A 53,934-nucleotide genomic window follows, 5' to 3' on the forward strand; every position below is an offset into this window, starting at 1 on the left:
GCACCTCCAGCCGCGTCCAGGCCTCCACATAACCCAGACATCAGCCAAAATAGCCGCCAGCCCCGTCGCGTAGGCTGCTCTATGGGGGTACTCACGGGGGTGAGTCAGATGCAATACTTCCGCGTGTCCATCGAAGATCATCCTCCCTTCACGGTGGTCAAGGTCTGGGGAGAACTCGACATCGCGGTTGAAGCCGAGTTCAGGAAGCACGTCGAGGAGACCGTGGAACAGGACCCGGCGCGGCTGCTGTTCGACCTCTCAGAGCTGCGCCTCATGGACAGCAGCGGCGTACGCGTGATCCTCGACGTCTACCGGCGGCTCGGCATGGGCGACCGGGTCGCGGTGTGCGGGCTCTCCCCCCGCATCGAGCGCTCGTTCTACCTGCTCGGAATCACCGGCCGCATGGGCGGGATGACCATCTACTCCACGCTGGAAAACGCTCTCACCGCTGTCCGCAGCTGAAAGTCCGGTACGGCGAGTGCCGTACCGGACCGCAAAGATGCTTATTCGACGGTGACGCTCTTCGCGAGGTTGCGGGGCTTGTCGACGTCGCGGCCGAGGGCGACGGCGGCGTGGTAGGCGAAGAGCTGCAGCGGGATGGTCAGGAGAATCGGGTCGAGTTCGGTCTCGTTCTTGGGGACCACGATGCAGTCGTCGGCCTGGTCGGCGGTCCGGTGGCCGACCATGAGTATGCGGCCGCTGCGGGCGCGGATCTCGCCCAGCGTGGTGAGATTCTTGTCCAGGAGTTCGTCGTCGGGGACGATCGCGACGGTGGGCATTTCCGGGCCGATGAGCGCGAGCGGCCCGTGCTTGAGTTCGCTCGCGGGATACGCCTCGGCGTGCACGTAGGAGATTTCCTTGAGTTTCTGGGCGCCTTCGCGGGCGACGGGATAACCGCGCACCCGGCCGACGAACATCATTCCCGCCGCGTCCTTCGCGTAGCGCATGGCGAGTTCGCGGATGTGCTCCTCCTGGGTGAGCATTTCCTTGATCTGCTCGGGCAGGCGGCGCAGGCCGTCGCAGATCCGGCGCCCGTCGGCGGGCGACAGGTCCCTGACCCGGCCCAGGTGCAGCGCGAGCAGGGCGAACGCCGCCGAGGTCGAGGTGAACGCCTTCGTGGAGGCGACCGATACCTCCGGGCCCGCGTGCAGGTAAACACCGCCGTCGCATTCCCGGGCGATCGCGCTGCCGACCGTGTTCACGATGCCGAGAACACGCCCGCCCTTGCGCTTCAATTCCTGCACGGCCGCGAGCGTGTCATAGGTCTCCCCCGACTGGCTGATCGCGATGTACAGCGTGTCGGCCTCGACGACCGGGCTGCGATACCGGAATTCCGACGCAGGTTCGGCGTCGGCGGGAATCCGGGCGAGTTCCTCGATGAGTTGCGCGCCGATCTGCCCCGAGTAATAGGCGGAACCGCAACCGATGATTTTCACGCGGCGGAATGAGCGGGATTCGCGGGCGTCCATGTTGAGGCCGCCCAGGTGCGCGATGTGGAATCGGTCGTCGATCCGGCCGCGGAGGGTGCGCCCGACCGTGTCGGGCTGCTCGGAGATCTCCTTGAGCAGGTAGTGCTCGTAGCCGCCGGTGTCGTAGTGGCCGGTGTCCCAGTCGACCGTGAACGGCTCCTTCGCGGTTTCCCTGGCGTCGCTGGTGAAGGTGGAGAAACCGTCGGCGCGCAGGACCGCGAGCTCGCCGTCCTCCAGATGCACGACCTGACGGGTGTACCTGACCAGCGCGGCCACGTCGGAGGCGGCGAACATCTCCTTCTCGCCGATGCCGAGCACGATCGGGCTGCCGTTGCGGGCCACCACGACCTCGCCGGGCCGCTCGGCGTCGATCACCGCGATGCCGTACGTGCCGACGACGAGTTTCAGCGCCCGCCGCACCGCCTCTTCGAGGCTTTCGGTCTCCTTGGCCGTACGAGCGATCAGATGGGACAGCACCTCGGAGTCGGTCTCACTGACGAAGGTGACGCCGTCGGCCTCCAGGCGCTGGCGGAGCGCGTCGGCGTTCTCGATGATCCCGTTGTGCACGATGGCGATGCGCTCGTCGGAGGACGGGTGCGGGTGGGCGTTGATGTCGCTGGGCACGCCGTGGGTGGCCCAGCGGGTGTGGCCGATGCCGAGGGTGCCCTTGAATCTGGCCGGGACCGCGGCGGCGAGGTCCGCGACCCGGCCTTTTACCTTGCGTATCTTGAGCGCTTTCGCCGCGACGACCGCGACGCCCGCGGAGTCGTACCCCCGGTATTCAAGCCGCTGCAGCCCTTCGAGCAGGATCGGAGCAGCGTCCTTTGGTCCTACATAGGCCACGATTCCGCACATGTCACCCTCCGTAGATAATTCGGCGGAGCTGTCGCGGGGACAGCTCCGGCGCCGTGACCCGCCGGGCCGGCAGCTCGGCGGCGATCCGGCGAAAGATCTCGTCGTTCGCCAGGCCGCGCGACCTGAGTTCGGCGTGCCGGCGGCGGACGTACTCCTCGACGGGCTCGCCGAAGTACGCCAGCACGTCGGCGACCACCCGCGCGGCTTCGCCCGGACCGAGCGGGGTGGTCCGGGTGAGGTGCGCGATCAGGTCATCATGCGGCACAGGACAGGACCTTACGGAGAGCGGGCTTCGTTTTCCAAGAATCCTGCCCGAAATCGGGCAGGATCACTCCGAAACTATACCGAGATGCGTCAGTCGGGGTCAGTTGACGGGTCGGGAGGGGTTCAGTCGGATTGCCGTGAATCCAGGGGCGTACCAGATGGGTGGCCAGCCGACTCCACACGGTCACGCCTCAATAGGATTTATCCGGATTTATGGGCATCCATTAACGCATCACGACAAGTCTGTGGGGTCCGGCTTGGAACCCCTCACGATGTGACAGATCGGGCCAGATCGGCAGACTAGGTGGGTGCTCGATCCCGTGTTGTCCCGCGAACTCGACTCCGTCCCCGATTACGATCGTTTCGCCACCGTGGATGAGGTCCACGACGGCCTCACCCGCCTGGCCGCCGCCCATCCTGACTCCGCCGTGATCCGGCGGGTGGGCACCTCCCGGCTCGGGGATCCCATACTCTGCCTGACCGTCGGCGACGGCCCCCGCGACGTGGTCGTGGCCGCGGGCCCGCACCCGAACGAGCCGATCGGCGGCCTCACCGTCGTGCATCTGGCCGCCCGGCTCTGCGCGGAACCCGCCCTGCGCAGCTCCGCGACCTGGCACATCGTCGGCTGCCTGGACCCCGACGGCACCCGCCTCAACGAGGGCTGGTTCGCCGGCCCCTTCACCAAAGCGCACTACGGCCGCCACTTCTACCGCCCCGCCGGCGACGAACAGGTCGAATGGACCTTCCCCTTCGCCTACAAACGCTCCTACTTCGACCGGGTCATGCCGGAAACGCTGGCGCTGATGCGCTTGATCGACGCCACCCGCCCCGCGTTCATGACCACCCTGCACAACGGCGAGCTCGGCGGCGTCTTCTACTACCTCTCCCGGCCCGAGCCCGAGCTGCAGGAGATCCTCACCGAACTTCCCGGCCGGTACGGCCTGCCCCTCCACGTCGGCGAACCCGAACACCCCGCCATCGCCCAGCTCGCCCCCGCGATCTTCCTCACCCCCCAGATGGAGCGCACGTACGACTACGCCGAGGCCCTCGGCCAGGACCCCACCGAGTTGATCACCGGCTCGGCCAGCGACACCTACGCCTCCCGGTACGGCACGCTCTGCCTGACCGCGGAGCTTCCGTACTGGATGGACCCCGCCGCGGGCGACACCTCGCCGACCGACATCGTCTACGCCGACCTGATCCGCGCCCAGGCCGCCGACCTGCGCGACACGGTCACCGTCCTGGACGAGACCCTCGCCGGAGTCTCCGCCGATCTGGCCACCAAATCCCCCTTCATCCGGGCCAGCCGCTTCTTCATCCCGATGCTCGCGGGCGTCGCCACCACCGACGAGCAGCGCGCCGCCGACCCGCTCTCCGACCGCCCCGCCACCGCCGCGGAACGCTCCTCCTGCCGTGACCTGGTGCACAGCTACCGGCTCAGGTTCGGCGGCATCCTGCTCCGCGCGCTGGACGGCGAGATCGCCATCGGCAACGCGACCCCCGCGATCCGGCACCACGCGCGCACGCTGTCGGAGACGTACGAGAAGTGGTGCGCGGACGCGGAGTCCCAGACCTCCGACCAGACGATCCCGATCAAACACCTGGTCGCCCTGCAGTACGGCGCGATCCTCGCGGGCGCGCACCACGCGCTGCGAACCTGAGGGGTAGCCCTCTAGGCGGCGCGGTCGCCGTCCGGCTCAATGGCGGAGTGACCCCGACGCTGGCTCCGGTGTGGACATGGCTGCGGCTGGACCTGCGCGGCCGGATACGAGCCCTGGTGCTACTGGGACTGCTGGTGGCCGTGGGCTCGGGCACGGTGATGGCGGCCGGGGCGGGGGCCAGGCGCGCCGACTCGGCGATGGATCGGCTCGGGTTGCCGGTGCCGGTCGGGCTTGGTGCGCGGTTCGCGCTGGAACCGGGGAGCCGGGGCAACGGTTACGCCGAAGGGGGCTGGGGCACCAGCGCTGGCTACCAGCGGCTCTTCTCCGACGATTTCTTCAAGTTCCACCAGATCCTGCTGGCCCTCCGCCCCGGAGCCGACCCCGGCGCCGTCACCCAGCGCCTCACCACCCAGTTCGAACCGCCACTGCTACCGCTCCAGCACACCCAGATCAGCAACATCCTGATCCTGCCACTGGCCTTCGGCTCCTTCCTGGCCCTCCTCGCCCTGGGCGTCAACGCCCACACCCTGGCTATCGGCATCCACCGCCGCCGCCACGCCATCGCCACCATGCGCGCCCTCGGCCTCACCCCCACGCCAATGCCGCCAAACGATCTTCACCCAGGCGACCACGGTCGCGACCATCGGTCTCCTCTTCGGACTCCCCCTCGGCCTGGCGCTGGGCCGCATCCTGTGGCGGGTGGTCACCGACATCACCCCCCTCTGGTACGCCCCACCCATCGCCCTGCCCACGACACTCCTCCTGATCCCCACCGTCCTCACCCTGGCCACCCTCCTGGCCATCCACCCCATCCGTCGCGTCACCCGCTACTTCGTCGGCACCTGCCTGCGCGCCGCCTAGTAGCGCACGCCGAAACGGGCGCTGCCCCCGCCGGTGCGCACGAGTGCGGCCAGAACGCGCTAAGGTTTCTCCGTAGCCCGGGTTCAGCCCGGATGCTCGCGGAAGTGGCTCAGTGGTAGAGCATCACCTTGCCAAGGTGAGGGTCGCGGGTTCGAATCCCGTCTTCCGCTCGGTGGAGTGGCCGAGAGGCGAGGCAGCGGCCTGCAAAGCCGCGTACACGGGTTCAAATCCCGTCTCCACCTCCAAGGTCGTCACGGAAACCCCGTGAAGTCCGCTAAAGTTAAGACCAGCGTCGCTGAGGGTCCACCCCTTCAACGACCACGCGGAAGTGGCTCAGTGGTAGAGCATCACCTTGCCAAGGTGAGGGTCGCGGGTTCGAATCCCGTCTTCCGCTCGCAGTTCCCGGACGATTAGCTCAGCGGGAGAGCGCTTCCCTGACACGGAAGAGGTCACTGGTTCAATCCCAGTATCGTCCACCATGTTTCAGCAGGTGAGCCAGGGTTCCGGAGTTTCTCCGGGACCCTTTTCGATCTTTAGTTGATCTTTGGGAGCCAAACGGGGAGCCACCTCAGGCGGATTTTTGCTGAGGGTTGTCGCTAAAGATGATGTTCATGGTCTCGGCACCCTTGGTGATCTCCGGTCTGAGCTGCAACCGGTAGACCGCTTCGGTAACGCGGGTGCCCGCGTGCCCGACGAGATCGGCGATGGTCTCGATGGACACGCCGTGGTCACTCATGATCGACACGAACGAGTGCCGGAGCTCCCGGGGAGTCCAGCCCGTCCCGATCCCCGCGTTCGTAGTGATCCGCTGGAAGGAGCGCCGCACGTTCGCGGCGTCCATCGGCGTGCCCACTCGGGTGGCGAAGACCATGTTGTGGTCCTGCCACACCTTGCCCGCCTTGAGACGCCGCTTGGCCTGGCGGGTGTGGTGACGGCGTAACGCGTCGGCGGCCAGCGTGGGGATCTCCAGCGTCCGGCGTGACTTCTTGGTCTTGGTGTCACCGCCGACCCGCACCGAACGCCACACGTAGATCGCGAACTTCTTGTGATCGAACCCCGCTTCGGCCACCGGTCGCCACACTTGGGCTTCCTCGACCCAGGCCACGACGTGATCCCAGCGCAGCGCGCGAGCTTCCTCCGTACGGACGCCCGTCATGACGCTGAGCACCACGTACGCGTGCAGCGATGACCTTTCCGCCGCATTCATGACGGCGGTTGCCTGAGCGAAGGTGAGTGCCTTGCTCGGGCGTCCGTCCGTACCCTTGGGGGTGGTGACCAGTTCAGCGACGTTTCTGAGCACCATGTCGCGGGCCTGAGCGTGCCGGATGGCGCGCTTGAGGATGGAGTGGATCCTTTGCAGGGTCGACGTGGACAGTTCCTCGGTCAGCCCATCAAGCCAATCGTCCACGACGTCGGCACGAAGCCGCTTGAGCTTCACCTTCCCAATCAGCGGGATGACGTGCTTGTGGGCGAGGATGGCGAGCGTCGTGATGGTTTTCGCGTCGTGTTCTTTGAGTCCTTTGGACAGCCAGTCTTTGACCGCGTCCGCGACCGTGTAGTTCTCCGGGTTCTTGACGCCGGATTCCAGGTCCTTGACGGCCTCGATGAGCTTGTCTTTGACCTTGGTTATGGTCTTGGCCTTGCGCTTGATCCGGATGCGTCTGCCGTCGGGACCGAACCCCAGGGAGATGGCTCCGGTGAAGCCGTCTCCCTCGGGGTAGATGGTCCCTTCATGTTTGCCGATCATGATCTTTGCCAAGTGATCCCTCCTCGTGGCGGTTGAGATATTCCTCGATCGCCTTCCTGATCACCCAGGACACGGCGCGCTCCTGCGATTCCGCGTAGCGGCCTAGGCGCTCCTTGAGAGCAGCCTCCACGCGTACAGGAGGGAGCATGGCGGTCTTGTCGCTCGTCATGGAGCGCATCCTTCCAATGAACTCGACACCCTGCACAGTTGGCGCGTCGCGTCGTTGAAGTTCTCAAGGCGAGAAGCCGGGGACCTTCCCTCTGGTGAGTGGAGGGCGCGTCGCCAGCTTGTATAGCTATGTAATGCTTTGCTATACACGACTGTCAAGACCCCTTCGCTTCGAGGGAAGCGACGAAATCGGCGAGATGCTGATCAGTGATCCGGCGAAGCTTGCCGATCTTGATGCTGTTGAGCTGCCCCGTACGGAGCAGCGCGTATACCTTGTCGCGGCCGATGTTGAGGATCTCTGCTATCTGCTCGACGGTGTATGCCTGCATGAGGACACCACCTCCTTTTCCTCCCCTGGACAGAGCGCCCACCAATTTCGTCGATACTCACGCTGCGTGATTGTCTTCGTCTTTGTCTCCGTCTCCGCGTCCCGCCTACGTGCAGGCGCGCGCGTAGACGGAGACAAGTGGGAGACGAAGACAATCACGCTGGGTTAGTTCACGGTCGGGTAGCCGCGCCACCGTCCGCGCGAGACCTGGCTGATACGCCCGGCATCGGAATGCTCTTTCAGCCGCTTGTAGAGCCAGGGTCGGCTCATGGCGGTGACGCGCAGAAGCTCGTCGATCGAGATGCCTTCTGAGGGAGCACACCACAGCGCTTCCCACAGCGCGGTCTCAGCGTCCTGCACGGCGCTGTGACGGCCGTTCCGGTCCGGTTCCCGGGCCTGCTGCAGGTCGGCTTCTGAACTGTGCTCGTGGCCGTGCCCGTGCGTTTTGACTGCATGCAGTGCGCTGGCTGAGATGGAGTCCAGCAGGGGACGGTGCGGCGCGTGCGTGCTGGCGGTGCGCTGCACTTGGTGGTCGTCGATGAGGTAGGTCCGAGCGCGGCGCGGGATGTCATGCTCGGGTGCGCTGAGCAGAAACTTGCCGGGCGCGTTGAGGGTGTGGGAGTGCCATCCGCTCTTGAGCATCCCCTGTCCCAGGATCAAGTCCACGTCGCGTTGTTCCCGGACGCGGAAGGACAGCCGCACATCCATCTGTGAACGGACCGCGCCGTGCCCCATCGCCTTCTGACTGGGCCGTTGGGTTGCGGCGACCAGGGTCACCGCCACCGCGCGACCGCGTCGGGCGATGGAATCGGCATGCCGGACGGCTTCCGGCGCCTCATCGACGAGTTCGGCGTACTCGTCGATGAGGATGATCAGCGCAGGCGCGTCCGGGTTCGGTTCCCACACCCGCAGGCCGTCGCCGGCCAGGGCATCGGCGCGGGCCTCCAGAATCGCTATCGCGTCCCTGAGCAGACTTTCGGCTTCCTGCGGGGTGGTGGCCAGCCGGTCGAGGCAGGACGCCCACGGGAGCAACTCCATGCCGCGTTTGAGATCGATACCCCAGATGATCACGTCTGGGCATGCGGTGAGTTCGCCCAGGATGACGTTGATGGCTCCGCTCTTCCCGGCGCCGGCCACCCCGCCCACCAGGGCGTGACGGCGCAGCAGGGAGACGCGTACCGGGGTGGCGTCCTCGAACAGGCCCAGCGTGACCGGTTCGGTGATGGAGGTGATCGAGGGTCCGGTCCAGCCGATGGCGTCGGCGTGCGGGTCGGTTTCGATCACCCGCAGTTCCATGCGGTCGGCCCGTTCGGGAACCGGCTGGATCCGCGCCGCACCCCTGCGCGCCCCGAGCGCCGATTCCAGAGCAGGGATCTTCGCCACCGCGTCTTCTACGGTCTGGCCACGCGCCAGCGCCACGCGGACGCGGTACCCCCACAGGTCCACCAGCGCCGATTGCACGCGTGAACCGGCCAGGCCGACCGCGTGTGCGATGTCGGGCCAGGCTGCGAGTTTGCGTTCCACGCGCACCCGGGCACGCCTGCGACGGTGCGCCCACCACGGGACGGCAGCCACCACGCCCCCGACGGCCAACGCCATGGGCAGAGGTGGCGTGAACGGGCCGATGACGGTGGCCGCGCTCGTCCATCCACCGACGAGTGCCAGCACGGCAGCGGCGTAGACCGCTTCGATCAGGCGCAGGTCCAGCCACCGTCGTAAGACCACCACCGCCCCTACCGCGGCGGCGGTCACAGACAGAACGGCAGGCCAGTGGTCGGCGGCGGAGTCGTGCAGCAGCACGGCCGTACCGACCATCGAGGCGGTGGTGAGGAAGGGCGCGAGTTCGGAGCGGTACCGCCACAGCGCGCGTGCGATGGCGGTGATGACCAGGGGCGCCAGGTCGAGGTCATCGGACAGGAGCACGATGGGTTCGGCTCCGTAGCGGCGGACTTGCCGGGCGTTGCGGCGGATGCGATGCCGGGAGGTGGAGCGCCTCACCACGCGTTCCCCTGATCGTCGCTGGGCGGTGGGGTGTGCTGGGTGAGTTCGTCCCGCAGGTAGTACAGCGGGTCTGCTTCGCCGGCGTGGTCGGCGGACAGGGTGGCGCGTGCGGCTGCGAGCAGGTCGGCGCGACTGTGGTAGAGGGCGGTCATGTCGTCGCGCATGCGGAGGATCTCCGCGCACAGGGCGGGGATGTCGTCCAACGCCGCGTGGATGCTGTTCCACAGGTCGGCGAGGGTCAGGGTCGAGGCGGACAGGGCGGTAAGCAGGTGTCGGGCGATGTGGTGTCTGGTGGTGATCTCCTGAAGGTCGATGTCGGGCGGGGGAAGGTCGGTCATAGGCATCACTCCTTTGGGTCGAGACGATCACGAGCCCTGCGGCACTCGTGGCTGGTCACAGGTTGGTCAGCCACCGCAGCGCGGCGTTGACGGCGGTCCGGATGGCGGGGGCGGCGGCGGTTGCGGCCAGCAGGAAGCCGAACAGCATGCACGCCAGCGCTTGCCAGAGGCTCAGGCGCAGGTAGCGCCATGCGAGGAACACGACAGCGCCCAAGATCAGCACGATGGGAATGGAGATCTCCACAGGTCATCACCTCCTTCCTCGGGGCGGGTGCGGATGAGCTGGGGCTAGATGCCGTCGTGGTGGGCCTTGCGGCGGTACCAGCGGGCACGGGCACGGCACTTGTGGCACTTGGCGTTGGAGGACCGCAAGGCCGCGCCGCACAGGCACCGGCGACCGAAGGACGGCAGGGATAGAGCGCGCATCAGACTTCACCTCCTCGCATGGTCGAATCGGGATCGTTGGTTGTGGGAATGGGGTTGCGCTGGTATAGGCCCACAGCGCGACGAGTCACGGCCCCAAGGGCGCTGCTTTGGGGGGTGCGAGACGGGTGATCGCCGAGTCGGATGCCGACGAACAGGAGGAGGAAAACTCCCAGCGCGGCACCCGCCAGGAACACCGCCCCCAACACGATGAGTGTGAAGATGTCCATTACCGTTCTCCTCCCTGAGTTCGCTTGATTCCTATGGCAGCGACAGTAGGTTTGGGAGATCGGTGTAACCCATTGCCGAGTGAGATCTGACGGTGTGATCGTTTTATTCCAGCGCGAGATTCATTTATCGCAGGGTGAGATCACGAGCAGAGCGAAGAGGTGGAGCCATGGTTGAGTACGTGCAGGTTCAGACGTCGGTGGATAGCGAAGAGGCCGGAGCACGCTTAGCGCAGGGAATCGTAGAAGCGCGACTAGCGGCATGCGTGCAAATCGGAGGCCCCATACGCTCCTTCTATTGGTGGCAAGGTGCCATGGAAGAGTCCACAGAATGGCAGCTCTTCATTAAGACGGTCGCTGGGCGAGTCCCCGAGCTAATCGGATACATCGAGACCAATCATGGCTACGACACACCAGAGGTGATCGCGACCCCGATCACCGCGGGCAACTCCGCCTATTTGCGATGGATCGCAGATGAGGTGGATGCGCACAACGCCCGCCCCATCGGGAGACCTGCCGATCCACATCACAGCGAATAATGATTCGTCTATTACCGGTGATAGTGCTCAGCCGATTCCCACCTCAGTAAGGGGGTGGAGGCATGTCTCTGGTGACAGTCCGCCCTAAGCGGCCTACACCTGTGCGAGCTCTTCGGCTCGTGACCTGGGCTGATCGGTGTGATGGGCGGTGCGAGAGTGACAGAACCAAAGCGATCCTCGTTGTAAGTTGACTGATCGCACTCGTATCTGCTCGTGATATCTCACGGTGTGATGGACTGGAGGTCCTATACCTGCTCTCGCAGTGCTGATGCCTAGGGGACGATACGCCTGCCATGGCCTTGGACCAGCAAGACCTCAGAGAGAACTTGGAGCGCATTTTTGCAGGTCAAGAGATGGAAGCTGCGTGCAGAACGCGCGATCTCGGGGCGATCATTCGGACCCTGATGAAGTACGGCGTAACTCAGGGCAAGATCGCTGGTCTCACGGGTATCTCCCAGGGGCGCTTGAGTGAGTACAAGACCGGCAAGCGGGTGCCGATGGCTAAGTCTATTTTTGAATCTGTGGCCAACGGCTTGGACATGCCCGCGAACCTACGTCGGGCGTTGGGACTTGCTGCGGCTGGTGAGCCGGGCAAGATCTCGCTTTCCGTCCAAGGAAATGGTCTACCCACCGACACATATGAACTCCAGTTGCTGGCGGAGGTCGTGGGAAGAGGCGGGGAGAGTGTGAGACGTCGTGAGTTGCTTCAACTGGCGGGGAAAATTGGTTCCTCCGCAGTCATGGCACAGAGCGAAATTGCCGAAAGGCTGGCAGCGGCCTTGGCCAGACCGAATGCTATGGATGAGTCGATAGTCCGAGAGATCGAGGCCAGGTCATTCGGGTTTCATCGACTTGAGCAATTGATCGCGGCCCCAATCCTCTTCGGGGGGATCGCTGCGCATCTCAGAGAGGTCAGTGTCCTTCTGAGTGGTACAGCGGCTGATCCGCGTGACGAATTGCGACACCGTCTTATCGTGGTCGCAGGAGAAAGTAGCACACTTGCGGGCTGGATTGCTGCCGATAAAGGAGACATCACAACTGCTCGCAGCTTCTATCAAACCGCAGAAAGGGCCGCGAAAGAGGCGAACGACCCTGAGATCCATGCCTGCGTGCTCGGATACCGAAGTTACAACTCCGGGATGAAAGGTGCCCACGGGCGTTCACGAGCTCTCTTAAGCGGTGCCCTGGAGATCCTTTCTCCCACTGCTTCCCCAGGAACCCTCTCATGGATTGCCGCACGGCATGCTGAGGAAAGCGTGGCGTTGGGGGATCGCTCACAAGCTCTGAGATCTTGGGCGAAGGCAGAGGAAGCTTATAGCATGGCCGATCCGGAAGAGGATCGCGTTTGGACTCGGTTCCTGGATCAAGAACGGTTCGATACTTTCCGAATTTCGACGCTTGCCGGCGTGGGCAAAGTCGATGAGGCGCAGGAGTTAGCGCTTACTTTGCTGGCACGATTGCCGCAGTCGCGAAGGCAACGATCTGTGATCATCCTTGAAACCATCGCAACGGCATACTTCGTTCAGGGTGCGGTCAATGAAACGGCAAGGCTCGCGTTGCAGGGTCTTACAGCGCTGAGGGAAACGGCGTACACAATCTGGCTGCCGAAATATGAAGCGCTTGGCCAGGGATTGATGCGCTGGCGAAATCAACCTTTGGTCCGGGCGTTCTTGGAAGATATTTCGATGACAAAGGCCCAGTTCGGGTCTTCGCGCGGATGACATTCCTTCGGTGCCAGTGCTCATCGCGAATCGCCGGTCGACCCTGGGTCCGTCGCCTTATTGGGCAGGGTACCTAACACGCTCTTAGGCGCTGGTGGCCGGGGGCAAGGCCAGCAATTCGCGGAACTCTCCGACTGCCGGGCGGTCCCGGCGATCGATAGGCACCGCGCGGAGTAACTTCCGCCCTGTCTCCATGATCATGTTACTGCGTTGCACAGCCGGAAGAGCATTAATCACTGTGCCGGCCCGTTGTATGCCTTGATCGGTTCCGCCGTTCAACACCGTGCATAGGGCGTCGTGGAGTTGAAGAATGGAGGTGTATTGCTGATCCCCGGTAACGCCCAACACCACAAGCGAGCGATCTTTTGCCTCACTCGCTTTGGCCTCATTCCCGGCGTATGTGTGAACCAGGTTCTCCGCGAACGGAAGCTGACCAGCCTGCCAGTAGTTCGGCATGATGCTCGGTGGCGGTGGCTCGGCCTCCAGTAGATCGCTAGTGCGATTCAACGCCCGGCAAGCCTCATCGTGCCTTCCGAGCAGAGCGAGTGTTTTCGCTTCAGAGCAGGTGACCAGCGCCAAACCTAATGAGTGTGTGGTTCCCGCGATCTGCTGCGCGCCTTGGATTAGATGCAGGGTGCTCAGCGGGTCGCGCTGACCGTAATTGGCGTGGCCTGTTTCCGTGGCGTAGATGCCCAGTTCCAGTTGTAGATCCCCGGACTCGTGGGCTGCAACGCGTGCCGTGCGCCACCAGCGCAAGGCCGCTCCGTGGTCACCCAGCCGAGTCAGCGTGTTCGCGTGGAGAGTGGAAAGCGCAGCGATGACCCGTTGGATCTCGGCTTTGTCCTGGATGGGCGTCCTGTCCAGCTGCCGTTGTGCGGTCATCAGATCCACGACGAGATCGTCTCGTACCTGGGCCGCTGGTCGTGTGCGTAGTCCGTATAGATGGGCGGCAACGGCAAGTTCCCATTCCTCGATGCTCCGGGATTCGTGATCGAGGGACAGGTCAAGTAGCTGGCGTACCGGTTCGCCTGCAGCACCGAGCGCCCCTAGTCCGGCTGTCGCGGCGGCAAGCTGTAAAAGCCGTCGACGTTCCATGTCCTCATCCTTGCCGTGAATGGGGGAAGCCATGCCGAGAGTGCTGGCACGTATCTGGTCCAGGTGCGTGATGGCGGTGTGGAACGCCATCAGCTGACCATCGGCGGTGTAGAGGCGGTCCAGGTCGGGGACCATGTAGGGCTGTATCGGCCGTTCCCCGCGTTCCAGCTTGGCCAGGTGGGAATGGTCCATGCGGATGGCCTCGGCAACCTCCCGCAGGGACATACCCCGGGCATCGCGCCACCAGCGGAGCGCATAGCCGAGCAGCCGGGAGGGGAAGGCGTTCGGCCGAACGGGCAGCGATGTTCTGGTCATCGTCTTCCTCGTGATCGTGGTCACGGTGCCGGTCAGTTGTGGAATCCATGACCCGCACCGAATGGCTTTGCCGAGTACCCCAAAGACTTCCCCCCATTGCACCACGGCAGGGCTTATCGGCTTCGTCGTGATCGTGGTCATGGTGTGGTCATCGTGACCACACGTGTTGGTCGTGTCGGGGCCGTGGGTCAGTGAGATGGCTGGTTGCCATCGGTCAAACGTGGCGCGATGGGGCCGGCTTGTAGCGGTGGCGTGGACACCGCGCCCACAGTACGTGGCTTGCCGAATACCAAAAGTGACGTCAACGATTGCACGGCGAGAGGGCTTATAGCCCGGGACAGGGCGGTCCGCCTGGCGCGACAGACGACCAGACAGACCTTGATCGCAAGCGAGGTGCGATCGTGAGGAAATTTAGGACTAGTGCGAGCGGGCGGAGACGCAAAGGCCGTCGGCAGGGCCGTCAGGAGGACTGGCGGCCGTTGACGGGGCCGGAATCTGCGCTGGAGGGGTTATGGCTTCAGCGGTACCGACTGCGGGTGGAACTCGTGGGCCGGCAGTACACCGTGGGTGCCTCCACCGTGTGGGCGCAGGGTGAGGATCCGGTGGGGATGATCCTGCGGGCGGTGTCGTGGTGAGCGGCTTGGGGGTGTTGGGGGCGGTTGAGCTGCCCGGTGAAGCCGCGTCGGTGGTGCGGGCGCGGGTCTTTGTGCGGGGGGTGCTGGGGCGGGCGGGCGTCGATGAGGCGTCGGATGTGCTGCTGCTGGTCTCGGAGCTGGTCACCAACGCCGTCGCGCACAGCGAATCCGGCGAGGGCGGACGAGTGGGGTTGGTGGTCATCGGCTGCCCTGACCGAATCGTGCGGGTGGAGGTCTGCGACCAAGGGTCGGAGGCGAGCAAGCCACGGGTCCGGGACGACCAGGGGTTGCTGGCCACCGGGGGGCGGGGGTTGCGGCTGGTGGAGCAGATCGCGCGTGGCTGGGACTGGGAAGAGGACGGCTCGGGCCGGACGGTGTGGTTTGAGGTGGCCGTATGACCAGCGAGCATGGCTCGGCCGAATCCGTTCCCCAGTCCGTCCCTGAATCTATCGCTGCGTCTCGATGCCGAGAGGTGGCCGGGATCCTTGCCGCCAAGATCCGTGGTGGTGAGCTGGCCCCTGGCACGCGGTTTCCACGCTTGTGGGAGCTGATGCGCACGTATGGGATCAGCAGAGGTATCGCCGACATCGTGCAGCACGAGCTGAAAAGACAAGGGCTCATTCGCATCGTCGGCGGTCGCCCCGTGGTGGCTGAGGGCAGGTGCGCTGGCCTGACGCCTGATGCGCTGGATCGGACAGGCCCGATCCCGTTGTACCGGCAGATCGCGGACATCCTGTCCGCGATGATCAAGAACGAAGATCTGGCTCCCGGAGAGAGGATCCCCAGCGAAGACGAACTCAGTGGTGTGTTCGGCGTGGCGCGAGAGACCGCACGGTCGGCACATCGGGAGTTGCGCGAACGCGGGCTGGCTCACACCATCGGCGGCGCGGGAACGATCGTCGGGCTGAAGAGCGCTGCGACCGGTTCGGACGCGCTGCCTATGTATTTGAGGATCGCCCGGGAGATCGCCGATCAGATCCGAGACGGCCGGATTGCGCCTGATCGGCCTATCCCGACTCGGCAGGCGCTCATGGCGCGTTACGGCGTCTCGGTGGAGACCGCACGGCGCGCGGTCGGCATGCTGTGCTGGGCGGGGTGGGTGTACACGGTGGCGGGACGGCCGCGTTTCGCGGCGCGGCCAGAGCGGTGGCCCGCGCTGAAGGCGTGGGAGGAGGCCACGGCCGGGCGCGGCGCGGGTCCCCGTGCTTTGACGGCGGCGGGTCTGCTGGGGTTGAGAGTCGGGGACGGTGAGCCTGATCCCGGCACGGGAGCGCCGATGAGAAGCGCTGGGGGTGGCCGGTGATGCACCAGATCGGTACGGAGGTATTGGTGCGCAAGTATCGGGCGGGTGCCACGCTGGCGCAGGTCGCGGCCGATACGGGGATGTCGGTTTCTGCGGTGTATGAGCGGTTGAAAGCCTGGGGTGAGCCATTCCGGCCTCGGTCGTATCGGCCTGGACAGGGGATCACGACCAGCGATCTGGTGTCGCGGTATCGGGGCGGGGAGAGCATCGCCGCGATCGCCGCGTCGGTGCGGATGGATAACAAGACCATCCGCAGGCGGCTGGTGGAGGCGGGTGTGCGGATCCGGCCTCCTGGCCATCGTGTCCGCAGGCCCATGGCACCGGTGGAACCGAAGTCGGTGGAGTCGGTGGAGACGCCGGGCGAAAGGGCGGAGGTGAGCGGGGAGGAGCTGGCGGGCTTGTATCGGGCGGGGTGGGGTTTGGATGCGCTGGGGGTGGAGTTCGGGATGCCCGCGCATCGGGTTCGGGCGCTGCTGCTGGCGGCGGGGGTCGAGTTACGCGGACGCGGGCGACCGCGCCGGGATGTGGTTGCCGCGCGGCCGGGGCTGCCTGTGGTGTCCGGGCTGCGGGTGCTCGGGTCTTCGGGTCCGGAGGAGCGGGAGGTGTGGCGGGTGATGGCGGATGAGGTCATTGCCCGGATCCGGTCGGGGGAGTTAGCGGAGGGGGCGCGTATCCCGTCTCAGGCCGAGTTGATGCTCGCGTTCGCCGAGCCGAACCGGGAACATGCGCGGCGGGCGGTGCAGGTTTTGTGCTCGTGGCGGTGGGCGGTGGCGCTGGGGCCGAGAACCTTCGTGGTCTCCCCGGCGAGCAAGTGGCCAAGCCGGGGTGAGGGGCGGGCGGCCAGGATCCACCGTGGCGGCCCGGAACCGGTCTACCGGCAGATCGCCGACATCCTCGCGGAGGAGATCGCGGATGGGGAGATCAAGCCCGGCGCGATGGCGCCGAGTCAGATCGAGCTGCGCCGCGAGTTCGGGGTATCGCACATGAGCGCCCGGAAGGCCCGCCAGGAGTTACATGATCGCGGGCTGGTCTATACCGTGGGCGGGGCGAGCAGGTTCGTCGGATCGGAGGGGACGCCGCTGCGGGGTGAGGGTGAGGAGGCGGCGGACAGCGGCGACGGGTTGGGCGGGGCGAATCGGATTCGGCGGGACGGCCCGGTACCGATGTACCGGCAGATCGCCGTGATCATCGCCGACCAGATCGCCCGTGGGGAGCTCGGCGCGGGTGAGATGGTCCCGAGCGAGAAGGACTTGCGGCGCGAGTTCGGGATCGCGCAGATGACCGCCCGGAATGTCCATCGGGAGTTACGTGATCGCGGGCTGGCGCACACCCTGAGCGGGGCGGGCACGTTCGTCGGCCCGAAGGGGACACCGCGTCCGGATTCCCTGCTGCCGATGTTCCAGGTGATCGTCAACGAGCTGGTGGCCGAGATCCGCGCGGGCAAGATAGGTCCGGAGGATCCGATTCCGAGTGAGAACGTCCTGGTGTTGGACAAGGGGGCGTCCAAGGCCACGGTCCGGCGGGCGGTTGCCATGCTGCGTGAGGACGGGTGGGTGTTCACGGTGCCGCAGCGAGGGACGTTCGTGGCGCATCCCGACCAGTGGCCGAAGCTTCCGTAAGACGTGGAAGGGCCTCCTACACGCCGAGTTCTCAGCCCGGCTTGTGGGAGGCCCGACCACCTCTGTGTGCGTGTGTGGCGGATGCGGAGTCAGCGCACGTTGATCAGTTGCTGTAGCTCCTCAAGCTGGGCAGCCGTGTTACCCGTCATTCGGTACGACCACGAGAGTCATTGAAGATGAGCATGCTGGGGACCGAAATCCTGCGAGGGTCAGCGACACTCTCGTGAGCATGACGAAGAGTTGACATCATGGCTCGTGCTTGCCTCGTGCCCGGACGCGCTCAGGCCCGAGACCGTGACGTCGTCCTCTTCTGCCGATGTGAGGGTGCGTGCAATGAGCTAAGTCCAGATCCTGGGGTCGCGATGTGGCGCATAGCCTATGGCCCAGCTCTCTGCATGTATGTCGCCGATCAGGTCGAGAGGCTTCAGGGTCCGGCTAGGGGTAGGACGAAGCTCACAAAATGCTCATTTTGGTACTGTCGGAGGAGCGACGGACCACTCGCATGAGTGCTCCGCCGAGTCCCGGAACACATCTCCGCTCGTCGCGCCGTCGAAGTCTGCTGCTGCCATGCGTCCTCTAAATGTAACCGGTGAAGTGAGACTTCCAGAGCAGCACTTACCTGCACCTTCCTGGTCCCGTCGACCGACGGGGTTCATTTTCCCACCAATCGTCGTAGACTGATCGTATGGCTAGCGACGATCCGCTGACCCTCTCAGAACGCGTCCGCGCGACACTGCAGTTGGGTGAGAGTCACTTCCGCGAATTCAAAAGTGCAGTGGCCGGAACTCCGGGATCCAAAAGACCTCGCGACCCAAAGAGCATTCGAAAGGACATCGGCGAAGCGCTTGTTGCATTTGCGAACGCGGACGGTGGTGAACTGCTAGTTGGAGTTGAGGACAGCGGCATTATAACTGGAGTTCCACACGATGATGAAGTAATCGGTAATCTCTTTTCGGCCTGGCAGACGTACGTGCACCTAGATACACCGTTACCAACACCACGTACGGCTGTAGTTGCACTAGACGGCAAAAAGATTCTCTACTTCTCGGTGGAAAAGGGAACCGAATACGTCTATCTTACTAGCGATGGTCGTTGCTTGCAGCGTCGCGACCGAGAATCCATTCCTGTACCCAGTGAGCGCATCTCCTTTGAACGCCAGGAGCGATTGTCACGGGAATATGACCGTGCCTTCATCGATGGCGGGGATGCGAACACGCTAGACCTCGAGGCAATTGAGCGCATAGGCGATCAAATTGCTCCAGGCCTATCCCCTGAAAAAGTGCTTCAACTCTTGGATCTGGCAGAATTCAGCGGGCCCGGAGTAAGGCTACGGCGCGCTGCTGTACTTCTTTTGGCCAAAAATGTCAGCCACTGGCATCCTCGCTGCGAGGTTCGGATTTTAAGGGTTTCTGGCATTGAATTGCGCACAGGACGAGACTACAACGTGGTCTCCGACAAACATGTCTCGGGATGCATACTGGACCTACTTTCAACCGCATGGGAAGAACTCAGGCCATATCTTGTAGAGACGAGACTCGGCCCTGAAGGACGATTCGAGGAGCAAGTCCGCTACCCAGAGGATGCGTGTCGAGAAGCCCTGACCAATGCCATCGCACACCGCGACTATTCCATTGAAGGTCGGGGTATTGAGGTCCTTGTCTTTGATGATCGCCTGGAGGTCCACAGTCCTGGAGCCTTGCTTTCAACAGTAACTGTAGAAGGCATTACCAGCCTGAAGGGCGTTCACCAGTCAAGGAATACTATAATTGCGCGGACGCTGCGCGAGCTTGGATATATGCGCGAAATGGGTGAAGGCTTCCGGCGAATATTTCAACTAATGCGCGCGCATGACCTGGTAGCGCCGCAGATTCTAGCCGACAATCAAAGTTTTCTCGTCGCGCTTCGCCACAAGTCAGTTTTTTCTGAGGAAGATCAGCGCTGGATCGCTGGTTACGAATATTTTGACCTTGAACGGGATGAGGAAAAAGTACTTCTCCTGGGACGTAAAGGCGACACGTTAAGCGTGCAGCAGATCATGGACGCTGTCGACTTAGTTGACACCGAGGACTACAGGGCGTTGATCGAGCGACTACAAAGAAAGGGCCTAATACAAGGTTTTCGCCTTAGCAGAACGGGTGTTAAAACACGGAACTCTCCCAGATGGAGAGTTGTCCAGCCTAAGGATGCTAGTCGCTATTTCGGGGAATTAGCCCAGGCAGCTCAAATAGTTTATCATGGCGAGCCACTAACTAACAAAGACTTCACCGCAATCGGATCTCTTCTCGGCACCGAAAGCCCCTACGCTCATGGCCATGGACTGGCAATGACTTTTCGCGGATTAGGTTTGACTGATCCGACTGGCAACCCTATCGGCCGTCTTCGCGCCGTGATTACACAAACCGTGTCGGGAAATTCCGAGCGTCAAACGCCGTTGTTCCAGCGGCCCAAGCCTGGCTTACGTCCACCGAAGCCCGCTCAAGACCAAACTAAGAGCATCTCAGCGCCATTTGGGCCAGAGAAGGAAGAACTCGCAACGGCGAGACAGGTTACTGCTGAACGAGAGCCTAAAACCCTATATGTCGGTAATCTCGCCCGTAATGTTACGCCAGATGAGTTGCGGCGTATCTTCGAAAGCGTGGGGCCTGTGGCGAGGATATTTGTCCCGAGAGACTTCTTTCAACAAAAGGCGAACCGCGGGTATGGCTTCGTTGAAATGAACACACATGATGGTGCTAAACTCGCTCGAACCCAGCTTGAGGGAGTTGATTTACGAGGCCAAGGGCTGCACCTGGAGTGGGCTAAGAGTTGACGTGTTTGTTTCCAGCTGCAAGCGCGCCATCTCATGTGTATTACGTCTGCGGAGCGCGATGGTGTGAAGCGTTCGTGACATACTCATCTGCCGCGAAGAGCGCGGCGTCGACGACAGCACACGCCATGCAATTGGGCGCTGGCTACCGCCACGACAAGCATCATTGCGTCGGCATGAGCATGGTTGGCGATTATGGGTCAGGACATATTGCAGCGATGATGCTCACCGGGAGCGACGCACCGTGCTCATGACCCAATGCCGCTAAGTTAAGCCGCTGCTAGGAGTCCTTCGAGTCTGATGGTTGGCGGGTTGGCGTGGGTGACGCTGACGTCGTCGGGGCGTTTGACCCGGTAGGAGTTGTGGCGGGCGCGTTTGACGACGCGGGGGCAGGTCCGCATCCGAGGTTCGGGATTGAGTCTCTCCAGCATCTCAGCGAAGACCCTCTCAAAGATCACGACGTATAGGTGATCAGGGGGAAAAGGCCGCCGGATCGTCGATCTGGCGGCGGACGACCCGGACGGTCCGAATGAAACTGACCCGGTCAGGGTCAAGTTCGGCTTCATCGGCGGCCCGGCACATCAGCTCACGAATCGCGTAGTGGGCCAGCAAGATGCCCCACATCTCCTGTTCAACCAGGTCAGGGCTCTGGGAACGGAGGATTCCGCCCCCGCCGCGCAGGTGGGTTTTGATCTCATCCAGCCCGGACTCGTGTTCCCAGCGCTGATGGTAGGCGAACGCACCCTCGGCTGCGGTCAGCTCGGCCGGGTCCAGAATCGTGGTGATCAGACAGATCAACTCGCCGTCCGGGCCGCCACGGTCGGGCACTGTGTACTCCACCGCCCGCACCAGACGGGCCCGGTCCTCATCGACCTGTTCACCGGCCCGGGCCGCCGCGAGCAGTGCGGCCTTGCGCTTGGCTGTGGTGCCCGGCGCGAAGATCAGCGCCAGGTAGGAGCCATCCGGCAGACGCCGCACCAGCGGTAACGCAACGCTCGCGCCGACCCGCCAGCACAGTGCGGCACCACTGGCGCTGTAGTGATCCCACAGCTGCCAGGAGTAGAAGCCCGAGTCCGCGGTGACCAGCATGTCGCCGTCCACATGACCGGTCAGCTCGGTGGCCAGCTCACGTTCTCCCGTGCGGCACGAGCCCATCGCGGCGGCGACGACGGCGTGGGTCCCGCACTCCGACAGCGAAACGACCTGCAACTTCGGGAACGCCGACTGTTTGGGGCCGCTGCCCATCTTGCCGAACGCCGCCACGTTCGCCTCGGTGTCGGGCACATCGAAACTCGTCCCGTCGATGGCCATCAGCCTGCGTCGGCGCAGCCATGCGCCCTGGGTGCCCAGGCCCGCGACCGGCACCGCCGCCCGGTGGAACAACTCCTTGAGCGGCGCCGATCCCAGCCGCTGCCGCGCCTGGGTGATCGCCGAGGTGGACGGCACCTTCCAGTCCCGATCCCAGGAGCCCAGCCGCTGCAGCGTGCCGGTCATCTGCCGCATGACCTCCTCATACGCCTGACCGAACAACAATCCCAGCCCGATCACGTACCGGACCATCACATGCGCCGGCAGCAACCGCGACCGCTTCTCCCGCGTGCCGGTCGCGTCGACGACCTCCTCGATCAAATCCCGGGAGAACGCCGCGGCCAGCACGCCCAGCGAAATGTGATCAGTCAAACGGCCGTCCACCGGCGGCTCCTGCGCTCCAGCCACCGCCGCAACCTACCGGCCACAACCACCCCTGCGCAGCACACCCACCCGACCTGCAGAAGATCACTAACTTAGCGGCATTGGCTCATGACCAGTGACGCTCAACAGGCAGACGTGTTCGAGTAAGCAACCGTTAGGTCCACTCGGAGACGGAGGTCTGTGGTCGCGAGCACGGGTTCGCCCCCGCGGGCCTCCTCGTCGTTACACGGAGGGACGACCCCCGGTCCCCCCACTCTTAGCGAGGCGCTGCCCCCACGCACCCGAGGTTGCTACGTAGCGCGGTTCCCGTGGCCGAGTAAGCGTTCATTGGGTCCAATGGGGACTGGCGTCGACTGGTCGCTCGAAGGGCTCCCCCGGTCCCGTCGTGGTTTCCACCGGGGCGACCCCTGGAACCCAGGTACCGGGCATTGCCCCTTGTCGGATGGGTTCGAAGTGGATTTGTCCGTGCCGGTGAGGCTCAGGGTTTCTGTTCCTGGCCTATTTATGGACGATTGGGGTTTCTGCTTGCCGGGGAACACCGGCACGCGCCGACCAGGCTGGTGATCACGGGCCGGTCGAGGAAAACGCCGAGCACATCGGAGCAGCAGCGAATCTACGAGAGAGACAGAACGTCCTGACCAGCAACAGCCCCGCCACGAGATTCGCGTGAGGGCTTTCTGGTGCGCTTCTCCCGTGGTGAGAGATGCCATGGCTGTCTCGCCCGTTCTCCATGGGGTTGTCGGTCGGTGGGGTTACGGTACGTTCCGTACGCCTGTCACCCCTCATGGCGCCACTCACGAAGGAGCGGCAATCGTGGCCCCACGCTGCCTGTACCAGGCAACCGCCGGTGAACTCTCCATCCTCATCTCCCAGGATGGGCTCATTCGAGAGCTCCGGCGGAGCTACGACGAACTGATCGGCGGCGATCTGGACCGACGAGAGGTCGAATCGTGGCGGGAAAGCATCCCCACCGTCGTTGATCTCCTGGTGGAGGCGGACCTGGCTGAAGTGCAGGTGTTGGTGGAGTTGAAGACTCCGATCAGCGATGTGCGGATGGACATGGTCCTGGTGGGCTCCCATCCCGATGACGGTCAAATGTCCTTGGTCGTGGTGGAGAACAAGCAGTGGTCCAGCGCGGAACCCGGCCCGGTCCCCGAGCTGGTCTACGTCCCCCGGACGCGTGGGTCCAAGCCGTACGCGCACCCGATCAAGCAGGTCTGGGACTACCGCCAGGTCCTGATCGACTACATCCCCTTAGTGCAGAGGGCGGCGAAGGTGCACTGCGTCGTCAACATGCACAACGCCACCAGCGCGAACCTGGCAACGATCCGGCCTTCCTCCGTCGGTCTGAAATACGACCCCACTCTCGTGCGCATGTACTGTGCCGATCACCGTGAGCACTTCAAGAGCACACTGCGTGCGGTCCTGACGCCGGAGAAGGCAGCTCACTACGCTCAAGAACTTCTGGAAGCGCCGGTACTGCCGACCGAAAGTCTGATGACGGTGGTCAGTGAGAGCGTCTGCCGCCGATCGGTCTTTCCCCTGCTCGATGAGCAGCGGGATGCCTACGAGTATGTGAGAGCCGCGGTGGCCGCGAGCAAGCAGGGCGCCCCCAAGGAGGTCGTCTTGATCGTGGGGGGCCCAGGAACCGGCAAGAGCGTGATCGCGGTGGAGTTGCTGGGCACCTTGAACCGGCAGGGCGTGCGTGCCGTACACGCCACCGGCAGCAAATCCTTCACTCTCACCCTGCGCGACAGCGTCAAGAAGGTCAGCGAGCGTGCGTCGCGGAGTTTCTCCTACTTCAACAGCTACACGCACGCCACGGCCCAGAACATCGATGTCCTGATCTGCGATGAAGCTCACCGGATCCGAGAGACCTCCGATCGCCGCCGCAACGCCCACGGCGGCAACGACGACGGACGACAGGGGCGGCCCCAGGTGCAGGAGTTGATCGACGCCGCCACTGTCCCGGTATTCCTGCTTGACGAGCACCAGTTGGTCCGCCGCGGCGAAGTCGGTTCCATCGAACTCATCCGCGACGCCGCGAACGCGATGGGGGTGCGGGTCCAGCAGATCGATCTTCGCCACCAATTCCGATGCGGCGGTTGCCCCGAATACGTCACCTGGATCGAACAGTTGCTGGGGCTGGACTGGGAGCACGGCCCGCAGCTGTGGCAGCCACTGGACACCTTCCAGCTGTATGTGGCCGGCACCCCCTCCGTGATGGAGGACTTCCTACGGGCCAAGCAGGCCGACGGGTACAGCGCCCGCATCGGTGCCGGCTTCTGCTGGCCATGGAGTGACCCCCTTGCCGACGGCACCCTGGCCGACGACGTCCAAATCGGCGACTGGCACCGCCCCTGGAACTCCAGAGCAGACGGGGAGACCAACGGCATCCCCCCATCCAGCCTGTGGGCTACTCACCCCGCCGGCTTCGGTCAGATCGGCTGCATTTACACCGCGCAGGGCTTCGAGTACGACTACGCGGGCGTCATCTTCGGCAATGATCTGATCTGGACCGGTCAGGATTGGCAAGCCAACCGCCGAGCCAACAAGGACAAGGAGGTCCACGGCGCCCCCCGATTCGGGGAACTGGTCCGCAACACCTACAGGGTCCTCGCCACCCGAGGCATGTCCGGCGCAGTCCTCCATTCCACCGACCCTGCCACCAACCGGCTGTTCGCCGATCTCGGCGTGCCTGGTTTGTGACGAGCCCATCCCCACAAGGAACGATTCCATTGACGCAGGTCCTCATCCACCCGTCAGGCAATGCCGAAGCACTTCGGCACTGGAAGATCACCCTGAATCAGCCGATCGACTACCACACGGATCCGTACGGGACGCCCCTGACGCTGGAGGAACGGACAGCCCTGGACGCCCTACATCCCGATGGCAGGGCGAGGTTCTGGGGAGCAACAGGCATCCACGACGCTAAAATGGCGAAGCTACGTACGGGCGACATCGTCCTGCTGACCGGCAAGAATCATGTAAATGCGGTCGGCGAGATCGGCCACTCATTCCGCGACGCCTCCTTTGCCGACACCCTGTGGTCCCCTCATGCCAAACACGGCTCCTGGCATAACGTCTACAGCCTGCTCAACTACGAGCAGACCGCGATCCCCTACACGGAAATCTGGGACCTGCCCGGTTTCACCCCAGGGGATAACTTCATGGGTCTGCGTCTCCTCGACGCGGAGAAGAGCAGAAACGTCCTCGACGGCCTCGGCATCGAGACGCTGACAGAGCGCGCCATAACCACTCTCAATGACAGCGGTGCTAAGGTCATCGACGTCGAAGCGGTCAATGTCCTCCGTACCAGCTTCGATCGACTGGGCGGGACGACGCTTGTCAACCGCGCGGAAGCGCTGCTCGTGCAGAGCTATCAGGCGGCCCTCGGTGTCGCGGTTGCTCGCTTCCGCGCTCCGGCTGGCATCACCGACCTGTATATCGTCACATCCGACGACACCGAGATCGTAGAGGCCAAGCGGTCGGCGGACCACGCCTTCGTCCGCCAGGCGCTCGGGCAACTGCTCGACTACGCCCCCCACAGTCCGCAGCCAGTGACTCGACTTACCGGACTGTTCCCCGCCCGGCCTACCGATGCCGATACCGGTCTACTCCATCGCTACGGCATCGATTGCGTTTACAAGACCGAGTCGGGGGATTTCGTACGCATGCCAGCGCCCGCATCTCAGCGCGAATCCATGATGAAGATAATCCAGTTGGATGGCACTGCGCCAGAGAATCCGATGGCCATTTATAAACGAGATATTAATGCTTAACTAGAGCCGCATCGACAAAAGTATTTGATTATAATATTGCGGGGTGCAACTATTGATTCGACCGAAGGCCGGAATCGCACTCGGATCGGCAAACGTGGCCGTTGCCGAAATCGTCGCCGACGTCGCCCTGGTCGTTGGGGAAGCTCTTGCGCCGTTCTCTGCCTCCGTGTAGCCCACCGCGTGGTCAGAGAAGCTGAGGTCCTTGTCCAGCCCCGTTGCAGATGACGATGCCGAGAACTTGACCACATAGGCTGATGCGATGACTGCCCCACTGACCTCAGTCACCGGTGACAGCGGGTCCAACGGCGTCGGCCTATTGTTCAACACCGAACTCCAGTGGATCTTCCGCAAACTAAATGAATCCGATTTCGGCATCGATGCCCAGATTGAGCCGGTGTTGGGAGGACATCCCAGCGGCCGTGTGATGGCGGTACAGATCAAGGCCGGCCCCAGTTGGTTCGCCGAGGTTACTCCGGCCAAGGATGGTTGGGTGTTCCGCGAGAACACTCTCCGCCTTCGGGATTACTGGCTGAACTACGCCGACCCCGTGCTGCTGGTGCTCTACAAACCGGCAACTCACATCGCGTACTGGCAGCACATCACCACGGACACAGCCGTTGTCACGGGCAAGGGGTTCAAAGTCGAGGTGCCGGCCTCCCAGCGTGTCGATGCCTCGTCCTACCGCGCGCTGGCCAAGCTGGCGCGTCAGGCACCGCCGGACGGATTGACCGAGCTCCTGCGCGATCTGCCGGCGGGGTGCGGAAACTGGCTGCTGGCCTGTGATGAGACAGATCCAGCGCTGGCGCGAAGCCTGGCTAACACCCTGGTGGACGGCCGTGGCGACCCCGAACGAGTGGTCACAGCGGTCACCGACGGGTGGGGTCAGGAGCAACAACAGGCCGCATGGCTGGCCGTCGGGGAGTACGCCATCGCCTACGGTGCGACCCGAACTGGCGGGGACTGCTTCTTGGCGGCCGATCGAGCGGGAGATGGCCAGCCTGGCTCAGGCCGACTACGGGCGTTCGCGGGCGCCATGCTGGCGGGCACTGATCCTGACCGCGCTCGCGACTTGCTTACTGACTGCATGTCGGTGACCGACAGTCGCTTGCTCGCGGCAGTCGGTCTTGCTGCCCTCGACCACGGCGCCAACCTTGGACCGATTCCCGTGCCCGCTGAGGTGCTGGATGACCCAGAAGGAGCAGCCCGCGAACCGACTGTCCAGCGGTTTCTCGCTGACCAACGCATGCGCGTTGGCGATTGGGAGGCTGCGATCACCTATCACGAGCAGGCGCTGGCGCGCGCATCGAACTCGCCCAGTCAGCAGGTCGCACTGGCGGACGCGCTACTCAAACGGGCGTCCAGCACGTCCGCAACACTCGCCGGTTCCGACTATCGGCGCGCCGCAGGCTTGGCGGAGACGGCTCGCGCAGAGTTGCGCCGATGGCGTGGTGACAGCGTGCCAGCAGCGCATCTGCTGATGCAGATCAAAATTATGGCCGCTGACGAGGCATCGGCGTTCCGCGTGGCGCTGGCACAGCCGGACGGCGAGGCTACTGCGGAGGAAGCCGCGTCACCGCAGTTGGCACTCGGCGCTGCCCGCATCGCCTATGGTCACGGCGACATCGCGCGGGGAGACACCTTCGCAGCAGTAGTCGACGCCAGCGGCGATCCGGTGTGGCGCACCAACCTGGCCGCCAATCGCGCGAACGCTGTCGGAGCCTCTCTGGCCGATCGTGAAGCGGCCTGGCGCGAGGTTCTGGCTGTCGATCAATACCTCGGCCGACGTGTTGCCGCATGCGCGCAGCTCGCTGGACTGGGCTGCTGGCCGCTGACCGCCCTGGACGACATCAACGACGCGGACCTGCTGTCTCCGGGTATCCACGACGTCTTGCACGCCTACGCGCTGACCGCCTCGGGCGACGAGGCGGCAGCAATGGTGCTGCTCCGCCGACTGCGCGACAGCAGCCTGCCAGCTGCCGAAGAGTACGCTCAGCGCCTGGAGGCTCTGGGCCGTGTGGACGACGCTGTCCAGGCGTGCGAGGACGCCAGCAATCGCTTCGGCTACGCCCGGCTGGAACTACTCGCGCTGGATGTTCTCACCCGCGCCGGACGCAACGCTGAGTTCCTCACCAAGGCCACCGAGTTGCTCGGTCGCTCCGATCTGCCCTACCGGCTACGGCACGCCATCCGGGCGAAGATGATCGACGAATATACCGGTCGACACGAGTGGGCCCGATGCGAACGACTCGCTCAAGACGGACTCCAAGAGATCACCAACCTCCAGAGCGACCTTAACCTGGGGCGCGCGGATGCTCTGATGGCTCCTCTCTCCGCAGTCGATGATCTGGCCGAGCTGCACCGGCGGTACGCATGGATGATCATCATCAATCAGTTCAACCAAGGTCAGTACCACCGGGCTTACCAGACCTTGGACGAGCTCCATCCAGACGCGCAGTCCGCGGTCGAGGTGACGACATGGTTTGACCTATACCAATTGCAGGACTGGACGGCCGACCGCGCCGAAGCAGCGCTGCAACTGGCGGAGAGACCAGGACAACCCATCGACCTTGTCCGGCGAATCCTGTTCACCCTCAGGCGGTCGATGCCCACCGGTGACGATCCCGCTCTGGAGGATGTCCGAGAGCGACTTGAACAGGCGTGGCAGGCGCGCGCCGATCAGCGTGAACCGCCGCTCGTGCCGATCAGCGCCGATCAGTACGCGGCGCTCATGCACGCAAACAGTGCCAGGACCGCACCCGCCTTGCAGGGGGTCTGGCAGGGAACAGCGCCTGTTGGCGCCATCAGTGCCGCGACCGGCCGTCCCTACTTGCTCAGTCTCGCCCAGCAAGCGGCCGGCTTCCTGCCCGCAGTCGATGCCGACACCGAGGTGTATCGGCGGGAGGTGGAGGCTGCCACTGTCGCGCTAGGCAATCCCGTGGTCGTGGAAACCACCGCGTTGTTCGTCGCGGCTGGCGTCCTCAATCGATGGTCGCTGATCGCTCCTGAGTTCAGCAATCTGCTGATCGCTGCGCCAGCCCTCTACGACATTCTGCTCAGCCAAGTCCATGCTCGTGCACTCGCGCAGGATGCCGTCACCATCAGCCTGGCCCCCGACGAGGATCTACCTCATGTGGAACCTCTTGCCGACGACATCCGACGGCAAGTGCTCGCTCTGTGTCGTGCGGTCGGAGACGCCGTGCAGTCATGCCGTGCCATCTCTACCTCGACGTCAGCCAACGTGGATGAGGGAAATCCTCTCGGTGCGGCTGGACCATGGTGGACTGGCGTCGCTGTGGCTGCCGCGCGCACGCTCCCGCTCTATAGCGACGACGTTGTCGTACGTGCCAGGGCTCGCGCCCAAGGAGTCCCTGCGTTCGGGACGCTCGCGTTGCTGGAAGCACTGGCCAAAGCCCACCGCCTGGAGCGAAGCAAAACCAACGACGTGCTGTCATCGTTGTTCGAGCACAGTGTCGTTGATCTACCACATGCCTCGGCTCTGGTGACGGCTGCCCACGAGCAGGCTCCGCTCGCTGAGACGGTATTGCTGACCTTGGCACGACCAGCGACCTGGACGGCATTGGACGACCAGGGCACGGGGCTGGTCATCACACTGGCCAATCACCCCGAGATCCAGGCCGATCCTCGCAATCTCGCTTCTCTGGTGTACGCCTGCGCGAGTGGGTGGGCCGCCGCGTTCAGCCCACCAGAGGTGGTGATCGCTAAACTCCTCACCGTCATCCTCGTCTACGGAGCAGGCGTCACGGCCGACGCCGCCCGCACTGTCGTGCCAGCGGCCCAGAAGATCGCCTCAGCATACGAAGCCGATTTCATGCCGCACCTTCAAACGTTCCTGCTCGGCGTGCTGACTGACCCTACTGACCAATTCCACATGACAACAGGGGACGCCACACAGACCGTGCGGGATGCGCTCAGCGACTACGAGTAGCCACCGTGATTGCCAAGCTGTGTCGCAGTTCAAGCATCGTCCGAGCCGAACGCTGACGATCCGTCACGTTGCACACCCGCGGAGGTCTCGGCGAGACAGTTCGATGACGGTGCCTTCACTGCGGCGTCTCGTCCGTCGGGGACCTGCTCGGGGTTTGCGGTAATGACTGCTGGGGCTCCTGTTAGGCACGCAATCATTCGGCGTCGTCAGGTCCGGTCGGCAGATCATCTTCTGACGCCACAACCGGACGTCCGACTGATCCACAGCAACACCAAAGCCCATGTCATTGGCACTGTAACCTGGGCCTTACCTGCGCGGCCGAAAGGACTCGAACCCCTAACGTGCTGATCCGTAAAGGATCGGTCACCTTCGACTGATCATGCACTTGACCTGAGGGAATGAACTCCCTTAAGGCGTGGAGACCAATCGTTGCGTACGTATTCGGCACAGTCTCGGTTTAGCGCTCTGGTGCGGCAACTTTCGATTCAGAGGCCAGGCTCCTGAAGGCGGACCGGCTCAGCCAGTACGGCACGCGCCCCGTTCAAGTCGGCCAAGCGGGCGGCGACTGTGGCCATGGCGAGTCTTGCTGGCAGGACGGCGGAGAATTTCAACCCGTGTACGGCGCGACGGTCCACATCGGGTAGCACAAGGATGTCACCGTCACCCGCGCTATCACGAGCTTGTCTCCAGACGGCCCGTGTGAGGTCCTCCCGTAGCCGTACGAAGAAATCCGTGGGGCGCTGGACCGGATCGGCGACCGAGGGCAGTGTGGCGGCGAGGGTCGCGTTCGCGCGGTAGCCGGCCCACGTCCACCACCGCACGTCCTCACCTACCCGGGTAATCAACGTCCCGCCGGGATGCACAATGCCGGGAGCGTCCTCCTCGCGCCACTCTCCGAGCCTCGCGTGGGCTCGGCGGGTCAGCGAGACCGGAGGGTCGGCGCCGAGCAGAACGTCCCGCATGCCCCGCGTCAGGGCGTAGGACAGCCCGGCGATGCCGCCGCTCGTCCACTTGGCGACCCCACCGCCGTCCGCCGGTTCGACGAAGGCACGCCTGCGTGCCCAGTCGATGAAGGTCACCCGCCAACTCCGGCCACCAAGCAGTAGCACGCGGGGTCCCGCTCTCTCCTCGGTCAGCACCGTGGGGTCGGTCCGCCCGATCTCCTGGCGTCCGGCCAGTACGGTGAACTGCGGTGGCGCGGTGAAGGAGGCGGTCAGCTCGATGAAGTGGCGGTGCCCGAAGCGACGCTCGGCCTCGGGACCGATGAACAGCATCCCACCGTCCTCGTCGAGGAACCCCTCGTCGACCATGTGCCGCAGGATGGGGGCGGCCGAGCGGTCGAAGGGGGCCAGGCCGTTCCACTCCTCCGGCCACAGGTGGTCGCCGATCTGGTGCTGTTGCAGGGTGACGGCGAGCAGTTGCTGCGCCACCAGATGGCGCGGCTCCGGCGGTGCCGTCACAGGTTCGACCCAGCCGCGTCCCCAAAGCAGGAGCAGGCCCGCAGCCTGGAGTAACGTCTCGCCCCTCGTAGCGAGGAACAGGCAGTTGCGGGCAGTACCGGCCCGTCGTCCGGTACGTCCGATGCGCTGCAGGAACGACGCCACCGTGGCGGGCGCGTCGATCTGGATCACCCGGTCCAGGTCACCGACGTCAATGCCCAGTTCGAGCGTGGATGTGGAGACGATGACGCAGTCGCGGGCCTCCGCGAAGGCCTGCTCCGACCGTGCGCGCTCTTCGGTAGAGAGTGAGGCGTGGGACAGGAAGACGTTCACCTCGTGGGCGCGCAGTGCCGCGCCCAACTGCTCCACCTGCCGACGCGAGTCGCAGAACACCAGCCGTTTCTCACCCCGGTGCAGCGCGGCGATCAGCTTCGCGGCATTGTCCAGCGAGCCGACGTAGTCAAGTTCAACGTCACCGGCCGCGCGAGAGCCGTCCCCGGAAATTTCCGAGGCGCGGGCGGAGGCGGCCATGCCTGCAGGCGGAAGTTCGGGCGCCACCACCTGACCGGTTCGTTTTCCGGCCCTGGCTCCCTGCAGCCATTCGAGCAGCTGTCCCGGATTGCCCACGGTCGCCGACAGGCCGACACGCTGGATGGCACGACCGGTCACGCGCTCCAGCCGTTCCAGTACGGCGAGCAGGTGCCAACCGCGATCATCGCCGGCGAAAGCGTGTATCTCGTCGACGACCACCGCCCGGACGTAGCCCAGCAGGTGCGCGTGATCGGTCTTCACGCCGATCAGCATGGCCTCGAGCGACTCGGGCGTGGTGAGCAGGATGTCGGGTGGGGCGGTGCGGATCCGCCGCCGCTGCGACTCCGGGACGTCGCCGTGCCAGAGCTCGGCCCGGCGCCCGAGCCACTGGGCGTAGGAGTCGATTCGCGGGAGGAGGTTGTTGAGCAGTGCCTTGAGCGGGCACAGGTAGAGCACCGACGTGCCGGTCCAGCGCTTTTGCGCCATCGCGGACAGCAGCGGGAAGCAGGCCGCCTCGGTCTTGCCTCCCGCGGTCGGTGCGAGCAGGACCGCGTCCTCGCCGTCCATCAGCGGTCCGATCGCCTCCCGCTGCAGCGGACGCAGGTCGGGCCAGCCGAGGCTGTTCACGATGTGGTGCAGGACGACCGGGTCCAGCCGGTCCGATGGGTCGCCGCGATCTCCATCGAACGCCATCACAGGTCCAGGTCGACGTCGTCGGCCGAAGCGGCGAGGTTCCGTTCCGTGTCGGTGAGTTCGCTGCTCCGCACAGTCAGCGTGTAGTGCCGTCGGGGGTCGAAGTCATCGAACTGGTCGATGCGGTCGAGCACGTCGCCGACAAGCTTTTTCAGGAAGAGCCGGGGGGCTACCCCGACCTTGCCGCCCAGTGCTCCGCCCACTGCCCGCGCCAGATCGGCGATGTACACGTCGGCGGCGAAATCCTTGATTCTCTCCGGCGCGTCAGCCCCGGCTGCATAAAGGTCTCGGACGGTCATTCCCAGGTCCACCAGTGATTCCAGGGTGAACCCGGACAGCCGAAGCTGTACCGCGCGCGGGTTGTCGAAGCGCGGGTCGGTGGTGAAGTCGGTCGCCAGACGCTGAGCCAACGGTGCCAGGCGCTGCACTCCCTGCTGCCCGTCGTAGAACGCGGGCGTCCCGGTGATCACCAGATACAGGCCAGGAAAACGGCCGGAGTGCACTTCGTCGATCAGCTGCCGCAGCGAGTTGAGCGCCTTGTCGCGCGCGTCGGCGCGCACCCGCTGCAAGGTCTCGACCTCGTCGAGCACAACAAGGAGCCCGGGGTGTCCGGAATCGCGCAGCACGGTCAGCAGTCCCTGCAGGAAAGCGAGCGCCCCGAAGTGGTCGAGATCCCCACGCACGCCTGCGAACCGGCGCGCCGCCGCGGCGACGTGCGGCTGTCCGCCGAGCCAGGCCAGCACCGCCGCAGCCGTCGCCTCGTCCCCCACCGCAAGCGCGGCCCGGTAGCCCCGCAGGGCGGTCGCGAAAGACGGCGCGTGACGCGAGACCTCTGTGAGCCGGGCGGCCAGCAGCTTCTCCACCGCGGCGCCCAACTCGTTCTCGTCCGCCCCGGCGGCGATGGCGTCCTCCTCCAGCGCGTAGAACCACGCGTCAACCACCGGCCGCAGTGCGCTCGGCGGAAAACTGGCGGTGGTGAGCCGCTCGGTCAGTCTTCGGTAGACGGTCTCCAGCCGGTGGAGAGGCGTCTCGTTCTCCGAGATCTGGATTTCGGCGACAGCGAAGTTCCGCCGTTTGGCCCACTCCCCCAGCCATCGCGTGAAGAACGTCTTGCCGGATCCGTACTCTCCCCGCACTGCCTTGAACACCGACGCGCCGGAGGCCACCGCGTCCAGTTCGGCTTCGAGCGCCAGCTCGAACCGGCCGAGGCCGGTGGCGAGCAGGTCGAGCCCACTCTCGGGTACGGCACCGCGCCGCAGCGCGTCGATCACGTCACGGCGGCGCACCGCGCTGACCTGGGCGGAACGGGACGGCCGAGCGGTGCTCACGCCTGCCAGTCTCCCATCGTCGCTCGTCATGCCAGTTCGAACTGGTCGCGCAGCAGTCCCGCGTTCAGCCGCAGCGTGCGCCCGTCGGCCAGGGTCTCCAGAACCTGCACCCCGTCATAGTTGAGGAGCTGGCGCAGGACGGCGGCGAAACCGTCGGCGCGGCCAGCCGGGTAGCCGACGCGCTGGGCCAGTGCGGTGACCGGGAGAGTGCCGGTGTCGAGCAGGGACCGTACGGCCTGTTCAATTTTGTCCATGGGAGGCTTGCGAGCCAGCAGCCCCACCTGAGCCTTGAAGATCTCCGACTTCAGCAGGGCGTCGACCAGGGCGTCATCGGGCGAGGCTAGGCGAGGTGCGAGAAGGGCGTCGTCACCTCCGGGAGCCAGAACCACCTCGAAGAGCGCCTCTCCCAGCGGAGCCTGCGCCCTGGACGGCCTGGTGCGCCGCTTCGGCTCGGGTGCCGCGGCGACGACCTGGGCGGTGGCGGGGCGGGCGGTGTCCGACTCCGCCGACCACCATACCGGACGCTGGTCGCCGAGCTCACGCCAACCTTTGGGCGGCTCCGCGCCGAAGGGCAGGAATGCCAGGACGGGGATGGTGACCTCGGCAAGCGAGGCGCCCCCGTGATAGCCGGCCTTCTGTGACGTGTAGCGGGAGTCCGCGTCCCACAGCGCCACGATCTCGGCCCGTGGTTTCGGCCACACCACCCGCGGCCCCGACAACGTGATCTCGACTTCGCGCGGCGGGCCACCGGGTGCGCGGTGCCGGGCGGAGGCGATGCCGTCGCCGTCGACCTTCGTCCCGTGGCGGTCCACGACGTGCCCGTGGTCGCTGGTGAGGATCACCGCCATGCCCTCGGTCGCGGCCGTTCTCAGCAGTTCCCGCAGCTTACCGATCTGGTCGAGCCGCCACGCGCCGTCGCCGAGCTTCTGCTCCTTGGCGAGCCGGTCATCGATGGTGTTCAGGACGACCGCCACATGCGCGTGCTCGTCGGCGAGTGCCTCAGTCAGTTGCGGCCCGAACGGGTCGCCGGCGTTCTCGCCCCGCAAGTCGTCCTTGTGGAAGACGGCGGCTCTGGTCCCACTCCAGAACTTGTGCGCGGGGAACAGCCGCTTCTCGTCGGCCTGTGTACCCTTCATCAGCATCCCGGCGAACAGCGACGTCCGGGAGATCGCGGTCAGCGTTGGAAGGGCGGCCGCCATACTGCGCCGCCGCGGCGGCCGGTCCGCCATGTCCGGCACCGGGTCGTACTCGGCCCACTGCCGGCGGAGTTCCTCGCCCAGCTCGGTGGCGATCGCCGCGCTCATCCCGTCCAGGACCAGCAGCAGCACGCGACGCCCCGTCTTGGCGGTCACGACCGGCTTCACAACCCGGGTGAGAAAAGACTCCACGGTCAGCATGGAGCCGGGATCCGTGCCTGCCCTGGTCCAGGTGGCGAGCGTCCGCGCGAATGCCTGGTCGATCTCGCGCCGCCTCTCGCGCACGCGGGCGCCCAGTGTGCCATAGGCGGCTTTCAGCTCGGGGTTGGGGTCGCCCCCCGCCTCGACGTGCTCCAGGGCCTGGTCCACCCAGCCGGTCTCGGCGATGTGGCGCTCGACCGCCGCGGCGACAGTCTCCGCGCCGATGGCCGGATCGGTGGCGAGCCACCGGGCGAGCCGCTGTCCCATCTTGGCCCGCTTGATGCGCACCCGTACGTCGGGGTCGGCAGCCAATTGGTGCGCGTCCAGAGCCCGTACGGCCTGCGTGAGCGCATGCGCTTCCGCTCCCGCCAGTGCCCGCCCGGCCTGCGCGAAGCGTGCCTCCAGGCCGGGCGCCAGCACCGGGCTGGCCTCCACCGCGATCTCAGCGCCGAACTGCCGGGCCAGGGACGCGGCCCGGTCCAGCACCGTGCCGGTGATCCGCCGCGCCTCACGCGCCGCTTCCTCGTCCCCGCCGGCACGGCCCGCTTCCAGCAGCGCGGTCACGAACTCCTCACTGGAGCGCCCGAAGGTGGCCACGAGCGTGTCGAGAGCCTCACCGGCCGCAGGCGGCTTCTCTCCGAACCACCGCTCGGCCCGTCCCCGCCCAAGGTATGTCTGGGCGGCGGCCTCGGCGTGCAGCCACAGCGCCGCGCACACCAGCCCGAACGGCACCGCGTCCGCTCCGCGTTCGGCCACCACCAGCGCGAGCAACGCCCTCCCGGCAAGCCCCGACTGGTCCTCTTCACCAAGGAACGCCGTCAGCCCGGCACGCTCCGGGCTGCGCAGTGCGAGCAACCGTTCTGGGCCGCCGGGAGTGAGCGACCACCGCAGCAGGGCGTGCGTGTCGAGGCCGTCCCCGCTCTGCGTACGGCCCGCGCCCGGCGTCCCGTCGGTGTCGTAACGGCCGAGGCGCAGGCGGCGCAGCGCGAGCGCCGAAAGCGCGGTACGGCGCGACAGCATGCCTCCGGCGAGCGGCGGCCAGCCGCCCGGCGGAGTGGCGTCGAGAAGGGCCTCGGCGGCCCATGCCTCATCGGTCCTCAGGCGCGAGTCGACCCGCTCGGCGCCGAACGCCTCCCGTACGACCTCCCAGCCGTCGACGGTCTCGATACGCTTCTTGTGCGTACGGGCGAGGATCGCCGGATCGAGTTCGCTCTGCTCCCGGCCGGTCAGCACCACCAGTACCGCCGGTCCCGCGGCCTCCGCCGCCAGGTGGCCGAGCACCAGTTCGTGCACGGCCAAAGGTGACGGAGCCGCCGCGATACCGGCCCGCCGTCCCTCCCCCCAGGTCAGTTCTGCCGGACCGTCCCACTGGGGCGCGGAACGCAGCAGTACGACCCGCCGCCGTCCGCCGCCGGTGAGGGAGTCCGCCAGCGACGACTGAGCGGACAGGAACTGGGTGACGGTGGCGGTCGTCAGCCGCATCGCGCCGGTGGTCGCTGTGCTCATGAGTCCACGACCCGCCAGGTGATCTCGATGGTGGCGCCGGGATTCCTGGCCGCCAGTTCGGCCAGTTCGGCCTGCAGGTCGGCGCCCGCCTTGGCCGCCGTCGTCCGCTTCGTGCCCACCAGGCTCCCCCCTCCGGTTCCGGACGTGCCGGATCCGGGATCGGGGGTGATTTCGGATCCGGAGCCCGGTCCGCTGACGGTGGTCCCCGGCACGCGCGGATGACTTGACGACGTGTCCAGGCCCACATCCCCCACTTTCCGGCCTGGTGCGACAGGCGGAGGCTGGACAGGGGGGACGGGTGGCAGCTGGTTGCGCTTGACCAGCGCGGTGACCTCACGACGCGTTCTGTCCAGGGCGTCGATGAGGTCGCCCGTCAACTGGTCGGCCTGCGCCACGCCGCGCAGGGACTGCAGCAGCGACTGCCCCTCGGCGCCCAGTCCCTCGGCCAGTTCCAGCGTGTCCCAGGCCGCCGCGACCAGCGCCTGCGCGACGTCGTGCGCCCGCTTGACGGAGGTCCCGTACCGCTCGGCACTCACCTGGCCGAGGTCGAAACGGGCTAGCGTCTCGACAGACTTCTTGGCCCCGCTCGCCCCCGCCGTACCGTGCCCCGTGGCCGCCAGTTTCTCCAGCAGGTCACGCGAGCGCCGGGCGAGCGCGAGGCGTCCCGTCTCCTCGGTCTCGTCCAGGACGAGGAACCCGGCATGCGCCTCCAACCGGCGGACCAGTTCCGCCGCCGTTTCCTGATAGGTACGGGCGCCCTCGACGATCTGCCGGGCGAACTGGTTCACCATCCGCCCGCGCCGCAGTACCGGCGCCTTCTTGCCGAAGATGGTCTCGTACCGCCGCCGGGCCTCGTCCCAGTCGTCCTCGCTCGGCAGCGGCTGGCTGCGCAGCGCGTCGCCAGGTTTGATCTGCGCCAGCTCGGGCGCCGGGTCGAGCGGGACCCCGCCGCGTACCCACACCCGGTCGTCCATCTCTGCGAACGCGGCGACGACGAGGTTGGCGAGGAACGGCTCCAGCCCGCGCTTGCCCGGCTTGTCCGTCCAGCCGACGAGGGTGATCAGGCTCAGGTCGCCGGTGACGCCCTCCGTCTGCGCCATCCGCCGGAAGTGGTCGGCCCAGCGGGTGGACAGCTCAAAGTACGCCTCCTTCTGTTGCCCAAGTTCCAGCGGTTCGGCCACCCGCTTCATCAGCTTGCGGTCCTTCTCGGGCACCTCCAGCCGCCGATCGCGTGCCTCGGCGGCTGCCCGAACGTGCGCGAAAACTGTTCTGGCGTCGATCGGCTTCACGGAGCCGGCGGTGCCGTCCGGGTCGAGGTCCGGGTGCGCGGGGAACTGGCGGGCGAGCAACTTGCCCGCGAGGTCCCTGATCGCCTCGCGCATCGGCTTGGCGAAGGAAATGGCGAGGCCGCCGACGTCGGGCAGCGCCACGAGATGGTCGTCGAAGCCCAGCTCGACGTCGGAGGCCTTCTTGTCCGCCAGGCCGTACGCCTGCTTGAAAGCGGTCTTCACCTGCCTGAGCAGGGCTGCGCGCTGGGTTTCCAGCAGCCCCTTGGCGCGGGCCCGGTTGTCGGCGTTGAGGTGGGCGGCGTACTGCGTGGCGAACCGGTGCTCGTCGGCGAGCGCCTTGTCGACGACGAGGAGCCTGCGGAAGTCCGCGAACCGCTGTGCGGACAGGTGTGTGGGAACCCAGGCGAGCGTGCGGGCGGGCTCGCCCTGGCGCTCCCGGAGGGTGCGCATACGGTTGACGTCGTCGACGGGACCGTACGCCCCCTCGTCGAAGGGCAGGTCGACGACGATCCGCCACCGGCCGTCGAGCTGCGGCTGCAAGTCGTGGTCTTGCAGGTCGTCCTCGTCGGCGATGTTGCCGAAAATCACCTCCACCGAGCGGTTGGAGCCACGCCACACGAAGTTCAGGTCATCGGCGCCGAGCCTGCCGTCGGAGCGGTCAACGCCCAGCTCCTCGGCGAGAAGCCGCTTGGCCAGCGCCATCCGGTTGCCGGGATTGTCGTTGACGGCGGCGTTGGCGATGACCGAGTCGACGTCGACACCGGACAGCTCCAGCCGCACGCCGGGGCTGGCATCGGTGCCGGTCTCCTTGATCTCGGGGAAGCGGGCCGCCCACTCGGCCACCTTGCTCTTGATGATGCCGACCTCGCTGCCCGGAATCGGCGCCGTCACCGAACCGTGGTTCAGCGCGCCGAGGCGGCGGATCGTCAGGTCGCTGAGGGCGGGCACGCTGGGGGCGAGCGCCGACAGCAGCAGCGTGCAGATGAGGCGGTTGTCGCCGACGAACGACCTACAGCGCTGGAGCACCTTGGCGTCGGCGACGCTCTCCGGCCGGTGGAAGAACCGATCGATGTCGTCCTCGGTGACGTCGTAGGAGGTCAGCAGGTACGGCCGGAGCTTCGTCCTGTACAGCTTGTCCGACGCCTCGAAGACCACCTTCAGGCTGTCCACGAACGGCTTGTCACCACCGTCGGCGATCACCGGGTACAGGTCGCCCACCGGGACCAGGTCGCCGAGCCGCAGGTCGTCCCGGCGGCCGGCGAGCAGCTGGCCCATCAGCTTCAGACCGGTACGGGAACGCTGCAGCGCGGACGAGATGTGGACCAGGGTGTCCATGAAGGCGGGCGAGAAGGGATAGGTCAGCCGGAACGAGTCCTCGTCCGCCCCCGTAGTCCCGGAGTCCGAACCGAGCAACGTGTCCCACACCTGCGGTCCGACTTTCTTGGTCCGCTCGAACGCGGCGTCGACCAGCGGCTCCTTGCCCGCTTTGGGCTTCAGGAGCCGGGCGTACGCGATCTGCGGGAGGTTGCGGTCCTCAAGCGTGATCTTGTCGAACCGCCCCGAGGCGAGGTTCAGCGTGTCCTGGATCGACGCTTCCGCCGCGCCCGACACCTCCTCGCCGACCAGCTCGCGCAGGTCGCGCTGACGGGCGATGAACGACACGACCGGGATGGCTCGCCTTGCGTCCCCGCCCTCCACGAAGTTGGTAATCTTACTGGCTTCCCGGGCCACGAACTTCTGGTCGTGGATGAGCGTCGCGAGCCACAGGATCAGCTCGTCCATGAAGAGGATCAGACCGTGGTAGCCCAGCGACTTGGCGTGCTCAGCGATGACGGACAAGCCTGCATCGAGGGAAATGAATCCGTGCTCGTCCTCGGCTGCGTTCTTGGCGAACCCAGGCAGCAGGTGGGTACTCGCGTCCTGCACGAGCTTGGCCCGCAACTCGGTCGGGGTGGTCGGGTGCACCAGATCCAGCGGCGTACCAGTTTCGTGCGCCTCTTCCGCAGCGAGGGCCGTGTCCAGCAATTCTGACGTCCAGGTGAACGACTCGCCCCACTCGTCGTCCTCGTCCGGCCCCGCGCCGCCGGAGCCGAGCCCGTTGATAACCGCCGAGTCGCCCATCCGAGCGCGCATCGCCCGGATGTCGGTGAACAGCGCGTCGGTCCGGTACACCTGGGGGATCGTCGCTTCCGGATGCAGCTTCTTGACATGGTTGACGTAGCCGCCCAGCACCCGTTGCTCCAGGGCCTTCGCGCCGAGCATGTGATATGGCACGAGCAGGAACTTCTTGCCGTCGGTGTCCAGCCACTCGTGCTTGGTCAACAGGGGGTCGAACTCGCCGCGCGCACGGGCCACCGGGCTTCCGCTGAGCAGCGCGTACAGCACGGCCATGAAGTGCGACTTGCCGGAACCGAACGACCCGTGCAGGTAGGCGGCCTTCGAGGTGTGCCCATCGAGGGCGGACTTGATCAGCCCGAGCGCCTCGTCAAAGTTCTCCAGGAGCCGCTCGGTGACGACGTAGTCCTTGAGGGCGTGCCCGGCCCCCTCGGGCGTAACCGCCTCGGCCAGGCTCAACACGAAGTCCGAGGTGGAGATGGACTCCTTGATGTCGATGACATCCTTCAGGAGGGGCTGCTCTGCCATGGACCTCTCTCGCTCTCCTTCGCTTCGCGGTGCTGTGTACCGCATGTCTCTTCTAGAGACCGTGTCCTCGCCGTCTTCGCTACTTCTTCGTGCCGGTACGGCGTCCGCGGGCGGGCGCGACCGGCTGCCACTTCCGCAGGTCGTCGTCGGTCAGGCCGTGCTCGCCCTGGATCTGCTGCCGGTAGCCCGCGAAGAAGTCGGCCGGGGAGCCGCTGTACATCGCGTCAAACTCGTGGTGCCACTGGTACAACCACGGCTGCAGTTCCAGCAGGCCCGCGAGGAACGGGGTGATCTCCTCGGTGGTCAGCGGCTGGTTGGTGAAGTACGTGGCCAGCGCCTGCGCCTGTTCCCGGTGATCCCAGCCCGCCCAGCCGTAAAGATCGGGGGTGCCGGACGTGGTCGAGGGGTAGGAGATGAACCGCTCCTTGGGGACGTCGAGCTTGCCGCGCGCCCGCCAGTAGGACGGCTTGAGGAAATCGGCCGAGGTGTACTTCGGCGAAACAGGGATGGAGTCCCGGATCTTCCGCTTGGCTGGCTCGTCCAGAGCAGCGTCCTCCTGGCGCTGCAGCTCCCAGACGTGCTCCCAGTCGACGCGCTTCTTGAGCCCGGACGGCTTGTAGCGAAGGGGGGCCAGGAACGGCACGTGTTCGTCAGCGAGCAGGTCGGCGACGACGGCCGCCAGTTCCCGGCGAGGGGCGTATAGGGCAGCGACGGAGACGAAGTCCTCGTCCCGGGAGAGAGCGTCGACGAGCCGGGCGAGCGTGACGAGGGCGGGCTGCCCGTTCACGTCGTACCAGTGCTCGCGCTTCTCGATCTGGTCCAGCAGCCAGGACTGCAGCGCCTTCTCCTGCAAAGAGTCCCAGCCCTCGGTCGCCCAGCGCCGCTTGTACTCAGGTCGCTCGATCATTCCGATGGCCCGAGACGACCCGATTGCGTCGATACGCTTCTGCACGATCTGCTTGTACGGCTCAGTCCAATGCGCCGGGATCTCGGTGATCGGAGCGGATCTGTGGCGGTCGAACCACACGGTGGACACCTCCCCCTTGGCCACCTTGCGGGCGAGCACGATCTCAAAGGCACGTTGCCCAAGGGCTAGTTCTGGCGCATCGATCTCGTGGGAGGCGCACAGTTGCTCATGGTGGAGGTCGTAGAGCGAGTAGACCTTCCAGTCCAGCTCCTCTTGGAGCGCGATCATCCGGCCACGGATGGAGTTCCATGCAGACTTTGCCTCACGAAGAGCAGTGATGGTGGGGGTTCCGGCCGTGGTGACAGCGGAAGGGCTGATCGCGGAAGCCTGCTGGGCGAGATCGTCAAGGAGGGCTGCCAGAGACGTAGGGTATTGAGCGGGGAGAGGGAACTCTTCGAGATTGGTCCCAGTGAACTCGTAGCGATCAATCCACGCTTCAGGAGTCCATCTATTTCCGCCACCGCTTGAATTATCCGTTCCACCCTTAGCGTGACTTACCATCTTGAGCCAGAAACAGGCTGTGGAACTATTGAGCAGCCCGAGCAGTCGCAGATGCTCCTCTTCGCTCGCCTTCTCCCCCAGCTTAATCACGGGCGCAGAGCGATTAAACACTTTCCCCCCACGAGCCAAAACGAAATGATTGCCCGTCGCTACGAAGGCAAAGGGAATAGACCAGGCGTGCGCCCCATAATCCTTCGGAAGCTGGTGCCACGCCCACCAGTCCCTACCAGCACTGGAATACGTCTTTCCAGAACCGATAGTTCGCCTCCACAAATCCGTGCGAATTCTCCAGAAATGCCTCTTAAACCCCGAAGCGAGCCGCGCCTCCGCGAAGATTGAGCGGTTTTCATCATAGGGAAAAACGACCAAGTCAAGGTCAGCAAATCCCCAATCGCGAGTTTGATCTCCTCTATGACTCGGAACTGCATGCAATTCAGAGGCTCGACTCGCCAGAGGACCACTATTAGGAATAGTAAATGCTTCGTCTGCATGCGTATCCCCATAGAATCCGATTCTCATTGCGATGTCGTTAATCTTAAGACTTCGACCAGCATCGAGGAGCTCCACGATCTCCAGACCACCATCGGTCAGGATCCACGGCTGCCTACCAAAATACCGATCCCGCGCTAGATCATCCACCGAAACCCACTGGCTTACCGATCCAGGATCATTAATCTGGCCGACGATTGCCCGCCACACTAGCCCATCCTCTCCGTTCTCCGGAGTGGCAGGCTCTCCTTGAACGCTTCTAACCGTGCGAATTTTCTCCGACCGATCAACCCCTGAACGACACGTGCCTATGAGAATTACCGTTGGCGTTCCATGTCCAGGGATGTATGCGCCAGAGGTGTCGATAACCTCCGTCAGCTCGACCTGGCGGGCGAAGAACTCCTCGATCAGCTTGGTGCCGAACTCTCGTTTCATGAACGAGTTTGCAGTGATCTGTCCGACCATGCCGTAGCCACGCCCATCAGCGTCGCCTCGCTTGGCCAGCTCGAAGAAGCGCTGGGCGAACGGCACCGAAAGCGCGTATGTCCCCGTGCATGCCTTGTATAGGTCCCGGTACAGCTCGTTCAGCTTCTTATCTTTGACCGTGATGTATGGCGGGTTACCGACCACCACGTGGTAACGCCCCTGCTCCAGAATGCGGGGATGCTCGTGCACGTCCTCCATGGCATAGGTGAAATTGGCCCGCTCATCCTCCTGCTCCGCAACGAATTCGAGCTCCCCCTGCCCCTCAGCGCCCCGCATGCCGAGCTCAAGCTGGCGTTCTTTGATCAGCGAGTCACCCACAGCCAAGTGCATCGGCCAGTCGTACTTGTTCGCCGTAGCCAAGGTCCGGAGGTTGGCTACGGCCATGGCGGCCATCAGCAGACGGAACCTGGCGATCGCGACCGCGAACGAGTTCACGTCCACCCCGTGCACCGAGTCCAGCGCCGCTCGCACCCACTCGTGCCGATCGGCGTCCGGCCGGTGTTCGGCCCAGAGCCGCAGCAGCCGACGGAACATGCCCAGCACGAAGTGGCCCGACCCACAGGTGGGATCGATCATCTTCAGCTTCTCGAAGCCGAACTCTCGCACTGCCGGGTCCATCGTCCGGTCGAGGATGAACTCCTCCACGAACTCCGGCGTCTGCAGCAGCGCGTAAGTCTTACGTGCCGCCTCCGACAGATCCTGGTACAGGTCGCCGAGGAATCGGGTGTCCCACCCTTGCGTACCATCGTCGTTCAGTGGATCGGTGAAGTCGTGGACGAGCACACCCCCCTCGTCCCGCTCCCGCCAGAACTCCACCAGCACCCGCGCCCCATCGTGCGAAAGCGGAATCTGGAAGAGCGGGTTGTGCACCCGGTCGAACAGCAGCCGACCCGCCTGACCCTCACCCAACTCCCCGAAGGCACGTTCCAACCAACCGCGATACGTCGGGTCGGGGTCATCCTCGACATACGCCTCGTACCGCGCCTGCGCCAGGTCCCGGCGTTCGGCATCCGGGGCGGTCAGGTAGGGCTCGGGGATCAGGCGGTTGTCCTCGCAGAAGCGCACGAAGACCGTGCCCAGGAGCCACGCCACCGCGACCTGGGTGACGCGCTCGTCGAGCCAGGAGGTCCAAGTCTCCGCCGTCCGGCCCAGTTTGCGCGCCTTGTCGTACTCGGCGCGCAGTCGTGTCCCTACCTCCGGAAGGGCTTTGACCTGCTTGGCGAGGTCGGTTTCGACCGCCTTGATCTGCTGCTTCAGATCCTCCAACAGCGACTTGCGGTCGATCATCTGGTCTCTCCCCACACCTTCTGGCTCTTCGCAACGGCCCGGTGCTCGTTGCTCACCCACGCATCCGGAAGTTCGATCCACTCCCCGAGCCCTGCCTGGTAAGGCACGGCGACCGCCCCCAGCCGCGGCTCGCGCCCCGGGTCGCCCTGCGGGCAGAGCAGCCAGAGACCGCGCCTGCCCTGCCGGGCCGCCGCCGCGAGCTGGTTGAGCACGCCCATCGCGTCGTAGCGGGCGAACACCCCCGCGTCCGTCAACAGCACCGGGCCGGTGCCCGTCTCCAGCAACTCACGCATCCTAGGCTCAATCCGGCCCCAGGCGGTACGGCTGTACTCGGCGAACTTCAGGGCCGCCCGCGTGCCCGGCTCGGCGACGTCCGCGCGAAGGATGGTCTCCCAGGTGGGCTTCGTGCCCGGTGGTACCAGCTCGTGCATGACCTGGAGAAACAGCCCGGTCATCGAGACGACCTCGGCCCCGAACCTGCCGGGCGCGTTCGAAAGCTCGGCGACCGCCTCCCGGGCCAGCCCCGAGCGCACAGTCAGCACCCGGAAACCGTCCCGCCGTACTGAGGCGGCGAGCCGTTCCTCCGCGCGTACCGCAGCCGCGAGCTGCGGGTCGTCGGCGTACTGGGTGATGCCGGTGCCGGCCGTGGTCTGCCGCCAGGCGCGTGCGGTCAGGTAGCTGGAGGCGATGTCCATGCGCGTGGGCAGGTAGCGCGGAGTCCCGGTGTCCTCGCGAGTGGACAGGGTCAGGTCGAACCCGGCGTCCCGCAGGGCCTTGGTCAGCGCTCCCCCGGTCGGCAGGCGGTGCCGGCCTCTGCCGTCCGTCAGCTCGGGAAAGCGGGCGCGCACCCGCTCGTGGACGTCCTCGGCGGTCAGACCCGGCTGCCGTCCTTCGGGCACACCGGGGACGAGCCGTACCAGGCCCGCCTGCGTGAGCCGCAGGGCCCGCACCAGCGGCAGGTCGCGGGGATATATCTCCAGCCGCGGGGTGGCGGCGGCGCTCCGGGAGGCGGCGACGGCCAGCTCGACCATGCGGCGCTCGTCCCACTCGACCGCGCCCGGCGGAGGAGCGATCGCCCCCAGCTCGCCCAGCACGGTCGTCGCGGCCGGCAGCGTGTCGAGCCTGCCGAGGCGGTCGGCGACCCGTCCCAGGCGGTGCGCGTAGTCGAGCAGGCCGGGAGCGGACGGGGTGTCGGGGCCATCGTCCTCGCCGACCTCCAGGGCCAGCAGGCCCGCGCCCATCGCCTCGTCCACGGCCTCGCGGTTGGAGGCGTGCCTGAACTCACTTTCCTCCGGGACGAGCTGCTCGACCTCCACCACGGCCCGCACAGCGGCCAAGGCCAGGGCCCTGCGCTGATCGAGCCCCTGCAGGCGGGTGCCGCGCCGCACCGCCAGCGCGTCGGCGATCTCGGCGGCGGAGGCGACCCGGCCGAGGCCGACGAGCAGCGAAAGGATCTCCTCTCGCAGCGCCTGCACCGCCGGGAGTTTCTGCCAGCGCGTCCGTTGGGTCCTCAGCATCTGGGGGATGCGTCCGTGGCTGAGGCCGAGTGCCTCGGCGACCTCCTTCTGCTTCGGCCAGACGCCGATGACGGGCAGCTCGCCCCGCTCGTCGGGCAGGCGCAGCAGCAGCCGCACCATCTCGACCTCGTTCTGGTTCGACCCGTTCTTCTTCAGCTCCGGAACCAGCAGCGCGGCCAGCGTGTCGAGGCTGACGGAACGCAGCACGCGCTGGGAAAAGTCCTCCGCGCCCCCACCGACGACGAGAGCGTTCACCAGGGCGGACTCCCCGGCGCCGAGCCGCTCCAGCTCCTCTTTCGCGGCTTGCCTGCCTTCGGGGGTGAGTGGGGAGACGGGCGCCTGGCGCAGGCGTTCGCCCCATTCGCGCTGGCGACGCTGGATCTCGTTACGGGTCTTGGCGCCAAGGCCGGGGGCGTTGACGAGGTTGCGCTGGCTGTAGTCCAGCAGCTCGCCCACCGTCGTCACGCCCAGGCCGTACAGGAACGACTCGGCGGCCGGGGTCAGACCGGCGGCCGACAGGTGGGTGTCGCGGGTGACCTCGGCGGCGAGCCGGTCACGCTGCTGCTCGGCGGACTCCGGCTCGGCGTCGGCGATCGCCGGGGTAGCCTCCGCCAGGCCTGTCTGCTCGGTCGTGGCGGGTGCCGGATGCCGGGACGTGCGAGGGCTGGACGGGGCCGTCTCCGCCATGTCCAGGAAGATCTTCTTCCAAGCGTCCCGCATCGGCTTGAGGTCGCGGAAGCGTTGTGCGGCGTCCCGGTGGAGGGCATTGCGGAAGAAGGCGACGAGCCCGTCCCGGATCGCGGAGTCGAACGCGTCGGCGGCGATCGCCGGGTACGGCCACTCCTGCGGGTCGGTCTGGCGGGGCGAGACCTTGCCGTCGCTCCACTTTGGCAGCTCACCGGAGGCCATCTCGTGCAGGGTGACGGCGAGGGCGTACCGCTCGGCGTGGGCGTCGTACACCGAGCGGGTCAGCGTTCCGATGAACGGGTCAAGGTAGCCGTCCGTACCGGCGTCCGTCTCCTGCACCGGGTACCCGGCCAGCGAAAAGTCGATCAGCACCAGCTCGCGGGTGCGGTTGGGGCGGACGCGGATCGCGATGTTGTCCGGCTTGATGTCGCGATGCCAGACGCCCTCGCCCTCCAGGAAGTCGACCGCGCCGAAAAGGTAGTCGCCGTACGCCTCCAGTTGGTCGACCTGGAGCCTGCCGCCCTCGCGCAACTGCCGCGCCACGGTCTCCTCGCGACGGCGTGTACCGCTGGTGGCCTCCCCGTTCTCGTCCGAGTCCCGTTCGTCGCCGACGTACTCCAGGACGAGGACCGTACGACCGCTGATCGCCAGCTGCTCCGGTTCGACCAGCCGGATGACGCGCGAGTCGGGGCGGAGCCGTCCCATGACCTCGGCCTCACGGGCCAGGACCTCGCCGCGGCTGTCGGACAGGGCGACCTTCAGCACGGCGAGGGCGCGGGCGCCGCGCGCCGCCGGGTCCGCCCTCAGGTCGCGGACGAGGAAGGCTCGGCTTGTCGAGCCGGTCCCCAGGCGGCGCCGTACCTCCCAGCGGTCGGCCAGCACGTCGCCCGCGACGGCCTCCAGCGGGTCCTTCTCCGGGGCCTGCTCTGCCGCACCGGTGTCGGCCGGACCGGAGACGGGGGTGGTCAGCGAGTCCTCGACGCACTCCAGCATCTCCAGGAACTCGTCGACCGTGGCGAGCCGCTGCACCGGCCGGTAGGCGGTCGCGGCCTGGACCAGCTCGTCGATGTCCTCTGACAGGCCGTCCACAATGGCGCTGGGACGCAGCCCCTCCCCGGCCTCCAGCCGGGCGAGCAGTTCGGCCTGACTCGCGGCCGGGGGCCTGCCCGTCGCCAGCAGGTAGGTGAGCACGCCAAGGCCGTACACGTCGAGAGCGATCGGGTCGGGGGCCACCGCGGTCAGCTCGGGGGCGAGGTACGGGTCCGAGCCCTCCGACAGGTGGATCGCGGACAGGGCCGTCGGGGCGAAGCGCGTCATGCCCTGCGACGATCCGTTGCCGCTGCGTTGCGTGGCGATCTGCCAGTCGGAGATCTGCAGGCGCGGGGCGAGCCAGGCGGCCTCCTCGCCGACGGCCTGGCCCTTGCGGCCCCGGTTGCGGGGGATCACGTGTACGGAACGGGCGGCCAGCGCGCGGTGGTGGATGCGGCTGGAGTGCGCCGAGCGCATTGTCTCGGCGAGCTGCCTGACCAGGGCCATCCTGCCGAGGATGTCGAGCTTGTCGCCGTACTGGACCAGGTACTCGTCCAGGCGGAGGGTCTGCGGGTGGTAGTCGAAGATCAGCGCGGGGCCGGCCGAGTGTCCAGAAGGGTCGTACTGCTTCAGCTGGACGACGCCTGGGTGACGGAAGCGGCGCAGGACAGCGGCCTCACGCCGGGCGGCGTTCTCCACCGACGCGCGGATCGAGGCGTCCGAGCCGCGCTCCCGCAGGTAGATGCGGACCCGAGCCAGCTCGGGGAGCTCGCTGTGGCGGGCCAGGTAGTCGGCCCAGGTCGGCCCGGTGTCGAAGGACTTGCGCTCCAGCAGGTACGGGCCGACCTTGTACTCGGCGTCGCTGCGGCGGATGCCCACCCGCTCCAGCGCGCCCTTGACCTCCCGCGAGTCGGTCGCGGTGATCCGCTGCCGTTCGTCGCGCGCAGGCCGGCGCAGCATCTCCACGAGCCCGTCAATCGTGTAGACGCCGTTCTGGTCGTGAGCGGGCAGTCGAACCCTGAGTGAGGAGTCGGTGAAACAGACCGCGGCGGACACCCACACGCGCTTGCCTTGCTGCCCCAGCAGCGCCGCCAACTCCTTGGCCTTCTTGTTCACCAGGTGGAGCGGATTGCCGTGCGGGACGCGACGGCCGCTCTTCGTGGTCTGGACCCAGGTGCCGTTCTCGGTGGTGAGGCTACCGCGCCAGTCCTTGAGTTCGACCAAGCAGACGCCACCGGGAGTGACGACCAGCAGGTCGACCTCCCGCACATGACCGGCGTGCGCGGTGAAGGTGAAGTTCGACCAGGCCCGCCACGGTTCGCTGTCCGGAAGCTTCTCGCGGATCGCCTCCAGGCCACGGCGCTCGTGGTCGAACTCGGACTCGGTGACGGTGGTCCACCGGCCTTCGAGCATGCACCCACTCCGCTGTCGATACTGTGTCTCGCCGGCCCTGAGCTAAGCCGAAACTCTCCCGGCAAATGGTAAAGCAACGTGAATACCTGCAGGTTGATCCTTCTCGGGTTGGTAAGCGAGCCGTTATAAAGGGATGATCGTTGGGTGTTCGACCGACTTACCGTGGATGAAGGTCTTACCTCCGTGGATCAAAGCGACAAAACATGGCTCATTGACCGCCTGCTACGGGTCCAGGCGTCAACTTTGGGCGGTGCACCCGCTTCACCCTCATCCGCTATATCGCTGAGCGGGTCTCCAAACGCTCAGATCGCGGTAGCGTCATGCCCGTCGCGCTCTTGTCGTGGATGAAACGCTGGCCCAGGTTTCTGGTGCTGGACGGGCTTGACGAGGTCACCGACCCAACGGCACGTAAGCGAGTCACCGAGCTGGTCACCAACGCCGAAGCCGATGACTGCGACCTGTTCGTCGTGCTCACCACCCGGCCGATCGGCTACACCGAGAACATCGCCCAACCCAGTTCGAACGCATCGACCTGGACTACCTCGAACCCGACCAAGCCGTGAGCTACGGAACTTTGGTGACGAAGGTACGGCTTCGCAGCGATATCGACTGGTTCGAAAAGGTCGTCCGGTTCAAGCAGGCCGCCGAGGACGAAGCGCTGCAGAATCTGTTGCGCACACCGCTGCAGGTGCTCATCATGCCGATCATCGTCAGATCGGCCAGCCGCCTCGCACCAGACCCCTTCAGCCTGTTCTGGGGCTACTACGACATCGTCTTCCGGCGAGAGCGGGACAAGCGGGCCAGCTTGAACCGGGTCCTCCAGGAACACGGGCAGCAGATCCAGCAGTTGCATGAACGCATCGGGTTCGAACTCCAGGCCCGCAGCGAAGCCAGCGATCGCTCCAACGCCACTCTCACCCACCAGGAGCTGGCAAACTTCACCTGGCAGGTGCTCCACGAGGCTGGCTTCAAGCCCTCGGCACCGACACCGACCTGCGCGCCAAGATCGTCGCAGCTGCCACGCGGCGTCTGACGCTCATCGCACCCCGCGGGAACGAAAGGTTACGGCTTCGACGTCCGGTCCCTGCAAGAACTCATGGCCGCGATGCACCTAACCACAGGCCCGCTGAACGTCGTGATCGAACGCCTGGACAGCCACCTCCAGCCCTCATGGGCGCAACACCTGGATCTTCGCCCCCGGCAAGTTGTTCTCCACCCCCCAAGACCATGAGCACAAGGCCTTGGTCGAGTTCCTGGAATCGATCGACAACGGCTCCTACTCCCGGCTAGCCACCCATCCTTCCCGTCGGACCGAGGCTGGCCCTCGATCTCATCGACGACGGGATGGCTCGCTCCTTGCCCAAGCGGCGCGACCGGCTCATGGTCGTCCGCGTACTGCTGCGGTTTGCCGATGCCGGTGACGAGCAACGTCAGCTGCTCGCTGAAGGACTACGAGACGCGCCGGGTGGGACGCAACCGCTCGAAATACCACAGAGAGGCCCTCAGCCTGGATCCACCGCGTAAATTCGCCTGATCATTTTCCGGCCCGATTCCTCGCTAAGGCCCGTTTCTCCTGGTAAGACGCTGTTTTCGGGCGTGGGTGGGCCGCCGTGCGCGGGTCGCGGCTTGTCCGGATGTTTCACGGCTCGGGGGCGGATTGGGCGCGGGTGACCGGCGGGTCGTCGTGGTGCGGGGGCGGTGACCGGGTTCGGCGGGTCAGACCGCTTGGGTGGGTGGCGGGTGGTGGACGGCGTCGAAGATGTTCATCCAGGCCCTCTGCCGACGCCAGTGCCCGGGCAGGTGGAAGGTGATATGACCGCGTCCGTGGCGGGCCAGGCGGGCGGGAACGATGATCAAATGACGGCGTAAGGTGGCACCGCGTGCTCTGGCGTGGAAGGCTCCGGCCAGGCAACCGGTGGCGCGCAGCAAGTTGTGTGCGATGGCGGCCAGGGTCAGCCACGCGGCGTTCGCGTTGAAGTTCCCCGACGGCAGATGCGCGAGCGGGCCGTCGATCAGGTCCGCGTTGACCTGCTCGATGATCGCGTGGTCGCGGTGCTGTTGTTCGGCCTGGACCAGGTCGAACGGGCTGTCGGTGAAGATCGCGTGATATCGGTGAAGGGGGAAGATCTCATCCTGGCCGAGGCCGGCTCGCGGGTTGAGGCGTTTGACCCGGCGCACGATCAGGCGGGCGGTGACGGCGTTGGTCTTCTTGGACGCGAACGCGGTGTAGCCGATCTCGGCGATCTCGGCGTCGGAGACCCAGCACCCGGCCTGCTCGTCGAAGACCGCGTCCGGGTACTCGATCGCGACCCACGCCGACTCGGGGATGCCCGCGATCGCTGTCTTGACCTTCGGGTCCATTTTGGCGGTGACCGAGAACCGGGTGCCGGAACGGCGGCAGGCGTTGATGGGAGCGGCCGCGTAGAACGCCGAATCACCGCGCATCACCAGGATGCCGGAGGCCCCGGCCGCGCGGGACGCGCTGATGGACTCGGCGACGAACGACTCGGCGCCGCGGGCGGAGGCTGCCGAGCCGCCACGCAACCGGGTGCCGGTCACCACCGGGGCGGCCAGCACCGTGGACAGCGTCGAGACCAGCACGTTCAGCCCACGGATCAGCACACTCTTACCCTGGATCTTCGTATGACCGAACCCGGAACCCTGCTTGGCGTAGCCGTAGGTACGGCGTTGCATCGAGTCCAGGTCGAGGAAGGCGAGCACGTCCGCGCCGGGCAGCAACGGGGTATGGGTGCCCAGCCGGGCCAGCAGCATGCGGCTGACCTTTTCGATCTGGCGGACGTTGCCCCAGCTCAGGCAGCGCAGGAACGACCCGAGCGTGGACGGGGCCCGGATCCCGTCCAACAGTCTGTCCATGCCGCCGTGCCGCAGCATGTCCAGATCGTCGATGGAATCGGCGCCGCAGGCCATCCCGGCCACGATCGAGGCGAGTTTCGCGGGCGCGTTCACGCCGAGCCGGTCGGCGATCGCCACGTGCTCGCCCGCCAGCACGGCCAGGCCGCATCGCTCGGCCAATCGCATGACCGGTTCCAGTCCGGCGTAGGCGACCAGGTGCTCGTCATCGAAGGAGGCATGGGTCTTGGCGGCGGCATGGAAGAATCGCACGTACGAGGTGTCCTTTGACTGCGGTGCTGGAAGCGTAGAGAACTCCCATCATCCCAGTACGGAGGGCACCTCCTCTCATTTCACGGCACTCGCGTCAGTTTTGGCTCGGTGGATCCAGGCTCAGGCACTGGTGCGGGTTGTGGCCAAAGGGATCAATTCATGGCAGCAGACCCGATGGCTAGCCAAGGTCCTCGCACGGCCAAGCGCAGGTCCGCCAGTTGCGCCAGTTGCGCCAGCTGACGGCTGGGCGGACTTCGACGAGGAAATACAGACCTATCCCCTCCCCTATCAGAGGACGCACTGGTCGAGAGGTGTAGCGACCACCGAGCCTAGTAAGGGGTTCGGGCACCTTCCTCACTGTCGCCAGACTGTCAGTCGCGCCGTTAGGGTACAGATCATCGCCCCTTGTCCCCCGCCCGCGTCTGCGGGCGCCTGACTAGCTGCCCCCGCCAGGAATCCGATGAGCGCACGTTATCTTCTAGCCGCCCCTGCGTCTCAACTGCACGAGTGGATCGTCAATGACCAAGAGGGACTCGTGGCTGACCTGACCACGAGGACTGCTCGGATGTTTCACACCAGCGCCAGCACCTCCGAGAGGGAATCCTGGCGCGCCAGCGTCCGCCACGTTGTCAATGCGCTCATAGAAGCGAAACTGAGTGAAGTTATCGTCATCCTAGAAATGAGCAACCTGTCCAATAACGGCCGCATTGACATGGTCCTGGTCGGCTCTTACCCAGGTACCAGCGACCTCTCGCTCGTAGTAGTCGAGAACAAGCAGTGGTCATGGGCGCGGATGGATCCGAAGAACGGCAAAGTGATCCATCCGGGAAGCTTGAGTGGCACCCTGCATCCCGCCAAGCAGGTGTGGTCCTACGGTGAATCGCTGCTGCGGCACATGTCGCTCCTACACACCGCCCGCATGCACTACCTCGTCAACTTGCACAACGCCCAGCGGAAGGACGTGGTGGACATCTTGCCGCCGGCCGAGCCGCTTCCGGAAGAGTGTGACGACAGTCTGCATATCTTCGCCGGAGACGAACGCGATGAGTTCCTCTCGTTCCTTACCGAGGTGCTGTCCGGCGATCATGCGGCGGACCATTTGCGTGACATCGACGAGGCGCGGGTCCGACCGAACGAGGACCTGATGCGAGCGGTCGACCGCGCGGTGCGCGACCGCCCCGTCTTCGTTCTGCTGGACCAGCAACGACTCGCGGTCGACCAGATAATCAGGGATGTCCGTCAGGCCAACTCCGCCAGAAACAAGAAGGTCTTCATCATCAAGGGCGGCCCAGGCACGGGCAAGAGCGTGCTCGCCCTGGAACTCCTGGGCAGACTGAACCGCCTCGGCTTCGCCACCGAACATGCGTCGGGTAGCTCGGCCTTCGCCGGGGCGCTGCGGGAACACCTGAGCGGGACGCGCAAAGAGGTTGAGGAGGTGTTCACCTACTTCAACCAGCACGGTCGGCGGCCCGAGAACGAGATCGATTGTCTGGTCATCGACGAGGGCCACCGGCTTCGCGCGACCTCCGTCGACCGTTTTACCAAAGCGGAACATCGCACCGAAGTGCCACAGGCCTGCGAACTGATCAATGTGGCCAGGGTGTCGGTCTTTCTCCTGGATCCGTACCAGGTGATCCGCGCCGACGAAGTCGGGACGATCGAAGAGATTCGGCAGGCCGCCGACGACTGCGGAGTCCTGCCGACCAACATCCATGAATTCACTCTGGAAAGCCAGTTCAGACACACCCGGTGCCCCGAATTCGTCGATTGGGTGGAGCAGCTATTCGGCTACCACGGGACCGCACCGTCACCCT

Annotated in this window: 36 protein-coding genes and 4 tRNA genes; 19 read left to right on the top strand and 21 right to left on the bottom strand. The window is 65.6% G+C overall.

The genetic code is table 11. The features are described from left to right. The first annotated feature begins 108 nt into the window (after nt 1-108). Nucleotides 109-462 (top strand): STAS domain-containing protein, encoded by a 354-nt coding sequence (locus Aple_RS29320; protein ID WP_170321714.1) that lies wholly within the window; start codon nt 109-111, stop codon nt 460-462. Between the two features lie 41 nt (nt 463-503). Here Aple_RS29320 and glmS read toward each other — a convergent pair whose 3' ends face one another. Together glmS and Aple_RS29330 are read right to left on the bottom strand one after the other, a co-directional pair. After that, nucleotides 504-2,324: a glutamine--fructose-6-phosphate transaminase (isomerizing) gene (gene glmS / locus Aple_RS29325; protein WP_155347941.1), complete on the bottom strand. Its 1,821-nt coding sequence runs from the start codon at nt 2,322-2,324 to the stop codon at nt 504-506. 1 nt (nt 2,325) lies between these two features. Then, nucleotides 2,326-2,589, bottom strand: coding sequence for a hypothetical protein (locus Aple_RS29330; RefSeq protein ID WP_155347942.1), 264 nt, complete (start codon nt 2,587-2,589; stop codon nt 2,326-2,328). A 307-nt stretch (nt 2,590-2,896) separates the two neighbouring features. Between Aple_RS29330 and Aple_RS29335 the strand changes: the two genes are divergently transcribed. Next, the gene (locus tag Aple_RS29335; RefSeq protein WP_155347943.1) at nt 2,897-4,249 is read left to right on the top strand and encodes a M14 family zinc carboxypeptidase; all 1,353 of its coding nucleotides are present in this window, start codon (nt 2,897-2,899) and stop codon (nt 4,247-4,249) included. A gap of 428 nt (nt 4,250-4,677) precedes the next feature. Here the strand turns inward: Aple_RS29335 and Aple_RS29340 are convergent, their stop codons facing one another. Beyond that, entirely contained in the window at nt 4,678-4,893 is a 216-nt protein-coding gene (locus Aple_RS29340; protein ID WP_155347944.1) for a hypothetical protein, read from the bottom strand. Between Aple_RS29340 and Aple_RS29345 the strand changes: the two genes are divergently transcribed. The 5 genes from Aple_RS29345 to Aple_RS29365 all read left to right on the top strand — a co-directional run bounded on the left by Aple_RS29345 (nt 4,892) and on the right by Aple_RS29365 (nt 5,589). Continuing rightward, nucleotides 4,892-5,110: a hypothetical protein gene (locus tag Aple_RS29345; RefSeq protein WP_246264865.1), complete on the top strand. Its 219-nt coding sequence runs from the start codon at nt 4,892-4,894 to the stop codon at nt 5,108-5,110. The genes Aple_RS29340 and Aple_RS29345 overlap by 2 nt on opposite strands. A 98-nt stretch (nt 5,111-5,208) precedes the next feature. Further along, nucleotides 5,209-5,280 (top strand) — tRNA-Gly (locus Aple_RS29350). 1 nt (nt 5,281) lies between these two features. Further along, nucleotides 5,282-5,355 (top strand) — tRNA-Cys (locus tag Aple_RS29355). A 77-nt stretch (nt 5,356-5,432) separates the two neighbouring features. Beyond that, nucleotides 5,433-5,504: transfer RNA gene (locus tag Aple_RS29360), tRNA-Gly, on the top strand. Between the two features lie 10 nt (nt 5,505-5,514). Further along, nucleotides 5,515-5,589: transfer RNA gene (locus Aple_RS29365), tRNA-Val, on the top strand. 89 nt (nt 5,590-5,678) lie between these two features. Here the strand turns inward: Aple_RS29365 and Aple_RS29370 are convergent. From Aple_RS29370 to Aple_RS29405, 8 genes are all read right to left on the bottom strand, one after another. Beyond that, complete coding sequence (locus Aple_RS29370; protein ID WP_246264863.1) at nt 5,679-6,869, bottom strand: site-specific integrase; 1,191 nt, start codon at nt 6,867-6,869, stop codon at nt 5,679-5,681. Next, a complete protein-coding gene (locus tag Aple_RS29375; protein ID WP_170321715.1) occupies nt 6,841-7,026 on the bottom strand; it encodes a ribbon-helix-helix domain-containing protein in 186 nt (61 codons plus the stop codon). Before Aple_RS29375 ends, Aple_RS29370 begins: the two co-directional genes overlap by 29 nt. A gap of 154 nt (nt 7,027-7,180) precedes the next feature. Next, complete coding sequence (locus Aple_RS29380; protein WP_155347947.1) at nt 7,181-7,354, bottom strand: helix-turn-helix domain-containing protein; 174 nt, start codon at nt 7,352-7,354, stop codon at nt 7,181-7,183. Nucleotides 7,355-7,518: 164 nt separating this feature from the next. Further along, nucleotides 7,519-9,351 (bottom strand): cell division protein FtsK, encoded by a 1,833-nt coding sequence (locus tag Aple_RS29385; protein WP_155347948.1) that lies wholly within the window; start codon nt 9,349-9,351, stop codon nt 7,519-7,521. Continuing rightward, the gene (locus Aple_RS29390; protein ID WP_155347949.1) at nt 9,348-9,692 is read right to left on the bottom strand and encodes a hypothetical protein; all 345 of its coding nucleotides are present in this window, start codon (nt 9,690-9,692) and stop codon (nt 9,348-9,350) included. Before Aple_RS29390 ends, Aple_RS29385 begins: the two co-directional genes overlap by 4 nt. A 55-nt stretch (nt 9,693-9,747) precedes the next feature. Then, nucleotides 9,748-9,936 (bottom strand): hypothetical protein, encoded by a 189-nt coding sequence (locus Aple_RS29395; RefSeq protein WP_155347950.1) that lies wholly within the window; start codon nt 9,934-9,936, stop codon nt 9,748-9,750. Nucleotides 9,937-9,980: 44 nt separating this feature from the next. Beyond that, nucleotides 9,981-10,118, bottom strand: a complete 138-nt coding sequence (locus Aple_RS29400) for a hypothetical protein (protein ID WP_155347951.1) — start codon at nt 10,116-10,118, stop codon at nt 9,981-9,983. After that, nucleotides 10,118-10,345 (bottom strand): hypothetical protein, encoded by a 228-nt coding sequence (locus Aple_RS29405; protein ID WP_155347952.1) that lies wholly within the window; start codon nt 10,343-10,345, stop codon nt 10,118-10,120. Before Aple_RS29405 ends, Aple_RS29400 begins: the two co-directional genes overlap by 1 nt. Nucleotides 10,346-10,512: 167 nt before the next feature. Between Aple_RS29405 and cutA the strand changes: the two genes are divergently transcribed. Then, on the top strand, nt 10,513-10,881 hold the full coding sequence (gene cutA / locus Aple_RS29410; protein WP_155347953.1) for a divalent-cation tolerance protein CutA: 369 nt from the start codon (nt 10,513-10,515) through the stop codon (nt 10,879-10,881). Between the two features lie 293 nt (nt 10,882-11,174). Further along, a complete protein-coding gene (locus tag Aple_RS29415) occupies nt 11,175-12,602 on the top strand; it encodes a helix-turn-helix domain-containing protein (RefSeq protein WP_155347954.1) in 1,428 nt (475 codons plus the stop codon). Nucleotides 12,603-12,686: 84 nt separating this feature from the next. On the opposite strand, the gene Aple_RS29420 is transcribed toward Aple_RS29415, so the two are convergent. Further along, nucleotides 12,687-14,153: a helix-turn-helix domain-containing protein gene (locus tag Aple_RS29420; RefSeq protein WP_155347955.1), complete on the bottom strand. Its 1,467-nt coding sequence runs from the start codon at nt 14,151-14,153 to the stop codon at nt 12,687-12,689. 490 nt (nt 14,154-14,643) lie between these two features. Between Aple_RS29420 and Aple_RS29425 the strand changes: the two genes are divergently transcribed. The 4 genes from Aple_RS29425 to Aple_RS29440 all read left to right on the top strand — a co-directional run bounded on the left by Aple_RS29425 (nt 14,644) and on the right by Aple_RS29440 (nt 20,378). Then, entirely contained in the window at nt 14,644-15,045 is a 402-nt protein-coding gene (locus tag Aple_RS29425) for an ATP-binding protein (RefSeq protein ID WP_170321716.1), read from the top strand. Next, nucleotides 15,042-15,950 carry a GntR family transcriptional regulator gene (locus Aple_RS29430; RefSeq protein WP_155347957.1) on the top strand — a complete coding sequence of 303 codons (909 nt, stop codon included), beginning with the start codon at nt 15,042-15,044 and terminating at the stop codon, nt 15,948-15,950. Before Aple_RS29425 ends, Aple_RS29430 begins: the two co-directional genes overlap by 4 nt. 26 nt (nt 15,951-15,976) lie before the next feature. After that, nucleotides 15,977-17,569 (top strand): GntR family transcriptional regulator, encoded by a 1,593-nt coding sequence (locus tag Aple_RS55690; protein WP_155347958.1) that lies wholly within the window; start codon nt 15,977-15,979, stop codon nt 17,567-17,569. A gap of 685 nt (nt 17,570-18,254) precedes the next feature. Next, nucleotides 18,255-20,378 carry an ATP-binding protein gene (locus Aple_RS29440; RefSeq protein WP_155347959.1) on the top strand — a complete coding sequence of 708 codons (2,124 nt, stop codon included), beginning with the start codon at nt 18,255-18,257 and terminating at the stop codon, nt 20,376-20,378. A 266-nt stretch (nt 20,379-20,644) separates the two neighbouring features. Here Aple_RS29440 and Aple_RS29445 read toward each other — a convergent pair whose 3' ends face one another. Beyond that, on the bottom strand, nt 20,645-20,833 hold the full coding sequence (locus Aple_RS29445) for a hypothetical protein (protein ID WP_155347960.1): 189 nt from the start codon (nt 20,831-20,833) through the stop codon (nt 20,645-20,647). A gap of 13 nt (nt 20,834-20,846) precedes the next feature. Then, a complete protein-coding gene (locus tag Aple_RS29450) occupies nt 20,847-22,091 on the bottom strand; it encodes an IS4 family transposase (RefSeq protein WP_155347961.1) in 1,245 nt (414 codons plus the stop codon). A gap of 789 nt (nt 22,092-22,880) precedes the next feature. On the opposite strand from Aple_RS29450, the gene Aple_RS29455 reads away from it, so the two are divergent. From Aple_RS29455 to Aple_RS29465, 3 genes are all read left to right on the top strand, one after another. After that, the gene (locus tag Aple_RS29455; protein ID WP_170321718.1) at nt 22,881-24,776 is read left to right on the top strand and encodes a DNA/RNA helicase domain-containing protein; all 1,896 of its coding nucleotides are present in this window, start codon (nt 22,881-22,883) and stop codon (nt 24,774-24,776) included. Between the two features lie 29 nt (nt 24,777-24,805). After that, nucleotides 24,806-25,849 (top strand): hypothetical protein, encoded by a 1,044-nt coding sequence (locus tag Aple_RS29460; RefSeq protein ID WP_174889892.1) that lies wholly within the window; start codon nt 24,806-24,808, stop codon nt 25,847-25,849. A gap of 259 nt (nt 25,850-26,108) precedes the next feature. Then, nucleotides 26,109-29,795 carry a DUF4365 domain-containing protein gene (locus Aple_RS29465; protein ID WP_155347963.1) on the top strand — a complete coding sequence of 1,229 codons (3,687 nt, stop codon included), beginning with the start codon at nt 26,109-26,111 and terminating at the stop codon, nt 29,793-29,795. Between the two features lie 485 nt (nt 29,796-30,280). On the opposite strand, the gene Aple_RS29470 is transcribed toward Aple_RS29465, so the two are convergent. The 6 genes from Aple_RS29470 to pglW all read right to left on the bottom strand — a co-directional run bounded on the left by Aple_RS29470 (nt 30,281) and on the right by pglW (nt 48,997). Further along, on the bottom strand, nt 30,281-32,458 hold the full coding sequence (locus Aple_RS29470) for a DEAD/DEAH box helicase (protein WP_155347964.1): 2,178 nt from the start codon (nt 32,456-32,458) through the stop codon (nt 30,281-30,283). After that, on the bottom strand, nt 32,458-33,786 hold the full coding sequence (gene brxD, locus Aple_RS29475) for a BREX system ATP-binding protein BrxD (protein ID WP_246264864.1): 1,329 nt from the start codon (nt 33,784-33,786) through the stop codon (nt 32,458-32,460). Before brxD ends, Aple_RS29470 begins: the two co-directional genes overlap by 1 nt. A gap of 26 nt (nt 33,787-33,812) precedes the next feature. Beyond that, nucleotides 33,813-36,689, bottom strand: coding sequence for a BREX-2 system phosphatase PglZ (gene pglZ / locus Aple_RS29480; protein WP_155347966.1), 2,877 nt, complete (start codon nt 36,687-36,689; stop codon nt 33,813-33,815). Then, entirely contained in the window at nt 36,686-40,621 is a 3,936-nt protein-coding gene (pglY, locus tag Aple_RS29485) for a BREX-2 system ATPase PglY (RefSeq protein ID WP_155347967.1), read from the bottom strand. The genes pglZ and pglY overlap by 4 nt, the downstream gene beginning before the upstream one ends. A gap of 79 nt (nt 40,622-40,700) precedes the next feature. After that, a complete protein-coding gene (gene pglX, locus Aple_RS29490; protein ID WP_155347968.1) occupies nt 40,701-44,351 on the bottom strand; it encodes a BREX-2 system adenine-specific DNA-methyltransferase PglX in 3,651 nt (1,216 codons plus the stop codon). Continuing rightward, nucleotides 44,348-48,997, bottom strand: a complete 4,650-nt coding sequence (pglW, locus tag Aple_RS29495; RefSeq protein WP_155347969.1) for a BREX system serine/threonine kinase PglW — start codon at nt 48,995-48,997, stop codon at nt 44,348-44,350. Before pglW ends, pglX begins: the two co-directional genes overlap by 4 nt. Nucleotides 48,998-49,317: 320 nt before the next feature. Here pglW and Aple_RS29500 point away from each other — a divergent pair, with 320 nt between their 5' ends. Beyond that, nucleotides 49,318-49,560: a hypothetical protein gene (locus Aple_RS29500; RefSeq protein ID WP_155347970.1), complete on the top strand. Its 243-nt coding sequence runs from the start codon at nt 49,318-49,320 to the stop codon at nt 49,558-49,560. A 14-nt stretch (nt 49,561-49,574) separates the two neighbouring features. Continuing rightward, a complete protein-coding gene (locus Aple_RS29505) occupies nt 49,575-50,030 on the top strand; it encodes a hypothetical protein (RefSeq protein ID WP_155347971.1) in 456 nt (151 codons plus the stop codon). Between the two features lie 683 nt (nt 50,031-50,713). Here Aple_RS29505 and Aple_RS29510 read toward each other — a convergent pair. After that, a complete protein-coding gene (locus Aple_RS29510; protein WP_155347972.1) occupies nt 50,714-52,120 on the bottom strand; it encodes an IS1380 family transposase in 1,407 nt (468 codons plus the stop codon). A gap of 565 nt (nt 52,121-52,685) precedes the next feature. Here Aple_RS29510 and Aple_RS29515 point away from each other — a divergent pair. Next, nucleotides 52,686-53,934 (top strand): DNA/RNA helicase domain-containing protein (locus Aple_RS29515; protein WP_170321719.1); only part of this gene is annotated, 1,249 nt, incomplete at its 3' end.

Origin of the sequence: Acrocarpospora pleiomorpha (assembly GCF_009687885.1) — a bacterium.
Lineage (GTDB): Bacteria > Actinomycetota > Actinomycetes > Streptosporangiales > Streptosporangiaceae > Acrocarpospora > Acrocarpospora pleiomorpha.

What these genes read in the sequence shown, in the direction of transcription:
- Aple_RS29465 (WP_155347963.1), top strand. Translation starts at nt 26,109, where the DNA reads ATGACTGCCCCACTGACCTCAGTCACCGGTGACAGCGGGTCCAACGGC.
- pglX (WP_155347968.1), bottom strand. Translation starts at nt 44,351, where the DNA reads ATGATCGACCGCAAGTCGCTGTTGGAGGATCTGAAGCAGCAGATCAAG.
- Aple_RS29400 (WP_155347951.1), bottom strand. Translation starts at nt 10,118, where the DNA reads ATGCGCGCTCTATCCCTGCCGTCCTTCGGTCGCCGGTGCCTGTGCGGC.
- Aple_RS29390 (WP_155347949.1), bottom strand. Translation starts at nt 9,692, where the DNA reads ATGACCGACCTTCCCCCGCCCGACATCGACCTTCAGGAGATCACCACC.
- pglY (WP_155347967.1), bottom strand. Translation starts at nt 40,621, where the DNA reads ATGGCAGAGCAGCCCCTCCTGAAGGATGTCATCGACATCAAGGAGTCC.
- pglW (WP_155347969.1), bottom strand. Translation starts at nt 48,997, where the DNA reads ATGCTCGAAGGCCGGTGGACCACCGTCACCGAGTCCGAGTTCGACCAC.
- Aple_RS29430 (WP_155347957.1), top strand. Translation starts at nt 15,042, where the DNA reads ATGACCAGCGAGCATGGCTCGGCCGAATCCGTTCCCCAGTCCGTCCCT.
- pglZ (WP_155347966.1), bottom strand. Translation starts at nt 36,689, where the DNA reads ATGAGCACAGCGACCACCGGCGCGATGCGGCTGACGACCGCCACCGTC.
- Aple_RS29440 (WP_155347959.1), top strand. Translation starts at nt 18,255, where the DNA reads ATGGCTAGCGACGATCCGCTGACCCTCTCAGAACGCGTCCGCGCGACA.
- glmS (WP_155347941.1), bottom strand. Translation starts at nt 2,324, where the DNA reads ATGTGCGGAATCGTGGCCTATGTAGGACCAAAGGACGCTGCTCCGATC.
- Aple_RS29380 (WP_155347947.1), bottom strand. Translation starts at nt 7,354, where the DNA reads ATGCAGGCATACACCGTCGAGCAGATAGCAGAGATCCTCAACATCGGC.
- Aple_RS29340 (WP_155347944.1), bottom strand. Translation starts at nt 4,893, where the DNA reads ATGGTCGCGACCGTGGTCGCCTGGGTGAAGATCGTTTGGCGGCATTGG.
- Aple_RS29500 (WP_155347970.1), top strand. Translation starts at nt 49,318, where the DNA reads ATGCCCGTCGCGCTCTTGTCGTGGATGAAACGCTGGCCCAGGTTTCTG.
- Aple_RS29405 (WP_155347952.1), bottom strand. Translation starts at nt 10,345, where the DNA reads ATGGACATCTTCACACTCATCGTGTTGGGGGCGGTGTTCCTGGCGGGT.
- Aple_RS29470 (WP_155347964.1), bottom strand. Translation starts at nt 32,458, where the DNA reads ATGGCGTTCGATGGAGATCGCGGCGACCCATCGGACCGGCTGGACCCG.
- Aple_RS29415 (WP_155347954.1), top strand. Translation starts at nt 11,175, where the DNA reads ATGGCCTTGGACCAGCAAGACCTCAGAGAGAACTTGGAGCGCATTTTT.
- Aple_RS29420 (WP_155347955.1), bottom strand. Translation starts at nt 14,153, where the DNA reads ATGACCACGATCACGACGAAGCCGATAAGCCCTGCCGTGGTGCAATGG.
- Aple_RS29375 (WP_170321715.1), bottom strand. Translation starts at nt 7,026, where the DNA reads ATGACGAGCGACAAGACCGCCATGCTCCCTCCTGTACGCGTGGAGGCT.
- cutA (WP_155347953.1), top strand. Translation starts at nt 10,513, where the DNA reads ATGGTTGAGTACGTGCAGGTTCAGACGTCGGTGGATAGCGAAGAGGCC.
- Aple_RS29320 (WP_170321714.1), top strand. Translation starts at nt 109, where the DNA reads ATGCAATACTTCCGCGTGTCCATCGAAGATCATCCTCCCTTCACGGTG.